Below are 57,671 nucleotides of genomic sequence, written 5' to 3' on the forward strand. Positions count from 1 at the left end.
TCGTTTGACCCTGCGGTTGTGCTTGGCACATCCGTGATCTTTTATCCCGGTGCCTTGGTCAAGGCGGAGGCGTATGCCCCGTTGGCCAGAAAAGTGGCTGCGGCCGGCCACCCGTTCTACATTGCCAGAATGCCGCTTAACCTCGCCGTGATTAAAGGGGATGCGGCCGAAGAGATTATCCGCGTTCATCCCAAGCAGTCCTTCGTCCTTGGCGGCCACTCGCTCGGCGGCGTCATGGCCTCGCGCTTCGCTGCAGATCATGCCGGTCAGCTGGAAGGCGTTTTTTTGCTGGCCTCGTATCCTGACGAGAAGGGCAGCCTGAAGGACACTACGCTGTCTGTATTGTCTGTGCTTGGCACGGAGGATAAGGTGGTTGATCAGAAGAGCTATAACCAAGGACGCGCCTATTTACCCGGCAATACTGTATACGTGTCGGTTGAAGGCGGCAATCATGCCCAGTTCGGGAGTTATGGCCCGCAAAAGGGTGACGGTGTCGCTGCGATTACAGAAGAAGAACAGCAGACGCGGACTGTGCGGGCAATGCTGGACTGGATGGGCAATCTGCGCCAGACCAAATGAATATAGAATCATAGAAATAATGTAATCTATGCAGAGGAGCGATGGAATGCCTGTGTTGCATATTAATGAAATCACCGTTCCCTGCCGGGGTATCCTGTTCGACAAGGACGGAACGCTGCTGGATCTGCTTGGCACCTGGGGCCATTGGGCGAATCTAATGCTTGAGGGATTAAGCAGCCAGCTCACGCTGATCGGAAGCTCTTCCGGTTCAGGAGCGGACCTTGCCAAGGTGCTGGGAACGGTCCATGATTCCGCAGGCAAGGTGACCGGGTATGATCCCGCCGGACCGCTCTCCATGGCGACCGCCGAAGAGACGATCGGGATTCTGGCCTGGCAGCTGTATGCTGCCGGTGTTCCCTGGAATGAGGCGGTCACGCGTGTAAATGCAGTCTCCAAGGAAGCGATGAGCGAGCTGCGCAGAAGGCAGGCAGCGCTGCCAATGCCGGGCTTACAGGATTTTCTGGAGCAGTGTAAGGCAGCTTCCTTGAAGCTCGGTGTAGTGACCTCAGACAATATGGGGACTACCCGTGAGCATCTGGAGTGGCTTGGAATTTCCGGTTATTTCGGTTCGGTCGTCACCAGAGACAGGGTGAAGTACGGTAAGCCTGCACCGGAGATGGCCGAGACCGCCTGCCGCGAGCTCGGTCTTCTGCCCGGCGAGACCGTTATTATCGGTGACAGCAATGCAGATATGCAGCTTGGCGCAGGCGCGGGCCTCCGTCTTGCCATCGGGATATCTCCGGACGGGAGTTCAGGTCACCTGCTGGATGCGGATATCGTGATCTCCGGATATGAACAGCTTCGCCTTACAGCATTCTAAATACATTCCGTACAGAAGGGAAATGTGTAGAGACTATGGATCAATTGCAGCTGCTGGCTTCCTGGTTGAAGAACAGCAATAATATTGTATTTTTTGGCGGCGCCGGAACCTCGACGGAGAGCGGCATCCCGGATTTCCGTTCGGCAGCCGGACTCTACCAGACACAGCACAATTCTCCTTACCCGCCTGAGGTGATGCTCAGCCGCAGCTTTTTCATGTCCTCGCCGGACATTTTTTTTGATTTCTACCGCAGCAAGATGATTCATCCCGGTGCGAAGCCGAACGGCGCCCACCGGCTGCTTGCAGAGCTGGAAGCCTCTGGCAAGCTGAAGGCCGTCATTACGCAAAATATCGACGGCCTGCATCAGATTGCGGGCAGCCGCCGTGTGCTCGAGCTGCATGGTTCGATCCACCGTAATCACTGCATGGGCTGCCAGCGGTATTACGGCCTGGAGGAATGGCTGGAGCAGAGTGATGCAGTGCCGCGGTGCCTGGACTGCGGCGGGATTATCAAGCCGGATGTAGTGCTCTATGAGGAAGCGCTCGATCATGAGGTGCTGGTGGAGGCTGTAGACGCTATTGCAGCGGCGGATCTGCTGATCATCGGCGGCACCTCACTCACTGTTCAGCCAGCCGCGAGTCTGGTCACTTACTTCAGAGGACGGCATACGGTACTGCTAAACGGCGAACCCACCCCGTACGATGATCAGGCGGATCTGATTATTACAGAGCGGATCGGTGAGGTGATGGGCAGAATACAGGGGCTGCTAGGCTAGACTTTAAGCTTTTCTGGAGAATAAGATTACAAATTCCGTCCTGAGTTTAAAGTAGGGTAATGCATAACAAAGCGAAACGAGAGGCAGGGATAAGATATGGTATATGTGGCTAATGAGGAACGGTATGAAGTCATGCGTTACAACCGCACCGGCAGGTCTGGACTGAAGATTCCGGCCATCTCCCTGGGCCTGTGGCATAATTTCGGCGGCATTGATACCTATGAGAACGGCCGTGAGATGATTACCCGCGCTTTTGATCTCGGGATTACCCATTTTGACTTGGCGAACAACTACGGGCCTCCGGCCGGATCAGCAGAAGAGCTGTTCGGCAAGGTTCTGGCCCGGGATCTCTCCCCTTACCGTGATGAGCTGGTGATATCGACTAAGGCGGGATACAATATGTGGCCTGGCCCCTACGGGGACTGGGGTTCACGCAAATATCTCCTGTCCAGTCTGGACCAGAGTCTGAAGCGGCTGGGGCTGGATTATGTGGATATCTTCTACTCTCACCGCCCGGACCCGGAGACGCCCATGGAAGAAACGATGGGAGCGCTGGATCATGCCGTACGTTCAGGCAAGGCACTCTACATCGGCTTGTCCAACTATACGGCGGAGCAGACCTTGCAGGCGATTACCATCCTGAAGGAGCTGGGAACCCCGCTGCTGATTCATCAGCCGCGATATTCCATGCTGGACCGCTGGATCGAAGGCGGGCTTCAGGATGTGCTGGAGGAACACGGGGTGGGCAGTATCGCCTTCACTCCGCTGGCGCAGGGTCTGTTGACCAATAAATATCTGAACGGTATTCCCGGCGATTCCAGGGCCGCCGGGCCTTCAACCGCTCTGAATGAGAACCGGATTACACCGGAGGTGCTGCGCAAAATCCACGCGCTGAACCAGATGGCGGTAGCCCGCGGTCAGAGTCTGGCCCAGTTCGCCTTGCTCTGGACGCTGCGCGGAGGCCGGGTAACCTCGGCGCTGATCGGCGCGAGCCGGGTCAGCCAGATTGAGGAGAATATCGCCGCTCTGTCCTATGGCGAGTTCTCCCAGGAGGAGCTGGAACGGATCGAAACGATCCTGAAGACGGAGAATGAAGCCTGAGCGTCGTCAACCTATCAACCTGTAATGTCAGAGGATTAGCTTAATAAACATAGCAGCATGAAACAGCCCGCTTCCGGTTCAGGATTCGGGCTGTTGGTCCAGGCTATTTCCCGCCGGGGTTCACCGTTGCCAGGCGGTAGGTGGTGGGGGATTGGCTGTAGAAGCGTTTGAACTGCCGGGAGAAGTACAAGGCATCCGTCAGTCCCACCGAAGCCGCAACCTGCTCCACGGATAGCTCGGGACGTTCACGCAGCAGCTGGCGTGACTTCTCTACCCGCAGCTTCAGCAGGTAGGTCACCGGAGAGAGCCCGGTCTCCTGCTTGAAGATACGGGAGAGGTAGGCCCGGTTATATCCCAGGCTGCCGCACATTTGTTCAATCGAGACCGGATGGGCATACTGTGAAGCCATATAGTTGATCATTTGCTTCACCGTCCGCTTGACCTGCGATTCTGCGCCCGGGAGCCGGGAAGAAGAGACCAGCAGCTCCGCAGCTTCGCCTGCAATAAGGTATAGATATCCCAGAGCGGTGAGAGAGGCACTCTCCTTATTGGTATAGAAGGCGGACATCATACCGGTCAGCGCACCGGGAATCACGCTGCCTTCAGCGGTAGACAGAACCGGTGCAAATGGAGTGAAGCCCGCCTGCTGCGCAAGCTGACCGGCGTCACCACCGGTGAAGGCGGCCCAGCGGTACCGCCAGGGCTGCTGCGGATCAGAGATGTAGCTGACGAGCTGGCCCGGGTGAATCAGGAAGCAGTCCCCGGCCCCCAGCTCATAAGTTCGCTGCTCCGTCCGGAAGACCCCGGAGCCGGATTCAATATAATGCAGCAGATAGTATTCGTAGATCTTGGGGCCGGCCTGATGCAGCGGAAGCGTCTGGCTCTCCCCTGCAAAGAGTACATGCAGCACTTGCTTATCGTAATATACAGGATTAGATCCTACAGAATAGGTATGTTGCACTTCTAAGCCGCCTTTCCTGAATATAACGCTACCACTGCTATCTGAAAGGGTAAGCGCCAAGTGAATTTCCTTCTTACCGAGTATAGCCTGAGTAAGGATAGAAGTCACATTTGTCCATACATTGCACACATGATTGCATTATCAGGGCAAGTCTGATTTTATTATAATGTAGTCATGAAGGACGCAAGTTGAATTCCAAAGTCCAAGCACAAGCACCGAAAGGATGGAGTGGCAATAATGAGCATACAGGCACTGAACAGCAAATTTATCGAGAAGTACGGGGAGAGCGGGGAAGAGGCGCGGGTATTCTACGCACCAGGCCGCGTGAATCTGATCGGAGAACATCTGGATTACAACGGCGGCTATGTGTTCCCGGCAGCGCTGGACTTCGGAACCACCCTGATCGTGCGTCCGCGCACAGACGGCAAGGTTCAATTCGCATCGACGAATTTCCCTTATGAAGCCTCTATCGACTTCAGTGAGATCGGCCATGCCAAGACCGGCGAATGGGTGGACTATCCCGTAGGCGTAATGGTAGAGCTGGCCAAGAAGGATCTTCCGGTATCCGGAGGCTACGACCTTTTGTTCCACGGTGAAATTCCTAACGGTTCGGGCTTGTCCTCTTCCGCTTCCATCGAGGTAGTAACAGGCTTTGCCTTCCTGACGCTGCTTGGCGGTGACACAGACACCGTTGAGATCGCCCTGTTGTCCCAGCGTGCGGAGAACCAGTATGTCGGCGTGAACTCCGGTATCATGGACCAGTTCGCAGTGGCTAACGGCAAGCGCGACCAGGCCATCCTGCTGATGTGCGACACTCTGGAATACAGCCTGGTTCCATTCGTGACCGGCAGCTATAAGCTGGTGATCAGCAATACGAACAAGAAGCGCGGACTGGTGGACTCCAAGTATAATGAGCGCCGCAGCCAGTGTGAAGAGGCGCTGGCTATTCTGAAGCAGGAGGTTCCCTCCCTGTCCTATCTGGCCGAGATGAAGCCGGAGCAATTCGGGCAGCATCAGGATAAAATCACCGACGAAACGGTTAGACGCCGTGCCCGCCATGTGGTGGAAGAGAACCAGCGCGTGCTGGACTCGGTTGAAGTTCTGAAGAACAATGACCTGAAGCAATTCGGTCTGTATATGAATGACTCCCATGTCTCGCTCCGCGACCTGTATGAGGTCAGCTGCGAAGAGCTGGACGTTATGGTTGAAGAAGCACAGCGCATTCCGGGCACACTCGGCTCGCGGATGACGGGCGCAGGCTTCGGCGGATGTACGGTATCTCTGGTGCATGAGGATGATGTGCAGCGGTTCATCGCTGAGGTAGGTGAAGCTTACAAGAACAGAACAGGTCTGACCGGCGAATTCTATGTATGCGGCATCGGTAACGGTGTGGAAGAATTGAAAGGAGTGAAGTAAGATGGCGATTCTGGTAACGGGCGGAGCAGGATACATCGGTTCACACACAGTAGCAGAGCTGCTGGACCGCGGGGAAGAGGTTGTGGTGATTGACAATCTGCTGACCGGGCACCGTGAGGCGCTGCTTGGCGGCAAGCTGTATGAAGGAGACCTGCGCGACAAGGCACTGCTGGCCAAGCTGTTCTCCGAGAACGAGATTGAGGCAGTGATTCACTTCGCAGCCAGCTCCCTGGTGGGCGAGAGCATGAAGGACCCGGTCAAATATTACGACAACAATGTCTATGGAACACAGTGTCTGCTGGAAGCCATGCAGCATGCAGGTGTGGACAAAATCGTCTTCTCCTCTACAGCCGCAACCTACGGCGAACCTGAAAAGGTGCCCATCGAAGAGACCGACCGCACGGAACCTGCGAATGTCTACGGCGAAACCAAGCTGACCATGGAACGCATGATGGCCTGGTTCGACAAAGTGCTGGGCATCAAGTATGTAGCGCTGCGCTACTTCAATGCCGCAGGCGCTCATGCCAGCGGCAAGATCGGCGAAGACCACCGTCCGGAGAGCCACCTGATTCCGCTGGTGCTCCAGGCTGCCCTGAAGCAGCGTGAGAACATCGCAGTCTTCGGCGAAGACTATCCGACGGAGGACGGAACCTGCGTACGCGACTACATCCATGTCAGCGATCTGGCAGATGCGCATGTCCGTGCAGTAACCTATCTGCGCAGCGGCAGTGCAAGCAATATCTTCAACCTGGGCAACGGCCTGGGCTTCTCCGTGAAGCAGGTGATTGAGACGGCGAAGAAGGTCACCGGCCTTGATATTCCGGTTGTGATCCAGGAGCGCCGTGCCGGAGACCCGGCAGTGCTGGTCGCTTCCTCTGCCAAAGCCCGTCAGGTGCTGGGCTGGGACCCGCAGCACGCCGACCTGGAAGGCATCATTCAAAGCGCCTGGAACTGGCATTCCGCGAACCCGCAGGGGTACGGGGAGTAAGCCTGGCTTGAAGAATAAGCAATCATATGAGGAGAATTGAAATGCAGAACGATAATAGTACGGCTGCTGCCTCTGAGAAGGCGCTGTATGCGATTGAACAGCTGGTTCTGTTCGCCGGGCACACGGGGCTGATTCAGCCTGCAGACGTTGATTACAGCCGCAATGAACTGCTGGACCAGTTCGGCTTCAGTGAGCCGTATGCAGGTGCATTCACGGAAGCTCCGCTGGACAGCCCGCAGGCCCCGCTGGACCAGCTGATTGACTACGGGTTCGGCATCGGGCTGATCCCGGAGAATACAGATACGTACCGCGACCTGCTGGATGCCAAGATTATGGGCCTGCTGATGGCCCGCCCGTCTGAGGTGAATGCCGGATTCGCCGCGACGCGGGCAGAGCAGGGGATTCAGGCGGCAACCGACCGCTTTTACAGGCTGAGCATTGATTCCAATTATATTCGTATGGACCGGGTGGCCAAGAATGTATATTGGCTCCAGGATTCGCCTTACGGGGATATCGAAATGACGATCAACCTCTCCAAGCCGGAGAAAAGTCCGAAGGAAATCGCCATGGCCCGGCTGCTGCCGCCTCCGGTCTATCCCAAGTGCCAGCTCTGCCGCGAGAATGTCGGCTATGCCGGACGGGTGAATCACCCGCCGCGTCAGAACCTGCGCGTGATTCCGCTCTCGATGAACAACGAGAAATGGTTCTTCCAATACTCGCCTTATGTGTATTATAACGAGCATTGTATCGTGTTCCATCACGATCATGTGCCGATGAAACTGACGAAGGATACGCTGAAGCGTCTGCTTAGCTTTGTGGAAGCCTTCCCGCATTATTTCATCGGCTCGAATGCCGATCTGCCGATTGTCGGCGGCTCTATTCTGACCCATGACCACTTCCAGGGCGGGCGGCATACCTTCCCGATCCAGAAGGCGCCCAAAGAGGAGACCTTCTCCCATGCTTCGTATCCAGGCGTCAGCTTAAGCACCGTGAAATGGCCGATGTCTGTGCTGCGGATGCATGCGGAAGATCCTGCGGTGCTGCTGGAGGCAGGCAACCATATCTATGAGGCCTGGAAGACGTATAGCGATCCGGCAGCCGAAGTGCTGGCGTTCAGTGAAGAGGGCGGCGAGAGCGTGCCGCATAATACGGTTACCCCTATCGTGCGCCGGGCAGAAGACGGCGGCTACGAGATGGATCTGGTGCTGCGCAACAACCGGACCAGCGAAGAATATCCCGAAGGGATTTTTCATCCGCACCGGGAGATGCATCATATCAAGAAGGAGAATATCGGCCTGATTGAGGTGATGGGACTGGCGATTCTGCCGGGACGGCTCAAGGAAGAGCTTGATGCCATTGCTGGCGTACTGGCAGGCGATACCGCACTGCTGGAGGCTGTCCAGAGCCAGGGGGCAGCTCATCCGCTGGCACTGCATACCTCCTGGATTGTGGAGCTGGCAAGCCGCTTCGGCACCTCCCTTAGCCGTGAGGAAGCGGTGAAGACGGTCCAGAACGAGGTTGGCATGAAGTTCACGCATATTCTGGAGCATGCCGGAGTCTACAAACGCACGCCGGAAGGACAGGCGGCGTTCCGCCGGTTCCTGAACAGCAGCGGGTTCAACTAAGAGCTGGATGAAGTGGCCCTGCCGGGATACCGGCGGGGTCTTTCTGTATGGATTTGAATGCGTTAAGCAGGAGGTCTATAATATACAAGTGCTTCACATTCACATACTCATGGAGGTTTACCCATATGCGCAAGTTTGAATTTTATAACCCTACCAAGCTGATTTTTGGACAGGGGACGTTGCAGGCACTACGCACCGAAGTGCCGAAATACGGCAAGAACGTACTGCTGATGTACGGCGGCGGCAGCATCAAACGCAGCGGCCTGTATGACAATGTCATTGCTGAGCTGGCTGCTGTAGGAGCTGTAGTGACCGAGCTGGCAGGAGTGGAGCCGAATCCGCGTCTGTCTACGGTACATAAGGGTGTGGCCTTATGCCGGGAGAACGGCATTGAGCTGATTCTCGCCGTCGGCGGCGGCAGCGTACTGGATTGTGCCAAGGCAGTGGCCGTCGGTGCGAAATATGAAGGGGATATGTGGGACTTCGTAGAACGCAAAGCGGCCCCCCAAGGAGCGCTCCCGCTGGGGACGGTGCTGACTATGGCGGCAACCGGCTCGGAGATGAACAACGGCTCGGTTATCAGCAATGAAGTGACCAAGGAAAAAATGGGCTGGGGCAGCGTACATGCTTATCCGGCCTTCTCGATCCTTGATCCGAAGAACACCTTCTCCCTGCCGCGTGACCAGACGGTCTACGGTATGGTGGACATCATGTCCCATACGCTGGAGCATTATTTCCACACAGACGGCAATACGCCGGTACAGGACGGCTTCTGCGAGACTCTGCTCCGCACCGTGATTGAGACTGCGCCGAAGCTGATTGAGGATCTGAATAACTTCGAGCTGCGCGAGACCATTATGTACTGCGGAACGATGGCACTGAACGGTATGGTCAGCATGGGCTTTGCCGGTGACTGGGCTACCCACAATATCGAGCATGCCGTATCGGCAGTGTATGATATTCCCCACGGCGGAGGTCTGGCCATTCTCTTCCCGCAATGGATGAAATATAACCTCAGCACGAATCCTGCCCGCTTCCGTCAGCTTGCTGTGAATGTGTTCGGAATTGACCCTTCCGGCAAAACAGATGAGCAGACCGGCCTCGAAGGCATTGAAGCGCTTCGCCGCTTCTGGGATTCGATCGGCGCTCCGAAGACGCTTGGCGATTATGATATCGACGACAGCGAAATCGGCAGCATGGCAGACAAGGCGGTCCGTTTCGGCCCGTTCGGCAACTTCCGCAAGCTGCAGCGTGAGGATGTTGTGGAGATTTACAAGATGGCCCTGTAATGGTTACACACAGCCGCTTCCATTCTACGGGAGCGGCTTTTTTTGTCGTAACTGACATACAATAATGAGAGTTACACCCAACTTTGTGAAACCAAGGGCATGGTTGCTGCGTTTATAGTAGTATGGCAGTCCGGAAGTATCGACGGGAGGAGACTATAATGCAAACGCTGTATTTGGGCTGTTTGACACTTGGTGTTTTATTTGCCGTAGTCAGTGTGGTGATTGGTGACCTGATCGGGAGTGCGCTGCACGGGGTTTTTGACATTGTATCCTTCGATTTCCTGAATCCTACCCTATTGGCAGGAGGGATAACTGTATTCGGCGGAGCAGGAATGCTGCTTAACCGCTACAGCGGACTGGAAGATGGCGTAATTCTTGCCTTGTCTCTGCTGATTGCGGCATTCATGGGAGTGGTCATGCACCTGGTGGTAGTGAAGCCGATGAGGAACAGTGAGATGTCCAGCGGGTTCTCCATGAGCGAGCTGCCGGGCAGGATCGGCGAGGTAACCATTCCGGTTCCCGGCGCAGGCTATGGTGAGATCATGGTGAAGTTCGGGGCAAGTAACAGTCTGCATACGGCAGCCAGCTTCGAACAGCAAGCACTGCCGGCCGGGATCAAGGTTGTAGTCGTAGAAGTTCGCGAAGGTGTAGCCCTTGTATCTGAATTCGAAGAGAGAAGAGGAGTGGATTCTTAATGATGGATTATATTCCAGAGAACATATTCATACCCGCAGTAGTGATCGCTGTATTGCTTGTACTCGGACTTGCGTTCTGGGCGCGTTACAAGACGGTAGGCCCGGACGAAGGCATGATTGTCACCGGTTCCTTCCTGGGCAAGAATCATATCTCGGATGACGGCTCCGGCCGCAAAATCAAAATCGTCCGCGGCGGCGGTGCGTTCATTCTGCCCGTCTTCCAGAAGGCGGAGTTCATGTCCCTGCTCTCCCACAAGCTCGATGTGACGACCCCAGAGGTCTACACCGAGCAAGGCGTACCGGTTATTGCCGATGGGGTGGCGATTATCAAGGTGGGCAGCTCCACCGAGGATGTTGCAACAGCTGCCGAGCAGTTCATGGGGAAGCCGATTGAATCGCTGAAGAGCGAAGCGCAGGAAGTGCTGGAAGGGCATCTGCGGGCGATTCTCGGAACGATGACCGTGGAAGAGGTCTACCGCAACCGTGACCGGTTCGCGCAGGAGGTTCAAGGCGTAGCCGCCCGTGATCTTAAGAAGATGGGACTCCAGATTGTCTCATTCACCATCAAGGATGTGCGCGACAAGCACGGGTATCTCGAAGCGCTCGGTAAGCCGCGGATTGCCGCAGTGAAGCGGGATGCGGAGATTGCGGAAGCTGAAGCGGTGCGTGATGCGCGGATTCAGAAGGCCAATGCTGAAGAGCAGGGGCAGAAGGCAGAGCTGCTGCGCGATACCAATATCGCTGAAGCATCCAAGGAGAACCAATTGAAGGTGGCGGCGTTCAAGCGTGATCAGGATACCGCCAAAGCGGAAGCCGACCAGGCGTACCATATTCAGGAGGCTCGTGCCAAGCAGACCGTGGTGGAAGAGCAGATGAAGGTCGAGCTGGTCCGCAAGGAACGCGAGATTGATATCCAGGCGAAGGAAATTCAGGTACGTGAGAAGCAATATGATGCAGAAGTGAAGAAGAAAGCGGAAGCGGACCGTTATGCGGTTGAGCAGGCGGCTGAAGCCGATAAGGCCAAGCGGATGCGTGAAGCCGATGCGCTGCAGTACAGTATTGAGACTCAGGCCAAGGCAACCTCCGAGCAGAAACGTCTGGAAGGTCAGGCGATCGCCGATGCCGAGCTGGCTAAGGGTAAAGCGGAGTCCGAGGTTATCCGGCTGCGCGGTCTGGCGGAAGCGGAAGCCAAGGAGAAGCTCGCGGAAGCCTTCCAGAAATTCGGCGAAGCGGCAGTACTCGATATTATCGTCAAAATGCTGCCTGAGCTGGCTGGCAAGATTGCCGAGCCGCTGGCATCTATCGACAAGCTGACTGTGGTGGATACGGGCAACGGTGAAGGGGCTGCGCGGGTCAGCAATTATGTGACCCAGCTCATGTCCACCGCTCCTGAGATGCTCAAAAGCGTGTCCGGCATTGACGTCGAGGCGTTGATCAAAGGACTGACCAAGGGCAAGTCCGAGCATAAGGACGTTGTCAGACATACAGCAGCACCTATAACCACTGTGGTCAGCAGACCCGCTCATGTACCCCCGGCTGCTCCGGCCGGCCCGGCGGAACAGCCTGAGGGATAACAGCGCAGCAACCAGGTATGGCTGGCAGCATTACCCGCCAGTCATACCTTTTTTAGAAGAATTTAACTATATAAGAGGCACTATAGAAATAAACAAAAAGCAAAAGAAGCGGAGGGGAAATTTGGAACTGTAGGAGCGGTAGCGACCGCCTTTGTCACCGGATTTCCACCGCGAAGAGCGGAATAAATCAAGAAATCTGGGGACAACAGCGGCCGGAAGTCCAAATGTTCACCGCAGTGACGATGAAGCTTCAAGTTTAACTCTTAAGTGCATCTTATATAAGCAGAGATTCTTTATCTTTCACGCTGAAACGGAGGTAGAGGCATGGAGCTCATACTGGATAATATACGCAAGAGCTTTGACGGCAGGGAAGTACTGAAGGGCATTGACTTTACCTTTGAGCAAGGCAAAATTTATGGCCTGCTCGGCCGGAACGGCGCAGGTAAAACCTCATTGTTCAACTGCCTGAGCGGGGAGATCCGCATGGATAGCGGCGGGGCTTTTCTGCGGCGGGACGAGGTGAGTCTTCCGCTCTTGGAAGAGGAGATCGGCTACGTCTTTTCCTTGCCGATTCTGCCTGATTTCCTGACGGGCTACGAGTTTGTGAAGTTCTATATGGACATCAATAAGGACAAAATCGGGCCGGGGCGAACCATTGAGGAATATTTCGATATCATCCGCTTTGAGGAGGAGGACAGGCACCGCCTGATCAAGGGGTATTCCCACGGGATGAAGAACAAGATCCAGATGCTCTGCTTCATCATTTCCCGCCCGCCGCTGATCCTGCTGGACGAGCCGTTAACCTCGTTTGATGTCGTGGTGGCCCTGGAGATCAAGAAGCTGCTGCGTGAGATGAAGCAGGACCATATCATTATTTTCTCCACCCATATTCTGCAATTGGCCGCCGATCTCTGCGATGAGCTGGTCATTCTGAATAACGGTACGCTGCGGGAGATTCCTGCTGAGACCCTGCACAGTCCGGAATTTGAGGAGCAGATCATTGCCCTGCTGAAGGATGAGGACCATGATTAGGACGCTGAAGGCGATTCTGGAAGTGCGGGGGATGTCCGGCGCGAACCGGCTCATGTTCTATGTCCGTAAGCTCCCGGTGCTTGGCAAGCGGGTCCCGGCTTCCGTCTATGCGGAGACTGCGCTTAAGCAGACCTTATCCGTTGTCGTGCATATTCTGAAGGTACTCATGGCCTTTCTGACCAAATTTGCTTATCTCGGGATCATGATCTATCTTCCGGTGAAGTTCATCGGCAATGATATTACCTTATCCCTCTCTGTTCAGTACCAGCTCTATCTGCAGATTCTGCTGTGTCTAAGCTTCCTGGTTGGTGCGGTGTCAAGCGTCATTATTCTGGAGCCGAAGCGGGATAAATACATATTCGTGAAGCTGATGAGGCTGCCTGCGGAGAGGTATATGCGGACCACACTGACCCTGCGCGGAGTCAGCTTCCTGGTCACGTTTATTCCGGCGATGATGGTCTTCGGGAGCCTGCTGGGCGCTCCGCTGTGGCACGGGGTTGTTCTTGCGCTGCTGCTGGCCTTCTGGCGGGCTGCTTGCGAGGCGCTGCATCTGTGGATTTTTGACCGCTACGGCATCGTTGTCATCAAAAAAACAGGCGTGGTCTGGACCGCTATCGGCATAGGTTACCTGCTGGCTTATATTCCACTGCTGCCCGGCTTCGCCGTGGTGGACAGCGGGATGCTGTTCAACCTGCCTGTAGTGCTGAGTGTCATGGTGCTGGGCACACTTAGTGCAGTTTATATTGCCCGGTATGCGGGCTACCAGAACGCAGTCGATGCGGTTACCAAAATAGATGATCCGCTGCTGGATATGGGACGGATGATGAAGGAGGCGCGCGTAAAAGAAGTTGCGACCCAGGAGCAGCAATACACGGCTGAGCAGCTGAAACCGGGTCCATTCGAGGGGAAAAGCGGGTATGCTTACCTGAATGCGATCTTCTTCTCGCGCCACCGGCGGCTGCTCACCAGTCCGATTCAGCGGCGGCTGGTTATTATTGGTGCGCTGTTCGCCGCTGCATTGCTGACGATGCTATTGTCGCATGCAACTTTTACCAAGCTGGCCCATTATCTGATCAGCGCTTTGCCGACCTTCCTGATCGTTATGAACTATACCTCCATTGGTGAACGCCTATGTAAAGCTATGTTCTACAACTGCGATCTCAGTCTGCTGCGCTACGGATTCTACCGGGAACAATCGGCTATCCTGAGCAACTTCCGGATTCGGCTGCTGCGTCTCAGCGTGCTCAATCTGATTCCGGCGGCAGCGATCTGCCTTGCTGTCAACGTGCTGCTGCTGTTGTCCGGGGAGAGCTGGGGTGCGGCGGATGCGGTGATCTTCTGCGTGACGATCCTGGCGTTGTCCCTGTTCTTCTCGGTGCATCATCTGTTCATGTACTATATTTTCCAGCCGTACAGCACGGAGCTGAATGTGAAGAATCCGTTCTTCACGATTGTGAACAGTGTAGTGCTGGCGATAGGATTCATCGCGATGCAGTTCAGGAGTGAACCCGGGATGTTCGCTTGGGTTGTAGTGCTCTCTGCCGCTGTCTATATGCTGGCCGCTCTGGTATTGGTCTATAAATTCTCAGGCCGGACATTTAGGGTGAAATAAGCCTCCATGCTCCTTGCCGTACCCTTCTAATTTGAGATTCTTGATGTTATGATAGTAGGTATCGTGCTGCCAGAATAAATCGGGTATTCAGAATTAAAAGAGGTGTCGCAAGTGAGCAGCATTACAGTGGCCAAGGTGCTTAATAATAATGTGATCATTGCCGAGCATCCCCAGCATGCCGAGGTTGTCGTCATTGGCAAGGGGATCGGCTTCAACCGCAAAACGCGGGACCGGATCAACCTGTCCTCTGTGGAGAAGATGTTCATTCTGCGGAGCCAGGAGGAGCAGGAGCAATATAAGCAGTTGGTGCCGCAGGTTGACGAGAAGCTGATTGAGGTGGTTCAGGAGATTGTACTGCATATTATGCAGAGCAGCCGCCAGCCGCTGAACGAACATATCCATATCGCGCTTACGGACCATATTTCCTTCGCGATCCGCAGGAGCGAGCAGCATATAGCCATTCATAATCCGTTTCTGTATGAGACGCGTGAGATTTACCCCGAGGAATATAGCCTGGCGGAGTATGCGGTGGAACGCATCAATGAAGTCATGGAGGTTACGCTCCCGCCGGATGAGATCGGGTTCGTGGCCCTCCATATTGTCAGTGCGCTGAGCAACCGGCATATCTCTGAGGTGAAGCAGCATTCCCAGCTAATCGGAGATATGGTCGGGCTGGTGGAGGATAGCCTGGAATACCGCATTCCGCGAGAATCTCTGGACTATTCGAGACTGGTGACCCATTTACGGTTTGTGCTGGAACGGCTTCGCCGGGGGGAGACGGTCCGTGAGACGTCGTCGCTGGACGGATTAATGAAGCGGGAATATCCCGAGATGTACATGCTTGCCTGGAAGCTGACCAAGGTGATCGAGCAGCGTGTGCATATACCGGTCTATCCTGCGGAGGTAAGCTACCTGACGATTCATCTGCAGCGTCTTGCCCAGAAGAAGGAAGATGAGACAGGGATGGAGGAGTAGACCGGCTTTAGCGATTTTTGGGGTTGCAACTTCAAATCAATGGTGCTACAATGATCCCTGTTATGAAACAGAAGCAGAATACAAACGTGTAACTGATACGATCAGGCATGAGTGATTTACAGTATTATGGTTGTCCTGCCCCAACTCGGGGTACTCTAACGTTAGCGTTAGCCGGGCAATCTATGTGCTGTATTGCTCATGCCTTTTTTGGCTTCTGTTGAAAGAAATTTAGGAGTAGGAAGTGACCTTGAATGTTCAAAAAATTATTTGGCGTTCTGCAGAGAGTCGGTAAAGCGCTTATGCTTCCTGTTGCCATTCTGCCTGCAGCGGGCTTGCTGCTCGGAATCGGGAACATGCTGGTGAATCCGGACTTCCTGCAATACGTGCCTGCACTGGAGAATAATATAGTACAGGCCATTGCCACGGTACTAATGAACTCCGGGCAAATCGTATTCGATAACCTGTCCCTGCTCTTTGCCGTCGGCGTAGCCATCGGGCTGGCCGGGGGGGAAGGCGTGGCCGGGCTGGCCGCGATTATCGGCTTCTTGGTGATGAACGTAACCATGGGTACGGTAGTCGGTGTCAATGCTTATGTGCTAACGTGGAAGGATTTCTCGTATTCCAGTGTGCTGGGGATTCCCACCTTGCAAACCGGGGTGTTCGGTGGTATCCTGGTCGGGATATTGGCCGCATCCATGTACAAAAGGTTCTTCCGTATAGAATTGCCGTCGTATCTCGGCTTCTTCGCGGGAAAACGTTTCGTACCGATTATGACGGCGGTGACCTCCCTGATTCTCGGTCTTGCATTGACACTGGTATGGCCGCCGATCCAGCACGGTCTGAACTATGTGTCACAGAGTATGATCAATACCAACCTGACGCTGTCGGCCTTTATCTTCGGGGTCATCGAGCGTTCCCTGATTCCGTTCGGCCTGCACCATATCTTCTATTCGCCATTCTGGTATGAATTCGGAAGTTATGTAGACAAGGCAGGAGATCTGATCCGCGGGGACCAGCGAATCTTCATGCAGCAGCTTCGTGACGGTGTGGATTTCACAGCGGGTACATTTACTACAGGTAAATATCCGTTCATGATGTTCGGCCTTCCGGCTGCGGCCCTTGCGATCTACCACGAGTCCAAGCCTGAGAACAGACGGATTGTCGGCAGCTTGATGGTCTCGGCTGCACTGACTTCGTTCCTGACAGGGATTACGGAGCCGCTGGAATTCTCATTCCTGTTCGTAGCTCCGCTGCTATTCGCAGTCCATGCCGTGTTTGCCGGTCTGTCCTTCATGACCATGCACATCCTTGGTGTCAAAATCGGGATGACCTTCTCCGGCGGCTTCATCGACTATGTGCTGTTCGGTGTCATTCCGAACCGTACCGCCTGGTGGCTGGTGATTCCGGTAGGTCTGGTGCTTGCGGTGATCTACTACTTCGGATTCCGCTTTGTCATCCGCAAGTTCAACCTGAAGACTCCGGGCCGTGAAGATGCCTCGGACGATGCTGAAGAAGTCAGCACAGAGAGTGTATCCAAGACGGGCGACGATCTCCCGCGCAACATTCTGTCTGCCCTGGGCGGCAAAGAGAACATTACCCATCTGGATGCCTGCATCACGCGTCTGCGTGTCGAAGTCAAGGACAAAGCGGGCGTAGATAAGAACCGTCTGAAGAAACTGGGTGCTTCTGGTGTTCTTGAAGTGGGTAACAACGTACAAGCGATCTTCGGAACACGTTCGGACACGATCAAGTCCCAGATTCAGGATGTGATGAACGGCAGAACACCGGCTGCTGCTCCTGTAGCGCCTAAGCCGGAGCTTGAGCAGCAGGCCGGCGAGCAGGGTGAAGCTATTATTGCCGAGGATATCGTATCCCCGGTGAACGGTGAGCTGATGGATATTACACAGGTTCCTGATGCGGTCTTCTCGCAGAAAATGACCGGTGACGGCTTCGCCTTCCTCTCCGAAGACGGCAAGATTGCTTCGCCGGTATACGGCAAGGTATTCAACGTGTTCCCGAGCAAACACGCGATCGGCATTATGTCGGACGGCGGCAAGGAAGTCCTTGTTCATATCGGGGTCAATACGGTTAAGCTTAAGGGCCAGGGCTTCACGGTTCTGGTAGAGGAAGGCGATCTGGTAGCTGCCGGACAGCCGATTATGGAAGTGGATCTGGAGTACGTGAAGGCCCATGCACCTTCCGTCATTTCTCCGGTTATTTTCTCCAATCTGCCTGAAGGCTCCTCCGTTACCCTGAAGAAGCCGGGTAAAGTGGTCATCGGCGATAAAGATATCATCACCATTCAGTAAAATGTGCAAAGGCGAAACGCTTCCATTATAATGAAGGGAAGCGTTAGCCTTCACCATAAATAAGATCCCAAATTAACAGAAAGCGAGTTGGATATTATTATGCAAACAACTTTCAGAATTATTGACGAAGATGGAATTCACGCACGTCCGGCAACAGCGCTGGTAAATACAGCTACAAAATTCAAAGGCACCGAGGCTTTTGCGGAAGCCAAAGGCAAAAAAGTAACACTCAAGTCGATCCTGGGCGTTCTGTCCCTGGGCCTTGAAGCAGGAGATACCCTTACCCTGATTACTGAAGGCAGTGAAGAAGCCGAAGCACTCAGCGCATTACAAGAGATTATGGTTAAAGAAGGGCTGGGAGAGGTCCATGAATAAAATTTCAGGAATCGCGGCTTCCGCAGGTATTGCAGTAGCCCGTGCCTTTATCCTGGAACATCCGGACTATACCATTACCAAAACAGCAATTACTGATGTAGATGCTGAGCTTGCGAAGCTGAAGGATGCCCTGGACAAATCCAGAGGCGAGCTTCAGGCGATCAAAGAGCGTACCCTGGCTGAGCTTGGCGAGAAGAAGGCGGAGATTTTTGAATCCCATCTGCTGATCCTTGATGACCCTGAGCTGATTACGCCTGTAATGGATAAAATCCGTGAGGAATCGGTTAATGCGGACTATGCCTTGAATGAAGTAGCCACCCAGTTTGTAGAAATGTTCCAGAACATGAAAAGCGCATACCTGCAGGAACGTGCAGCCGATATGCGTGACGTCACCAAACGTGTGCTGAACCACCTGCTTGGCATTCATTATGTGAGCCCGGCAGAGATCAGTGAAGAGGTTATCGTCATTGCGATGGACTTGACACCTTCGGATACCGCACAGCTTAACCGCAATTTCGTCAAAGGCTTCACGACCAACATCGGCGGCCGGACTTCCCACTCGGCGATTATGGCCCGTTCCCTGGAGATTCCGGCAGTTGTAGGGACCAAGAATGTTTTGTCCCTGGTCAAATCCGGCGATCTGATCATCGTTGATGGTCTGAACGGCGATGTGCTGATCAACCCTTCGGAAGCCGAAGTTGCTGAGTACACTGCGAAGCAGGCAGCCTATGATCTGCAGATTGCTGAGTGGAAGAAGCTCCGTGATGAGCCTACCGTATCCGCTGACGGCAAACATGTAGAGCTGGCTGCTAATATCGGTACTCCGAATGATGTCACTGGCGTGATTGAGAACGGCGGCGAAGGCGTAGGCTTGTACCGTACAGAGTTCCTGTACATGGGCCGCGACAAGCTGCCTTATGAAGAGATTCAGTACAACGCCTACCGCACTGTGCTTGAGAACATGCAAGGCAAGCCGGTAGTGGTTCGTACGCTGGATATCGGCGGGGACAAGGAATTGCCTTATCTGGATCTGCCGAAGGAGATGAATCCGTTCCTGGGCTTCCGGGCGATCCGTCTCTGTCTGGACCGTCAGGATATCTTCCGCACCCAGCTTCGTGCCTTGCTGCGAGCAAGCGCACACGGTGACCTGCGGATTATGTTCCCGATGATCGCCACCCTTGGCGAATTCCGTGCAGCCCGTGATCTGCTGCTGGAAGAGAAAGCCAAGCTGCGTGAAGAAGGCAAGGAAGTATCGGACAACATTCAGCTCGGTATCATGGTTGAGATTCCTTCGACTGCTGTGCTGGCGGACCAGTTCGCCAAAGAAGTGGATTTCTTCAGTATCGGCACCAACGACCTTATTCAATATACAATGGCTGCGGACCGTATGAATGAACGGGTATCCTACCTGTATCAGCCATACAACCCGGCGATTCTGCGTCTGGTCAAAATCGTGATCGACGCTGCACACGCCGAAGGCAAATGGACCGGCATGTGCGGTGAAATGGCCGGTGACTCTACAGCTATTCCTCTGCTGCTGGGTCTGGGCCTGGATGAATTCAGCATGAGCGCTACCTCCATCCTTCCGGCGCGCAGTCAGATCGCTAAGCTCTCTGCTGCGGATATGAAGGATATGGCCGCCCAGGCGCTGCAGCTCGGCACTGCCGAGGAAGTAGCGGCACTGGTGCAAGCCCGCGTGAATTAATCCGTTCGTCTGTTTACGCTTCACACTTTTCCAACTACTTTGCCGGCCTCCGATCTCGGGGGCCGTTTTTTTATTTTTTAGTTTAAAACAAACTGGGAACAGCTTGTTTTGGCAGTATTTTATATAATAAATCCATTACCGGGCAGATTGAAGGATTAAGTTCCCGAATTCAGTCTTTACAGCTTTGGAGGGTGGTTTATTGTGCAGAGGTTTAGTGCATCACAGATTTATTTGTTCATCGTTTTTATGATGTCATTGGCAAGCAGTACGATATTTACAACCTACAGTATTTATTATGTTTCTGAGCTGCGGTTAAATCCGTTTCAATTGGTGCTGGTAGGAACGGTACTGGAGATAACGGTGCTTATATTCGAGGGGATTACCGGGGTGGTTGCCGATACATACAGCCGCAGACTGTCGGTTATTATTGGAATGTTCGTGCTGGGAAGTGCTTTTGTCCTGGAAGGGAGTATTATCTGGATCATGCAGCCGGCTTCCTTTCTCCCCGCATTTGGCTGGCTGGTGGTCTCCCAGATGCTGTTTGGAATCGGCTGGACGTTCGTCAGCGGGGCAGATACGGCCTGGATTGTTGATGAGCTGGATGAGGAGTCGACGGGAAGCCTCTTTCTGCGTTCCAAAATCTTCGCGTTAAGCGCTTCTCTCCTGGGCATCGCCATCGGCGTAGGTTTAACCATGCTGGCGCCTAACATGCCATTTCTGGCGGGCGGGGTTTTCTATTTCATCCTGGGATTGGTCTTGATCCGCTATATGAAGGAAACGGGGTTCACCCGCAGGGAGCGTCTGCCTCATTCATCTCCTGTCCGTGAGCTGGGCAAGACCTGGATCAGCGGTGCATCCATACTAAGGCATCATCCGCTGCTTCTGCTGCTGACCGTTGTAACTTTATTTAGTGGTGCTGCGTCTGAGGGATATGACCGCCTGTGGCAAGTCTATCTGATGAATGAAGTCGGCTTTCCGGAGACGGTGTTCTCTGTGGCAACAGGGTTCGGGCTGATCAGTGCAGCAACGACCCTTCTGGGTATGCTGGCTGTCTATATTGCCGGAAAGGTCATTGATTTGGAGCGGGAGCGCCAGGTAGCGGCCGCCTTGTTCCTGCTGACATTACTCCGCATGGGCTGTATTCTGCTGCTGGTGTTTGCATCTGATTTCTACTGGGCCATTGGGGCTGTGCTGATCCTGGGGGTAGTGACTTCCGTGAGCGAACCTGTCTATACGACCTGGCTGAACACGAAGCTGCCGTCACAGAACCGCGCCACCCTGTTGTCCATGATCAGTCAATCCGATGCCCTGGGCCAGAGCGCAGGCGGTCCGGCTGTGGGTTACATCGGCAGCAGGATCTCCATCAGAGCTTCGCTGCTGTCCGCAGGCATCCTCTTGCTTCCTGTCATCGCGTTATATGGGAGGCTGCTGCGGAAGCGGTCCGTATGATCTGGGAGATTTTACAATTGTAATCGGGCGGTGAGACAAGTATACTTCCGATTAACTAGCGGCTATAACTTAATTAGCTTAAATCCCGGGAACTGAATGCCGATATAGGGTATATCACAGGGGTACAAATCTACCCTTAACCCAAACCTGTGACTATAATGTTACATATTATACAATGAACCCTTTGAAGGAAATCCCGCGTAATCCGCTTGCAGAGCAGTGCAAGTACAAGTATTAGTTGTGCATGATGTGGATATAGCTTGAAAGTAATAGAATGATTCGTTTTCCGGGGAATATGGCGGAGAGCATTAGGATGGTGAATGTCAATGAATAGCAATTATATCGAAGCAGAGCCCGTAATTGAGACCTATGAAGGCAATGACCTCGGTTTAACGTATACTGCGGAATTCTGTGTATTCAAAGTCTGGGCACCTACTGCATTTACAGTATCGCTTGTATTGTATGCTACAGGCGGCCACGGGATCACTCCCCAGGATGGAAAGGTTAAGGACGGCGGCAAAATCCTTGGCATGCAGCGCTCTGAGGGCGGGGTGTGGGAGATCCGGGTTCCCGGTAACCTGAAGGGTAAATATTATATGTACCGGGCCGTATTTGCCGACGGATCTATTAATGAAGCGGCAGATCCATATGCAACTGCTGTATCGGCTAATGGCCTGCGTACGGCGATTGTGGATCTGGCGGAGACGGACCCGGAGGGCTGGGACCGCGATGCTTCTCCAGTTCTGCCGCATCCGGCTGATGCTATCATCTATGAGCTGCATGTACGGGACTTCTCGGCACATCAGAGCTCTTGTCTTAAGCACGCAGGGAAATTCAAAGCATTCACCGAAACAGGACTGCGGGATGCTGCGGGTCATGCGCTGGGCATTGACCATCTGGCAGAGCTGGGTATTACCCATGTACATCTGATGCCGGTCTTCGACTATCAGACAGTGGATGAGCTGGGGACTCCGGGTGAAGAACCGGCGTCTGCGGTCTTCACGGACTATAACTGGGGATATGATCCGCAGCATTATAATGTGCCAGAGGGCTCCTACAGCACAGATCCGGCTAACCCGCTTACCCGTATCCGTGAATTCAAGGAGATGGTACAGGCGCTCCACAGCCATGGCATCTCGGTCATTATGGATGTGGTCTACAATCATACGTATGGTCTGGAGAAGGGGCCCTTCCAGCCGCTGGTGCCGGATTATTATTACCGTCACGACCAGAGCGGCAGGCTCTCGAACGGCTCGGGTGTCGGCAATGAGCTGGCTACGGAACGGCCGATGGTCCGCAAATATATCAAGGATTCGTTGTCCTACTGGGCTTCGGAATACCATATCGACGGGTTCCGCTTCGATCTGATGGGACTGATGGACAGTGTAACCATGCGTGAGATTACCGAAGAGCTGCGGCTGGAGATTAATCCGGATCTGCTGCTCTACGGTGAGCCTTGGACAGGCGGAGACTCTCCGCTTGCAACCAAGACACTGAAGGGCGTTCAGCGCGGTAAAGGCTATGCCGTCTTCAATGACAACTTCCGCGCTGCCCTTAAGGGAGACAGTGACGGCTGGGGCAAGGGCTTCGCTACCGGAGAATACGGCAAAGAAGGCGCAGTGGCTTCCGGGGTGAAAGGGGCCATTCATGAATTCACCGATGCGCCTGTAGAGACGGTCAACTATGTAACCGCACATGATAATCTTAATCTGTGGGACAAAATTCTGGCTACCCAGGGACTCCGCGGGGAAGCCGGGCTGCCGGATCTGGAGAATGGCAGACTCCGGGGCGGAGGTGATCTTCAGGCCGCAGTGGAGCGGGCTAATCCTTACTTTGCCGTTGATCCCGAGGATGTGCTGGAGAATGAGACGGTCCGCCGTTCCTTGCTGGCTAACGGAATCATTCTGACCTCGCAGGGAATTCCGTTCCTCCATGCCGGGGATGAGCTGCTTCGCAGCAAATACGGTGATCATAACAGCTACCGCAGCCCTGATTGTATCAACGCGATCCGCTGGGAGAACAAGAAGAGGTTCATTGCGGTATTTAACTATTACAAAGGCCTGATTGAGCTGCGGCGGAGCCATCCGGCTTTCCGCCTGCACGGCCGCCAGGAGATTGAGCGCAGCCTTGAGTTCCTGCGCTGTGACGGCGGCGTTGTCGCCTATATGCTGAAGAATCATGCCGGCGGCGATTCATGGAGTAATATAGTGGTGATCTACAATGCCAACATGGAACCAGTCACCCAGTATCTCCCGGAAGCTTCCGGGGGCTGGAACATCGTAGTTGATCATACCCATGCCGGACCGGAGGCCTTCCGGCAGACGGATAGCGGCAGCATTGAGATTGCCGGACTGTCGATGATGGTACTCTATGATAAATATGGTGAACCCGAGCCAAGATCGAAGGTAGTGGAGGTTCATTATGAACGGCCGGATGGCGATTACCGGGGCTGGAATCTCTGGGTATGGGGTACAGGCATACAGGATGGACAACGGGACTTCCAGCACATGGAGGACGGTCATGCGGTCGCCCGGATTGAGGTGCTGCCGGAGACGTCTTCGATCGGCTACATTCTCCGGCTGAACGACTGGGAACAGAAGGACGGCGCCGGAGACCGCTTCATCGACTGCTCCGGCAGCGAGGAGCCGGTTAAGGTCAGGGTCAGCGACCGCCGGCAGGCGGACGAGGGCCACGCCGATGTGGTCCATGGCGAATTGAGCCACTCCGAAGGACCGCTTGAGCGGAGCGGTTGAGTCGTGAGTTAGAAGCTGGAGCTTGGGGCTAAGAGCTGAGAGCTATTCTGCTTGTCCCCTTTTTAGGGGGCGCAGGATAGCTTTTTTATTGTGAGGTAGATTTGAAATGAAAGGGATAAATCCCCCTGAATGCGCCGGAAGTGGGCTGAGAGTGGAAATGAAAGGGATAAATCCCTCTGAATGTGCCGGAAGTGGGCTGAGTGCGGAAATGAGAGGGATAAATCCCTTTGTATGCGCCGAAAGTGGGCAGAGTGAGTGAATGAAAGGGATAAATCCCTCTGAATATGCTGGAAGTGGGCTGAGAGTGGAAATGAAAGGGATAAATCCCTCTGAATGCGCCGAAAGTGGGCTGAGTGCGGAAATGAAAGGGATAAATCCCTCTGAATGCGCCGAAAGTGGGCAGAGTGAGGGAATGAAAGGGATTTATCCCTCTGAATTAGCTGGACGCGGGCCAAATGAGTAAATGAGGGGTAATAGTGCACCTGAATGCGCCGGGTGCTGGCCAAATATGAAAATGAAGAGCATTAGTGCACCTGAATCCGCCGAACGTGGGCCAAATGAGTAAATGAAGAGCATTAGTGCACCTGAATGCGCCGGACGCGGACCAAATGAGTAAATGAGGGGTATTAGTGCACCTGAATCCGCCGGACGCAGGCCAAATAAGTAAATGAAGAGCATTAGTGCACCTGAATGCGCCGGGTCCGGGCCAAATGTGGAAATAAAGAGCATTAGTGCACCTGAATGCGCCGGGTGCTGGCCAAATGAGTAAATGAGGGGTATTAATGCACCTGAATCCGCAGAACGCGGGCCAAATGAGTAAATGAAGAGCATTAGTGCTCCTGAATCAGCCGGACGCCATCCAAATGAGCGCCAGAGCAACTGAGGAAGAGTAAGCGGCCACGTACAACCCTTCTAAAATCCAACAAACAGGGGGAGTTTCATCAGCCACTGCATGGCTTTTGAAACTCCCCCTGTTTGTCGTTGCCTAAGTCGGACATGTGTGCTATTTCCGCTGGTCGTTATATTTTTTATCTACATGCTCGCTGTACAGGTTAGCCTCGTTGCCGCCATGGTTCTTGGAGCGGTACATTGCCAGATCGGCGGCACGGAGCAGCTCGTTGATGCTGCTGCCATGCTGCGGGTACAGGGCGACGCCAATGCTGGCTGAGGTATGGAAGCTGGAGCCTTGGTTGACGGACCACGACTTATTGAACAACTGGAGCAGGCGGTTCAGCATCTCATCCAGTATTTGCGGGCTGGTGAACCGGTGCAGCACCACGGCGAATTCATCACCGCCGATCCGGAAGGCCTGGCCGGAGCCCTTCACAGTCTGCTGCAGTTCCCGTGAGAGCATCTGCAGGAATTCATCCCCGGCAAGATGGCCGAGCGTATCATTAAGCTGCTTGAACCGGTCGCAGTCCAGTAGCGCCACGGCGATTTCCTGTCTGCGCTCCTCGGGCTGGTTGATCAGGTTCTCCATGTACATTTTGAAATGGGCACGATTGGGAATCGCTGTCAGATGATCATAGAAGGCCAGCTTGTGTAGCCGCTCCTCATATTGCTTGCGCTGGGTAATCTCACGCGATACCAGCATGAACTGCGCCGGGAAAGCGCGGCTGCCCGCAATAGGTGTAACTTTGGTCTCCAGCCAGACCCAGTGGCCTTCGGCTGAACGCATACGCAGCTCGGATATTCTAGGTGCGGACTGAATGACACTTTTCAGCTTAGCCCAAGAGATTTCGGCTTCACGTATATAGTTGGAGAGCGGCGCCCCCTTACTCGGCACATAACCAAGTGCAGTTGCATGGGATGGGGAAGCATACAGAATCAGACCATTCGGGTCCGTTAGAATAATAAAGTCAGACATCGTCTCGCCGATCAGCTGATACAGCGATTTCTCTTCCCGCATTTCATTCTGCAGGGAGATCAGTCGGCGGGAGAGATAGATGATAAGCAGCACGAGCAGAAACAGGAACAGGGAGTAGATGGCGAACAGCGAGCTTTTGAGGTTATTGAACTCCAGCATGACCTGACTGGCATAATTGTCGATCATATCCTCTGCGTTATCCAGACGTCCTCTCACTTCGTTCAATTGGGTATGTACGGCGAGGGCGGAGTAGGATTCAGCATTCCAATCATTCTGGACCCGGCGCGAGATCAGCTCCCGGCCGCTATCCTTCCAGTCGGCAAGCGTAGCCCCGAAGTGGTCCAGCTCGCTTCTCAGCTCATCCAGCAGCAGCTCACTCTGCTTCATTCCATTGAACGGGCTCTCCACGGAGTCCAGATTATATCTGGCGGTACTGACCCGCTGCTGCGCCTGGGCATTATTATCCTCGAATTCTTGAGATAACTTACTGCGCTGCGCACCATTCAGATTCCCGCTAACCGAAGACTGAAGCGCCAGAGCAGCCTGATACAGATCTCGGTCGGCATTCAGAATAAGCTCGGAGTTCAGGTATACGTCACTGTATAAGGAGTCCGATAATTTGTTCATTGTATGATTCAGATACAGCAAGGAAGCCACACTGATACCAACCAGAAGAACGGAGATGGAGGTGAATAATAGGATTAGTCTGCGTGTACTTGTGATTTCGGAAAAAACTGCCACTGTCATCCTCTCCCCGCACAAAACTTATACAAATCTCAATGGTGTAGCTTGGATGCATGCGGAACTTATCCTAATTGCGGAATAAGGCATCTTGCAGGCATGAAAAAGAGAGTTATGTTAGCGAGTCCTAGGAAGCAGGGGAAGAAGGAGGCAATGAAAACACAAAGTTCCGGTTTGATCGCGGTTTCTTTTCACCAGTATATAGGACATCCCTTAAGCAGAGCAATTGCTGAAATAAGACATATTCCTTGCAGCCGATAGAAGAACTATTATGTATAACTTACTACTATATAAATATTCTGACCTTTGAGTCCTATTACCCACTTTTACTGCAAACGATACCCCTAAGGCATCAATTCTGCATTAAAATTATGCTAAGCCGTTTGACCCGTCAGCCCCGCATTCATCGAAAGACTTGTAAATTGAGCAGAGGTGTAATCTGTAGCATACCTTCCGGGTCGCCTTGTTGTGCAGGGCGTACTAAGGGCGTATTCATGCTTGTCAAAATGTCTGTTTTTGCATATAATAAATAGACATATCTTCTGAATGTGAAGATTGAAGTTTATGTTATTCATCCACAAAATGCATTGATGGAGAAAAGTACGCAGTGCCTGGCTTACAGGGAGGAAGCGCCGCAGATTGAGAGCGTTTCTAAGAGAGCAGAGCTGCCGAAGTTCACTCCGGAGCAGTTCCCTGAATTCCGTTCAAGGCTTCCTTGAGCGTGATAGTAGGGGGGACCGGCCGCAGACCGTTAGTTCTGTATAAAGTGAGACAGGTCTCCGCTGTACCCTAAGAGGGAATATTACTCTTATAGGGAAGCGTACCGGCCGTCTAACAAGGGTGGTACCACGGTCTTTTCGTCCCTTTACCGGGAGGAAAGGCCTTTTTTTGTTGAACAATATGAGATTTGAGGGGGCAGTACAAGCCATGAAAGAAAAATTGGAAGCACTGAAGGCTGAGGCGCTGGAGAAGCTACAGGCGGTAACCGATCCGCAGATGCTGAATGAGCTGCGCGTCAAATACCTAGGTAAAAAGGGTGAGCTTACAGAGGTTCTGCGCGGCATGGGCGGACTAAGCGCGGAGGAGCGTCCGGTGATTGGCCAAGTGGCCAATCTGGTGCGCAGTGCCATCGAAGAGGTCATCGGCACGAAGCAGGAGCTGTTCCAGCAGCAGGAGACCCAGGATCGACTGAATGCGGAGAAGGTCGATGTTACGCTGCAAGGCCGCGGCCTGCCGCAAGGGGGGATTCATCCGCTCAGCCGGGTGATCCAGGAGATCGAGGATATTTTCATCGGCATGGGCTACCAGGTTGCAGAAGGACCGGAAGTGGAGACAGACTACTATAACTTCGAGGCTCTGAATCTGCCGAAGAACCATCCGGCCCGGGATATGCAGGATTCCTTCTATATTACAGAAGACATTCTTATGCGCACACAGACCTCGCCGGTTCAGATCCGTACCATGCAGGCGATGAATGGTGAGACTCCGGTCAAAGTGATCTGTCCGGGCAAAGTATTCCGCCGTGACGATGACGATGCGACCCACTCCTTCCAGTTCCATCAGATTGAAGGCCTGGTGATCGGCCGCAATATCCGCATGAGCGATCTGAAGGGCACCCTGCAGCAGTTCATGAAGGAGATGTTCGGGCCTAGTGCAGGCATCCGCCTGCGTCCAAGCTTCTTCCCGTTCACCGAGCCGAGTGTTGAGGTGGATGTGAGCTGTTTCAAATGCGGCGGTGAAGGCTGCCGTCTCTGCAAGCAGAGCGGCTGGCTGGAAATTCTCGGCGCCGGTATGGTACATCCGAATGTGCTGCGGATGGGCGGCTACGACCCTGAGATCTACAGCGGCTTCGCGTTCGGTATGGGTGCGGAACGGATCGCCATGCTGAAATACGGCATCGACGACATCCGTTATTTCTATACGAATGATATGGGATTTGTGAAGCAGTTCAAGGGTATTTAGGGATTTGTCGGCTGTGCGTGGGGGGCTGGATTGGATTCTGGCAAGCCGGACGGATGGCGGCTATTCTATAGAAATGACTGTAATAGAAGGACCGGAGGGGAATTTTGGAACTGTAGGAGCGGCAGCGACCGCCTTTGTCACCGGATTTCAACCGCGAAGAGCGGTATCAATGAAGAAATCTGGGGACAACAGCGGCCGGAAGTCCAAATATTCTCTGTAGGAACACTGCTTTACAGGAATTTTAATAGAACTTGCCTCGTGGCTTGTACTATATCCGTTCCTGTGCGCCAAGCATAGACGGCATGGAGATCAATACATCTGAAACAAAAAGGAAGTGTGCGATTATGAAAGTATCAACCGCCTGGCTGGCCGATTATATATCGCTGGAAGGGGTGACCGCAGGTGAGCTGGCGGACAAAATCACCACCGCCGGCATCGAGATTGACGGAGTAGAACGCCGCAACAAAGGAATTTCCGGGATTGTTACCGGCTATGTGAAATCCAAAGAGAAGCACCCGGATGCCGATAAGCTGAATATCTGTATCGTGGATGCAGGTCAGGGCGAGGATCTGCAGATCGTCTGCGGAGCCAAGAATGTCGCAGCGGGCCAGAAGGTTCCGGTTGCACTGGTAGGCGCCAAGCTGCCGGGCCTGGAGATCAAAAAAGCCAAGCTGCGCGGCGTGCTGTCCCAAGGGATGATCTGCTCGGCCAAAGAGCTGGGCCTCAACGACAAGCTGCTGCCCAAAGAGCTGCAGGAAGGCATTCTCGTGCTGCCTGAGCATACAGAGGTGGGCCAGGATATTCTTAAGGTGCTTGGACTGAATGACGAAATTCTTGATTTCGATCTGACGCCGAACCGTTCCGACTGCCTGAGCATGATCGGTGCTGCTTATGAAGTGAGCGCGGTGCTGGGCCGTGAGCTGAAGCTGGCTGATCCGGCTGCAGAACTCGTAGAAACAGGCGGAAAGGCTGCGGATTCTATCGCCGTGACGATCGAGAATGAAGCCTTCTGCAGCCATTATGCTGTGCGTTATATTGCCGGAGTGAAGACTGCACCGTCCCCGCTGTGGATTCAGAACCGCCTGATGGCAGCCGGAGTACGTCCGATCAACAACATTGTGGACATCACCAACTATGTGATGCTGGAATACGGACAGCCGCTGCATGCTTTTGACGGCGGGCAGTTACAGGGCGGGACCATCGGCGTACGCTTCGCCCGTGAAGGTGAAGGGCTGACGACACTTGACGGCCAGGAGCGCAAGCTGGAGCCGCAGATGCTGGTGATTGCCGACGGTTCGGGGGCGATTGGTCTGGCTGGAGTGATGGGCGGACTCTCTACAGAGGTTACCGCAGACACCGTCAATATTGTGCTGGAGTCCGCCAAGTTCGACGGGGGAACTGTACGCAAGACCTCGCGTCAGCTGGGCCTGCGCTCGGAGGCTTCCCAGCGGTTCGAGAAGGAAGTGGACCCGAACGCGGTAATCCCTGCACTGAACCGTGCGGCGGCATTGATAGCCCGGTATGCCGGGGGGGCTGTGCATGAAGGGATTGTTCAGGCCGGTGCAGTTGCGGAGCAGGAGAAGGTGCTGCAATTATCGCTGGAGAAGCTGAACCGTTATCTCGGTACGGATCTGTCGCTGCTGGAAGTGAAAACCCTCTTCGGCCGTCTGCACTTCAAGTGCGGCGATGCTGCCCAGGGAATCGTCGAGGTCCAGGTGCCGACACGGCGCGGCGACATCAGCCATGATGTCGATCTTATTGAAGAAATTGCCCGCTTGTACGGATATGATAATATTCCGACAACCTTGATCGAAGGCACCACTACACCGGGAGCACTGACCAGACAGCAGTTCCTGCGCCGTGAGCTGCGCCGCCTGCTCTCGCTGGGCGGATACCAGGAGGTTATGGGCTATTCCTTCATTCAGCCGGAGCAGAGCAAGCTCTTCCCGATGCTGGCGGACGGCAAGCTGTCTGTGAAGCTGGCGATGCCGATGAGCGAGGAGCGCAGTGTGCTGCGCACCAGCCTGCTGCCGCAGCTGCTGGACATTGCTCTTTACAACACCAACCGCCGCCAAGGTGACCTGGCGCTGTTCGAAATCGGCAATGTATTCTTCACGGAGGAAGAAGTGCTTACCCGTCAGCCAAGCGAGCTGCCCGTACTCGGGCTGCTGCTGAGCGGCACGCGTGCCGCCAAGCAGTGGAACGTAGCGGCTGAGCCGGTGGATTTCTTCGATCTTAAGGGTGCACTGGAGACCGTATTTGAACATCTCGGCCTTACGGACCATGTGATCTATGAGGGGGATGCCCCTGAGGGTTATCATCCGGGACGTTCGGCTTCGATCTATCTCCAGCAGGCAGAAGGCCGCGTGAAGATCGGTACGATGGGCCAGCTTCATCCCGAGCTGCAGCGTCAGATGGATCTGGAGGATACTTATGTATCCGAGGTACTGCTGCAGCCTCTGTATGATGCGGCGCGTGCCGAGCTGCATTATAGCGAGCTTCACCGCTTCCCTGGCATGGAGCGGGACATTGCGGTTGTTGTGGGTGCCGAGGTTCCGGCAGGCCACCTGATCGCAACGATCCGTGAGCATGGCGGGACACTGCTGCAAAATGTGCAAGTCTTCGATGTCTACACAGGAGGCCAAATGGAGGCAGGCAAGAAGAGTGTAGCCCTGTCGCTGCTGTACCGCCATACCGATCATACGCTTACCGATGAAGAGGTAGTGGAGGTTCATGGCAAGGTGGTCGCTGCACTTGAACAAACTTTTGGCGCTGAATTAAGAAAATAGCAGGAATTGTGCAAAGCCGCAGCGAATCCATTTAGAAACAGAGATTCGCTGCGGCTTTTCTGTACCCTTGTGAAGTGCGGAGTTCATGTAAATGAGTGATATGGACACGTTCTTTTGCCAAAGGTTAAGGAATAACGCTACAATAGGAGCATGAGAGTAAAGAAACCATCTAAGAATCCGCACACATACAAAGGAGGGCACAACTGTGGCTATGGACCGGACCCGTGTCGCCGTGGAGATATACGGAACTTCCTATAAGCTGGTTGGAAGCAGCACTGAATACATGAAGCAGGTTGCCCGTTATGTAGACGAGCACATGCGTGCAATATCCCAATCACATTCCAGACTGGATACACCGCGGATTGCGGTGCTTGCAGCTGTACATATGGCTGAGCAGGCCATCCAGGTTCAGGATTTCAAGAATGAGCTGAATATGCTGACAGGTGAACGTACCGAGCTTCGGGTTGAGGTGTCACGCCTCCAGGAAGCACAGCGTGAACGGCAGGAAGAATACGAGAAGCTCGAAGCGGCGGCGAAGGAAGAGGCGGCGCGGCTGATTGCCGCCGCCGAAGAAGAACGCGCAAGGCATCTGGAGCTCCAGGAACAGGAGCGTAAGCTCCATGCACAGCTGCTGGAGGAGGAGAAGCAGGCTGCTGCTTCCGGCCGCGAGCAGCTGGTGCAGGAGCTGAAGGAACGCGAGGCAGAGCTTAAGGCGCTGCGCGAGAGTCATGAAGCAGAGCAAGCCGCAAGCCGTGAAGCGGCGCGGCAGGAACTGGAAGCTGCCGAAGCCATGCGGCTGCAGCAGCTTGAAGACCTGCAGAATGCCCATCTGCAGGAATTGACGCAATTGCGCGAGACGCTGACCCGGGAGAAGACGGAGAAGTTGTCAGAACTGGAGCAGGAGCTGCTTCAGACGCGGGAGTCAATGGGTAGCGAGATCGTGGAGATCCGTACAACCTTAAGCAAGGAGCTTGCCGATACCAAGGCTGCGCTCACCAGTGAGCTTAGCGGAGAGCGGGAAGCGCTTGAGAAGGAGCTGGCCAAGAATAAGGAGCTGCGTCAGTCGCAAGGGACGCAGGAGCATAGACACAAGCAGCAGCTTCAGGAGCTAGAGAAGCAGCTTGCGGAGCTGCGCGGCGGAACCGGGCAGCTGCAGTCCCGGCTGCGTGCGGCGGAGGCCGGGCTTAAAGGGGAACGCGATGCGCGCCTGACGCTGCTTGCGCAGTACGAGGCCGTGCTGAAGCGCGAAGAGCAGCTGGGCGAAGAGCTGCGGCTTGCGGCAGAGCAAGGCCAGCAGCATAGCGCGGAGCTGGAAGAGGTACGCCAGCGTTACGGACAGGCTCAGGAGGAAGCGGCCGGGCTTAACCGCGCCCTGCAGGAGACAGCGGACAAGCTTAGCGCGGCACTTGAAGAACTGAGCACAGCCACGGAGCTTGGCAATCTGCTGAATGATGAGCTGGAAGGCCTGCGCCAGCGTTATGAGCTGACCCAGGAAGAAGCGGCGGCTCTGCGCAAATCTCTGAAGGAGACAGCAGATCAGCTTAGCCGGACACAGGCAGAATTCGACCGGACGGCTGAGGAGGCGGTGTCCTGGCAGGAGCTTGCGAACAAGCATATGGAGGATATCGGCGAACTGGAGATGAACCTCTTGGAAGCCGAGGAGAAGTCGGCAGCGCTGCAGCGTGAAGTGGAGACCCTTCGCGGACAGGCAGATGGTATGGTGCAGCAGCTTGACCGGGAAGCCCGGCTTCGTGCCGAAGCTGAGCAGGAGGTTGCCGTTCAGCATGAGGCAGCCGAGACAGCACGTAAGGAGCTGTCTGCGCTCCGCGGCCGTTATGAGGAGCTGATCGCCCAGTACGACGAGATCCTGCAGGATGGGGAACAGCTGAAGGAACGGTACGAGCTGCTGGAAGCCGAACGCGAGGAATCCGCGCGGCGTCTGGAAGAGCTGTACGAAGCGGGCCGTGAAGCTGCCGCAACGGTAGCAGAGCAGCAGGAAGCACTCCGCGAGACGAAGGAGTATGAAGCTTCCTGGAAGCAGAAGTACGAGGAGCTTCAGCAGCGCGAGCAGCAGTGGAGCGAGCAGGAAGCGCAGCTGCGTGAGGAGATCGAGATCTGGCAGCAGGAGGCCGGGGAAGCTGAAGCCCAGGCGGAATCGGTGAGCCGCTCGCGCAGCGAGACGGCGCAGCAGCTGGAAGAGATTGGTGAGAGCTACGAGCTTGTCCAGGGCCAACTGCGGCTGGTTCAGGCCCAGTTCGAGATGCAGCAGAGTGAGCTGGAGAAGCTCTCCAGGGAACACCACAGCCTGCAGGCGGAATATGCCAAGCTGCAGAGTGAATATAATGAATGGATTCAACTGATCGAACAGGACAGTTGAATGGCGGATGTTTTACGAAAGGGCTGTTTTAAGCAGGAGACTGCCGGGAACAGCCCTTTTGTTGATGTCTGGTTTAGTAGATTAGGATATTCGTTAGTGATAGATAAGGTATACACGGGATACATAAAACCAAGAGTAAGTTTCTTTGGAGCTGACAAGCTTGCAGGACAAATTTGCTCTAAGTCAGGAGACCTGCTGAGTCCAACGGAAGTGGGGTAAAGGCAGAATTAGGGTCTAAATAGGTCAGAGGCGAGAATGAGGGGCAGAAGTGCACTTGAATCCGTCGAAAGTGGGCAGTAGGCGGGAATGAGGAGCAGAAGTGCACCTGAATCCGTCGAACGTGAGCGGTAGGCGGCAATGAGGAGCAGAAGTGCACCTGAATACGTCGAACGTGAGCGGCAGGTGAGAATGGAGAGTAATAGTGCACCTGAACTGGCTGGAAGTAGCTAGGGAGCGCGAATGAAGAGTAATAGTGCACGTGAATCAGCCAAACGCGGGCTGCAGGCGGGAATGAGGAGGCAGAAGTGCACCTGAATTGGCTGGAAGTAGCTAGGAGGCTGAGGTGGAGAGCAAAAGTACAGCTGAATCCGTCGAAAGTGGGCAGCAGGCAGGAACTGAGAATAGGGGAGGGATAAATCCCTTTGAATGGGTCGGAAGTAGGCGCAGCGAGGAAATGGGAGGGATAAATCCCTCTGAATCAGCCGGAAGTAGGTGCAGCGAGGAAATGAGAGGGATAAATCCCTCTGAATATGCCGGAAGAAGGCGCAACGGGGAAATAGGAGGGATAAATCCCTCTGAATCAGCCAGAAGTAGGCGTGACGGAGAAATGAGAGGGATAAATCCCTTTGAATGGGTCAGAAGTAGGCGCAACGGAGAAATGAGAGGGATAAATCCCTTTGAATGGGTCGGAAGTAGGCGCAACGGGGAAATGGGAGGGATAAATCCCTTTGAAATCGCCCGAAGCAGGCTGGACTGCGATAGGTTCAACGTCTGGTGTGAGGCTTATTTTACCACTAGCTAGTTTTAGCCGCCGATTATGCTATTCTCATAAATCAACTGTTGCAACCGTTTATAACTGGGCTGGGATAGGGGTAAACACGGAATGTTGGAGTAAACACGGAATGTTGATGTAAATACGGGTATGGTTGTAACCAATGAATGTAGGTGTGAAGTAACCAAGAGATATGTATGTAACCAAGAAATACGGGTTGTGGTAATAAGAGACTTATATTGTGCTATTAAAGTTCGGTATGTGCTATCAAAGTTCTATTGTGCTATTAAAGTTCAGTTGTGCTATCAAGGTTTGGTTGCCTACAAGGTTCGGTTTCGCTACCAACGTGTGGTTTGTGCTACCAAGGTGTATTGTGCTACCAAAGGCGGGTTGCAGTAACCAAGAACTGTACGCTGAGAGGAACAAAGGATGTTGGCTGAGGTGAGGGAGATGGATAAGAAATGGGTCAGCGGCGTGGGGGTGATTGTGCTTTTTGTGCTGCTGGCATATCTGTTTATGGGGTTCGCGCGTCATTCGGCCCGGATGGGCAATATCGTCAAGGAATTAAGCGGTCGTCCCAGCGGGAACAGTCCCGGTTATCATATTGTGCTGATTGAACAGGAGCGGTACCACCCGTATTGGGAGATGGTCGAGAAGGGGGCGAAGGAGGCCGCAGAGAAATACGGGATGGATATCGAATTTACCGGACCGGTGCGCAATAACATGGAGGAACAGATCAGTCTGCTCGAAAAAGCGATTGCCGCTCAGGTGGATGCCATCATCGTGCAGGGGCTCAACGACGAGAAGTTCACTCCGGTGATTGACAAAGCGGTCAACCGGGGGATTCCGGTGATTACGATAGATACCGATGCTCCGGCCAGCCGCCGGCTGGCTTATGTGGGGACCGACAATGTCGCTGCAGGCGAGGCGCTGGGACGTATGGTGGTGCAGACTACCGGCGGTAAAGGCAAGATCGGCGTCATCATCGGCAGCGAGCTGGCCAAAAACCAGCTTCAGCGGCTGGACGGCCTGCGGAATATTGTGAAGAGCTACAGCGGCATGGAGATTGTCGATGTGCGCAGCTCGAACATCTCGCACATGGAGGCGATCCAGCAGGCGGCGGATATGCTGCGCTTTCATCCGGAGATTGATGTGATGGTCGGCACCAGTTCAACGGATGCGCTTGGTGTTCTGCAGGCTTCAAGGAGCCTGAAGCGCGGAGACCTGACCATTATCGGATTCGATAACCAGGCGGAGACGCTGGATGCCATCAGCCGGGGGGATATCGCAGCCACTGTTGCACAGCAGCCTTATCTTATGGGGGATATGGCGGTCCGGCTGCTACATCAGTATTTTGCGGGAGTACAATTGCAGCCGAGGTATTACACCGGAGTGAAGGTGCTGGATAAGTCCAATGTGCAGGAGGGGGAGAGCCTATGAGTATCCGCCTGAAGCTGCTGATTTGTATTCCGCTGCTGGTGCTGCTGATGAGTTCGGTGTCCTTTGTGCTGTTTGAGAGTGGGAAAAATGTGCAGGAGAGCTACCATCTGATGATGAACCGGATCATGCTGTACAAGGAAGTGTCCTATGAGGTTGGAGAGAATATGCGCTCCTTGAACCGCTTCATTATGCAGGTCGATACGGACAGCTTCCCGGAGGTGGAGAAGCATCTGGGCGCAGTCCGGGAGCTGCGTGGCAGGCTGGAAGGGATGGCGACCATCGGGGGAAGCGGTCTTCCGCTGATGAACTACAGCCATATCATTGATACGTTTCTGGAGCAGGCCGGGCAGATGATTACTGAAATTGACGGCAAGGATTCCAATACACTGGCCGGCGCCTATATCGAAGCAGAGCAGACGCAGCGGTTCATCCGGGAGGAAGCGCAGGAGCTGGTTGATCTTGAGCTGGACCAGTACAAGCCGATCTACGGGGAGATCATGTCCACGACAGCGAAGCTGAACCGGATGGGCAGTCTGCTGGTGATCACCGCCGCGCTGCTTAGCATCTGTATGGCCGTCTGGCTGTCCAGCAGCATCACCGGACCGATCCGCCGCCTGGTGGCAACGGCGAAGCAAATCTCGAAGGGACGGATGGATACCAAGGCGCCGGAGAGCGTCAATAACGATGAGATCAGCATTCTGTGCCGTGCTTTTAACGGGATGATCGACAATATCCAGGAGCTGATGAAGGAGAATATCAAGAGTGCGGAGAAGGACCGTCTGGTCAAGGAGCTGGAGCTGAAGATGCTGCAGAGCCAGATTAATCCGCATTTCCTATTCAACACGCTGAATTTCATCGCCAAGCTTGCGTATCTTGAAGGGGCGGCGAGAACCAGTGATCTGACTGTGTCGGTATCACGGCTGCTTAGGTATAACCTGCAAAAGCTGGATCAGGCGGTTCCGCTGCGCGAGGAGGTGGAGCATGTGAACGAGTATATTAATATTCAGCGGGCCCGCTTCCGTGACCGGATCGCCTTCGAGATGGAGATTGATGAGGAGGCGATGGCCGGAATGGTGCCGTGTCTGACGCTGCAGCCCATCTTCGAGAATGCCTTCGTTCACGGTCTGGAACAAATGGAGGAAGGGGGCGTATTGTCGCTGTCGATCCGCTACCGGAGCGGGCAGGTGGACATCAGGATCAGCGATAACGGAGCCGGCATGAACCGCGAGACTGTAGCCAGGCTAATGGGATCGATTCAGGAGGAAGCTCCGTCTTTCAGCGGCAAAGGGCAGTCTACCGGGCTGGGTACCCATAATGTATTCAAAAGGCTGCATCTCTTCTTCGACGGCCAGCAGCTGATAGAGATCAACAGCCGTGAAGGGCAGGGGACGGCTGTGTTGTTCAGATTACCGTTCCGCCCGTCGGCCTAGAGGGCAGAAGAGAAAGGGGAGGCGATAAGGATGTACAAGCTGCTGATCGCAGATGATGAGGCGCTGGAGCGGGAAGGGCTGGAGCTGATGATCCGGCATATTTTGCCTGATCAATTCGAATTCCTGCATGCCGAGAACGGCCGCAAGGCGATTCAGCTTGCCGAGGAGCACCGGCCGGATATGGTCTTCATGGATATTAAGATGCCGGGCATTCAGGGACTGGAAGCGGTGCGGCAGATTCTGGAGAAGCTGCCCGCCACGCAGATTGTAATGATTACTGCCCATGACTACTTCTCTTATGCCAAGGAAGGGCTGCTGCTGGGCGTGCGCGACTATCTGCTGAAGCCCGCCAGACGCGAAGAGGTAGCGGAGGTGCTGAGACAACTGATTGCGGTCATCCAGGAGGAGAGGCGCCGCAGGAATGAGCAGCTGGAGCTGGAGGAGAAGCTGGCCCATCTGCTGCCGCTGGCCGAGAACGAGCTGACCCTGATGCTGATGCTGGAGCATGTGCAGGATCTGGAGCCGCAGCAGCTTGCGGGTCTGCTGGATATACAAGTAAGCAAAGGGTATGCGATGGTCCTGTCGTTCCCCCGGCCCGGGGGAGCCGCCTGGGAGGAATTCCGGCTGGTGAGGCGCGAGATCTATGAGGCGGTCAAGCAGTTCGCCCGGACGGGGCTAAGCTGCCTGGCCGGGCCGCTGATCGGGCATCAGCTGGCGCTGTTCATCCCCTTGCCGCCGGGACGGAGCGGATATTCCCAGCGTGTCAGCTCGCTGGACTTAGGGGAGCGGCTCCGGGGGTATGTCGGGCAGCGCTTCGGACTGCCCGTCAGCATTGGCATCGGCTCAATCCGTGAAGGCTGGGACGGACTTAGCCGGTCTTACCGGGAAGCCGTCCGGGTATGTGCAGATCACCATGATTCGTTCACGGTCCACCACTATGATGATATTATCCAGAGCTCGGGGCAGTCGGCCGTCTCTCTGGATGAGGAGAAGAAGCTGCTGGATGCCGTACTTCAGCGCAGCAAGCAGGAGGCTATAGAGCGGTTCGGCAGGTTGTATGCTTATTTCGAGCAGGGTGGAGAGCAGCCGCTTCCCGCCCTGCGCGGAGAGGTAACCGGCCTGCTGCTGTTCCTGGCCAGGAGCGTTCACTCTGTAGCCGGTGCGGAGATTCTGGCTTCCTTGAATGCTGCGGAAGATCCCGTCTCCCTGAGGCTAAGCGCAGAGTCCTGGGTGGAGCGGCTGATCGACAGCCTGGAGGAGGAACAGGAGCATAACCGTTCCCATGTCCATCAGCGGGCGCTGCTCTATATCAGCCAGCAGTATAAAGAGGATATTTCCATGGAGCAGACGGCGGAGTATGTGAACTTAAGCCCGCATTATTTCAGCAAATTGTTCCGGCAGCATGAAGGGGAGACCTTCATCGACTATGTCACACGCCTGAGAATCAATGAGGCGAAACGCCTGATCGCCGGGGAGCAGCTGAACCTGAAGGAGATTTGCTATGAGGTAGGCTATAAGGACCCGAATTATTTCAGCCGGGTCTTCAAGAAGGCGACCGGGATGACGCCCAGCGAATTCCGTCAGCAGCATGAGAAGCAGGGTCCTTGCTAAGTGAGCAAGGACTTTTTTGTGCTGAATCCCCGGAATATCCTATGAAAGCCGGAGGGAAGAATTACATTACAGCAGAGCGTACCGGAGTGCGGGTGGAAGGCAAAAAAGTGCAGGGAATCGCAGCTCCAGGCCCGGATTTTCCATGCTACACTTTCCATGTAAGCGCAATCAAATATAGGTATGAAAAGGGGCGTAGGGCAGAGTGAGAAAATATGGAAGAGCAATTTCCCTGGGGCTGGCAGCGTTAGTGCTGGCGGCGTCAATGGCGGGCTGCGGTGTGGTCTCAAGCGGTGACAATCAGAAGAAAGAACCGGCAGGCGCTGCCAAGGACGGGGATAAAATTGTCATCGGCATGTCCATGGACACGTTGAAGGAGGAACGCTGGCAGAAGGACCGGGATATCTTCACCGCGAAGGTGGAGGAGCTGGGCGGTGAAGTGAAGGTGCTGGCTGCCAACGGTGATGATGCGACCCAGTTAAGCCAGGCGGAGCAACTGATCTCCCAGGGTGTAGATGTGCTGGTGGTCATTGCCCATAATGCAGAAGCCACCGCTCCTATTGTAGAGAAGGCCCACAAGGAAGGCATCAAGGTCATTGCCTATGACCGGCTGATCAACAATGCCGAGGTGGATTATTATATCTCGTTCGATAATGTGCGTGTCGGAGAATTCCAGGCTCAGGCAGTCATTGATCAAGCCCCGAAAGGCAACATCGTCTATATCGGCGGTGCGGACACGGATAACAACGCTCATATGTTCAAGGAGGGAGCGATGAATATTCTGAAGCCGCTTGAGGAGAAGGGCGATATCAAAATCGTCTACGACCAGTTCTCCAAGGACTGGAAGCCGGAAGAAGCGCTGAAGAATATGGAGAATGCGCTGACCGCGAACAATAATGATGTTCAAGGGGTAGTTGCAGCCAATGACGGGACAGCAGGCGGCTCGATCCAGGCGCTTACGGCGCAGGGGATGGCTGGCAAGATCCCGGTATCCGGCCAGGATGCTGACCTTGCCGCTGTGCAGCGGATCGCTGAAGGTACCCAGCTCATGACGGTCTACAAGCCGATCAACGCGATAGCAACCAAGGCTGCAGAGATGGCGGTAGCGGCTGCCAAGGGCGATAGTATTTCCACTGAAAAGACAGTTAACAACGGTAAAATTGATGTTCCTTCTGTGCTGCTTGATCCGCTGGCAGTGAATAAGGATAACCTCGATGTGCTGATCAAGGACGGGTTCCACAAGCTTGAGGAGGTCTACAAGAACGTTCCGAAGGACCAGTGGCCGAAACAATAAGGGCGGCCTGAACGGCAAGCAGATGCGGCGCCCGTGGCGTTACCGCATCTGCTTGCCGGTTCAAGGGCCGGAAGGAGGAACGGCAGGCATGGATGTACTTGAAATGGTGGAGATCAGCAAGAGCTTCCCCGGCGTGAAGGCACTGGATCATGTGAACTTCAAGGTCAGGCAAGGGGAGATTCACGCCTTATGCGGTGAGAATGGTGCGGGCAAATCCACACTGATGAAGGTGCTCAGCGGATTGTACCCTGCGGGGACATACGAAGGCGAAATCCGCATAGGCGGGGAGAAGAAGGCCTTTCATAAAATTACGGATGCGGAGCATGCCGGGATTGCGATCATTCACCAGGAGCTTGCGCTTGTGAAGGAGATGACGGTCGGCGAGAATATTTTCCTGGGGGCAGAGCCGGTGAAGCGCGGGGCCATCCAGTGGAATGAGCTGTACCATCAGGCTGCGCTGTGGCTGAAGAAGGTCGGGCTGAATCTGTCACCGGACACGAAGATCGGCAATCTCGGCATCGGCCAGCAGCAGCTCGTGGAGATCGCCAAGGCGCTCTCCAAGCATACCAGGATCCTCATTCTGGACGAACCGACGGCGGCTCTGACCGAGAGTGAGGTGTCCATCCTGATGGGCATTCTGCACCAGCTGCGGCGCGAAGGCGTTACCTGTGTCTATATCTCGCACAAAATGCCCGAGGTGTTCGCGCTGGCCGATTCGATCACCGTGCTGCGGGACGGGCGGACTGTGGCAACGCTGGACCGCAAGGAGACCAACGACGACCAGATCGTCTCGCTGATGGTCGGCCGTGAGCTGACAGAACGTTATCCGCGGGTGAAGCATTCACCAGGTGACAAGGTGCTTGAGGTTAAGGATTACACGGTGTGGCACCCGGAGAAGCGCCATCAGACGGTGCTGCGTGACATTGAATTTACGCTGCGCAAGGGTGAGATACTGGGCATTGCCGGACTGATGGGAGCGGGACGGACGGAACTGGTCAGCAGTCTGTTCGGCGCTTATGGAGGACGCTCGGAAGGTACGGTGCTGATCGAAGGCAAGGCTATCAAGATCCGCTCCATTGCCGAAGCGATCAAGGCGGGAATTGCCCTGGTCACGGAAGACCGCAAACGCCAGGGGCTGGTCATGGGAATGGATGTCAAACGCAATACCACTTTAGCCACACTGGGCAAAGTCGCCAGGCTGGGAGTCCTTAATGAGAATGAGGAGATTAAGTGGGCGGACCGGTACGTGCACGATCTGAAGACCAAAACAGCATCGCTGGAGACGCCGGTGGGCACGTTGTCCGGGGGGAACCAGCAGAAGGTGGTCATCGGCAAATGGCTGATGAGTGATCCCAAAATACTGATTATGGACGAACCTACCCGGGGCATCGACGTCGGGGCGAAGTACGAAATATATCATTTGATGAATCAGCTTGTGGAGCAGGGAGTAGCGATTATTATGATCTCTTCGGAGCTTCCGGAGGTGCTGGGCATGAGCGACCGGATTCTGGTGATGTGCGAAGGGCAGTTTGTACGGGAATATGATTGGCGGGAAGCCACGCAGGAGAATATTATGCTGGCCGCTACGGGAGGTAGATAGAGATGCAGCTGCAAAAAGAGGGTAAGGAACCGGAAGCGGTTCCGGCAGCCGGAGGATCGCGCTTACGCGGCTTGTTCGGCAAAATGGATATGCGTGCCTATACGATGGTGGGGGCACTGATTCTGATCTGGGTGCTGTTCGGAATGCTGAATCCGACCTTCCTGACCTCGCGGAATCTGTCCAATCTGTTCACACAGATGTCAGTGACCTCTATTCTGGCCATTGGCATGGTGCTGGTCATCGTGGCCGGGCATATCGACCTGTCTGTCGGCTCTATCGTGGGGCTGACCGGCGGGATGGCGGCGATTCTCAGCAATTGGCTGGAGCTGCCCGCGATTGTGGTTATTCTGGGTACCCTGGCCGCCGGTGCGGTGCTGGGTCTGATTCAGGGCTGGCTGGTGGCGTATAAAATGATTCCCGCCTTCATCGTCACCCTCGGCGGGATGATGGTCTTCCGCGGGGTGCTGATGGGCGTGACCGAGTCGATGACCATTCCGGTATCCGACCCGGTGCTGGCCTTGCTCGGCAATGCTTATTTTGCCCCGGGCTTCGGGATCATCCTGGGGGTGATCGCCGTGGCTCTGCTGCTCTGGAGTGCGTTCACGAAACGCCGCTCCCGCAAGAAATACGGCTTCGTCATTGCCCCGCTGGGCCTGGATATCGCCAAGGTAGCGGGACTGTCACTGCTGGTGGTGGTTTTTGTAGCCTTAATGAACAATTACAAAGGGATTCCGTTCCCGATTATCTTCGTCATCGTGCTGGCGGCGATCTTCTACTTCTTGTCCACCAAAACTACGTTCGGACGCCATATTTATGCCATAGGCGGCAATATTGAAGCCGCGCGCCTCTCCGGGATCAACATCAAGCGCAAGTCGATGCTGATCTTCGTACTCAGCGGGCTGCTTGGCTCCATCGCCGCGATCGTGTTGACCTCGCGGCTGGCTTCGGCTACCATCACCGCCGGGAACATGGCGGAGATGGATGCGATTGCCGCTTGCGTCATTGGCGGCACCTCCCTGATGGGAGGAGCAGGAACCGTTATTGGCGCCATCATCGGGGCGCTGGTAATGACCTCGCTCGATAACGGAATGTCGCTGATGGGACTGGAATCCTTCTGGCAGTACGTGGTCAAAGGCTCGATCCTGGTCATTGCGGTCTGGCTGGACATTTCAGGCCGCAGCAAGGGTGTGAGATAGCAGGAGCTTCAGAATAAAAAGCCGGTAAGGATCATATCCTTGCCGGCTTTTTCCAAATATAAAAATGTACTTGCAACTACTGAAGGCGTCTATTCCACGATGATCTTGGCGCTCATCCCGCTGTGGCCGGAGCCGCACATGATCGCGCAGGTCATCTCGTAGGTTCCGGCCTCTTCGGGAAGAATGACCTGGGAGGAATCCTTCGCATCCAGCCGCAGCTTCATCTCGGGCACCAGGATGCCGTGGTTCCCGCTTTCATTTTTGAACGTGATTTTGACGGGCACGCCTTTTTTGAGGTGATATTCCTCCTGGTCGAAGCTGTAATTCGTTGCTGTAATGATGAGCTCTTCATCAGCCGTCAGTTCGGTATCGGCCGCTGTGCCCTTAGCGTTCTCAGTGCTGCTGCCGCCGGAATTCGCTCCGCAGGCCGTAAGCAGAAGAGCAAATAAGATGAAATAAAGAATAGCTGACTTTCTGATCCTAACCATCCCCCTTGAGAATTGTGAGCAATTGACATTAAGCATAGCCTAAATCTGCCGAATTGTCTCGGGGAAAACCTTGTCGAAATTTGCAGAAATATGATGCAAAATAGATTAAAATTTAATATAATTAAGTCTGTTATAATTAAAATTTTATCTTATCTGGCGAGAAGAAGTAGGGGATTCAGATCATTATTGATTACGCCTTGCAAAGTGCAGAGAAATGGCACCGGAGAATACTGAGCGGATACTGGATTATCGTGTTGTGTCTGCTCATCGCCCAGTTCCTCTATATGCAGTACTCCCGCTCTATTGGAATGGAGAGTATTTTCGGTTCCGGCAACGGGCATATGTTCGCCGCCTGTAACCTGATGATACTCATGGCTATGGCCTCTGCCGAGATCTGGCTGCGCCGCTCCCAGGATCATCATAAGCAGGCGGTAGTGATTTGCGGTTTCATCGTTTCCTATCTGATGTATTTTGTGCTGGAGCCTTATGTAGACGGTGCACAGATGACAGTGATGATGCCGATTATGATTGCCCTGGTCTATTTCGACCAGCGGATGCTCTACACGCTTGGGGTGTTCAGCACCCTATTCTACGCCGTGATTTATTTCGGGCTGGAACGGCCGGTGCTCGGTAAGCCGCTCCTGGAGTTTCTGCTGGTGGAGTGTGTATATATCGTATTTGCCCTGATGGCGCAGGCGGTAATCATCCGGGGCCGCGAGACCCGCGAGTATCTGGAGCAGCTCACCAAGTCAGAGCAAGAGCTCGTGGTGGAGCGGGCCATCTCCGACAAGCTGCTGAAGATGGACGCGCTGACCGGCCTGTATAATCACAAGTCGTTTCATGAATATCTGGATTCGCTGCTGGAGCAGTGTGAGAGCAACAGGCTGAGGCTGCAGCTGGCCCTGTTTGATATTGATAATTTCAAATGTGTAAATGATACGTACGGTCACTGGGTCGGCGATCTTGTCCTCAAGGAAGTGGCGGCGAAGGTGAACAGCCTGATTGGGCTGAATGATTTTGCGGCCAGGTATGGCGGCGAAGAATTTGCGGTAATTTTTACGGATAAAAGCTATCAGGAGACCTATGCAGCGGTTGAGGAAATGCGGAGGAGCATCGCCGCGATGACGCATCCTTATGCCGGAAACAAGCCGATCACGGTCAGTATCGGGTTGTGCCATTATCAGCTTGGAGACGGCAAGGAACAGCTGTTCCGCAAGACGGATGATGCCCTGTATACAGCCAAGCGGGGCGGGAAAAATGCGGTTGTTACTTCTTCTGCAGCTCCTGGCGAATTTCTTAACCTTACAAAAAACCCCCAATTGCCGGTATAATCCGGGAGCTGGGGGTTTTGTTGTCTGCACTGGCTTAAGCCGCGCGGCTATTTGCCGGCTTCGAACGGAGTGGATACCGGCAGGAACAGGTCGATGATCCCGATGACCAGGGCTGCAAGCAAGGCGCCGAGGACGGAGACACTGACACCGCTGACGACAAATTGGGCAATCCAGATGACCAGGGCGCTGACCAGGAAGCCGACGATACCGCGGCCGAAGGGCGTTGTTTTTTTGCCGAAAATACCTTCAACGACCCATCCGAGCAGAGCGATAACCAGAGCAAGCAGGAATGCGCTCCAGAATCCCCCAACCGTGAACTGCGGGACAATCCAGCCGACCACCATCAGGACGATGGCTGCGACTATAAAACGAACCACATGACCTAAGAATCTCAATGAACTAACCTCCTTTGGCGTTCGCTTAAGGATATGTGCGTTGTTATTGTGGCCTTCCTTCGTTTTTCTATGCCCAGAAATCATACCCAAATAGCGAAAATGGGCTAAATTAGGTATAATGGTTGCATCTATGAAGGGAGCTGTGACGGTAATTGGACGACAAGATTTTGCATACGCTTGAATATCGCAAGATTTTAAATAAATTGATGCAGTATACGCAGACGCCGATGGGACGGCTGACCGCCGAGCTACTGAAGCCCTCCGGGGATTTCGAAGGGGTGAAGCTGCTCCTGCAGGCTACGGATGAGGCGGTTAATGTGGACCGGCTGAAGGGGATTCCTTCGTTCGGCGGCGTGACCGATATCCGGCCTGCGCTGAAGCGTGCATCAATTGGCGGGATGCTGGGAACTGCGGAGCTGCTCTCGGTGGGCAACACCATTGGCGGAGCGCGCCGGGTGAAGCGGTTCCTCCATGCCATGAATGAGGATGAGAGCATTCCTACGCTCTTCGCGCAGAGTGATCTGCTGTCGGAGCAGAAGCCTGTCGAGGATGCCATCCGGCAGTGTATTGACGAGAACGCCGATGTCATGGATTCGGCGAGTACGGAGCTTGCCTCCATCCGCCGCGAGCTTCGCGGGGGAGAGACGCGTATCCGCGAGAAGCTGGATTCGATGATCCGCTCCTCCTCGGTATCGAAGATGCTGCAGGATCAGCTGGTGACGATCCGTGGAGACCGGTTCGTCATTCCGGTGAAGGCCGAATACCGTGCCCATTTCGGCGGCATTGTACATGACCAGTCCGGGTCGGGGGCGACGCTGTTCATCGAGCCGGAATCCATCGTAGCGATGAACAACAAGCTGCGGGAGACCCGTCTGCGTGAGGAACGCGAGATCGAGATCATCCTGCACCGCTTGACTGCCCTTGTCGGCGACATCGCCGAAGAGATGGCTTATGACATCGACATTCTTGGCGGGCTGGACTTCATCTTCGCCAAAGCGCGCCTCGCACGCGATATGAAGGCTACCCAGCCGCGGATGAATGACCGCGGATATCTGCGCCTGCGCAAAGGGCGCCATCCGCTTATTCCGGCGGAGCAGGTCGTGCCGCTGGATGTGGAGCTCGGCAACAACTACAGCTCCATCATCGTCACCGGACCGAATACGGGCGGGAAGACGGTTACCCTGAAGACCATTGGCCTGCTCAGCCTGATGGCGATGTCGGGGTTGTTCATTCCGGCAGAGGAAGGCAGCCAGCTCTGTGTCTTCGATGCCATCTACGCCGACATTGGCGACGAGCAGAGCATTGAGCAGAGTCTCAGTACCTTCTCCAGCCACATGACCAATATTATATCCATCCTGGAGCGGATGACGCCGAAGAGCCTGATTCTGCTGGATGAGGTGGGGGCCGGTACAGATCCGGCGGAGGGCTCCGCTCTGGCGATTGCCATTCTGGAGCATATCCACCGGACCGAATCCCGGATGGTTGCAACCACCCATTACAGCGAACTGAAGGCTTATGCTTATGAGCGTGCAGGCGTCATTAATGCCAGTATGGAATTCGATGTGCAGAGTCTGAGCCCAACCTACCGGCTGCTCGTGGGTGTGCCTGGACGAAGCAATGCGTTCGCCATTGCCGAGCGTCTGGGGATGCCCGGCGCAATTCTTGAGCACGCCCGCGGCGAGGTCAAGGAAGAAGACCTGCGCGTCGAGCATATGATTGCTTCGCTGGAAGAGAACCGCCTCACCGCTGAGAACGAACGCTTACGGGCGGAGGTTATCCGCCGCGAAGCGGAAGAATTCCGCAAGCGGCAGCAGCTGGAGCTGGAGAAGCTGGAAGGCCAGCGCGACAAACGTCTGGAGAAGGCGGAGAAGGATGCCAGCGATATCCTTGCCAAGGCCCGCAAGGAAGCCGAGGAGATTATCAGCGACCTCCGCCGCCTGGCGATGGAGGAAGGGGCTTCCGTCAAGGAGCATAAGCTGATTGAAGCGCGGCGCCGTCTGGATGAGGCAGAGCCTGCGCCTCGTAAGAAGGTATTGCCGCGCAGCACCGCCAAGGCGCCGCGTAAGATTCAGCCGGGGGACGAAGTCAAGGTGGCGAATGTGAACCAGAAGGGCCTTGTGGTCGAGCTGAGCGGAACCAAGGAAGCCGTAGTCCAGTTCGGCATCATGAAGATGAAGGTGAATCTGAGCGATCTGGAGTTCCTGGCTTCCGCACCGGATTCGCCTCCGCCCGCCCTGCGCCGGGCCACAACGGTCAAGCGTACTCGTGATGAGAATGTCCGCAGCGAGCTTGATTTGCGCGGTGCCAATCTGGAAGAAGCCATTATGGAGACCGACCGCTTCATCGACGAAGCGTTCCTTGGCAACCTGGGGCAGATCTCGATTATCCACGGTAAGGGTACGGGAGTCCTGCGTACAGGAATACAGGAATACCTCCGCAAGCATAAGCATGTCAAAAGCTATCGGCTGGGGAATTACAATGAAGGCGGCGCGGGTGTCACAGTGGCTGAACTGGAGTAGTTCCGGCAGAAAGAGGGAGAAGCATGCAGGATAATATTGATCTTTTGCTGGAACATCCGCTGGGAGCGCTGCTGGGCTACTTCACTGTGGCCATATTGGGTCTGGTCGTATTCCTGTCATTCTTTGAGATGGTGACGAAATACAACTGCTGGGAAGAAATCCGCAAGGGGAATGTGGCTGTAGCGATGGCAACCGGAGGCAAAATCTTCGGGATCTGCAATATTCTGCGCTTCAGTATTGAAGCGGGAGCGTCGATCTATGAGACGATGAAATGGTCGGTGGTAGGCTTCATGCTGCTGATCCTGGCTTACTTCCTGTTTGAATTTCTGACTCCGGTCTTCTCGATTGATGACGAGATTGCCGCAGACAACCGGGCTGTAGGACTGACAGCTATGCTGATTTCCGTTTCATTATCTTATGTGATCGGCGCGGCTATATTTTGAATTAGGGAGCAGGGAATTATGAAGATTCTGGTTCGGATTCTGTTCATTTCCGCCCTGGCTTTTATAGCGGCCGGCATTATCTATTTAACGGTTAATTGAACCGAATGTGAGCAGTGAAGGAGATTGTACAGATGGAGACAACAGTTTGCCCATGGTGCCATACCGAGATTGTATGGGATGAGGAGTTTGGACCCGAGGATACCTGTCCTCATTGCAATAATGAGCTTAGCGGCTACCGCACAGTTACGATAGGGGCAGAAGATCTTGTAGAGGAGGAGCCGGATGCTGCGGAGGCTTCCGGAGAGGAAGAGGTCAGCGACGAGGATCTGTGGGATGATGACGATAAGGATAGCGTTGTTCCTATATTCAACACCCTGGTCCAGTTCGGTGACGATTATGATCTGACGCGTTATGAGCAGAGTGTATCGGCCATTCTGGCGGCTCAGCTTGAAGCGCCGGAGTGTCCGCAATGCCATGAGCTGATGATTCATTCCGGTACCCAGCAGGTAAGCGGGTTTACCCCGGCAACGCCTGAAGCGCTGGGCGGCACAGCCGTGCTGAAGCCTCCGTTCTCGCTGAATTTGTTCGTGTGCCCTTCCTGCTTCCATGTGCAGCACAGCCTGGCGCAGGAAGACCGCATCCAGCTTGTCCGTAATCTCAGTACTGCCGCCGAATAATTCGTATTCATGCTTTCCCTGCAAATTGGACATGTTAGTGATAGATGAGATGCCAAGAAACTGCAGGGAGGTATAGCATGAGAGGTTTAGTACGGGGACAGGCGGCGCTGCTGCTTGCCGTAGGCGGGCTATATCTGCTGGCTACGGTGCTGGCAGGGACTTTTTTGAACGTGTACCTGTGGAAAAGCCGGCCGGATTTCGCCATGATCGGCTGGTTTACGGTGGCACAGCAAATGGCCGTCGGTCTCAGCTTTTGGCTGGGCGGCAAATGGGTGAAACAGCATAACAAAATGAATGCCCTGCGGCTGGGAATTGCCGTTTCGGGCTTTTTTTATTTGCTGGTGCTGTGGCTGCGCGGGGACGCTGTGCATTATATCTGGCCGCTGGGCTTGATTCTCGGGCTTGCGATCGGGTTCTACTGGCTGGCCTTCAATATTGTCTTCTTCGAGATTACCGATGCTAGGAACCGCGATTTCTATAACGGCTGGATGGGGCTGCTGGGTTCGCTGACAGGGATTGTAGGCCCGTGGGTCTCCGGCTGGATGATCTCCTATTGGCAGGGCGGGCGAGGGTACCGCATCGTATTTATCCTGTCACTCTGTATTTATGGGGTGGCGGCTGTGCTCAGCTTCGGTCTGCACAAGCGGCCGCGCGGCGGAGCCTACCTCTGGCTGGAGCCATGGCGCGAGCTTAGCCGCCGGGATAGCCCCTGGAGGCCCGCTGCGGCCGCGCTATTGTTCCAGGGCATCCGGGAGGGCGTATTCTCATTCCTGATCGGACTGCTGGTCTACATTGCGGCCCGGGAGGAGAGCAAGCTGGGGCAGTTCGCGCTGCTTACCTCCGCCGTATCGCTGATCAGCTATTACACCGCAGGCAGATGGTTCAAGCCCCGGGCCCGTCTCGGCGGAATGCTGGCGGGCAGTCTGCTGCTGGCAGCCTTCGTCCTGCCGCTGCTGTGGAAGGTGAATTACACCACGCTGCTGATCATGGGGATCGGCACCTCACTGTGCCTTCCGCTCTATATGCTGCCGATGGTTTCTACCAGCTTCGACCTGATGGGCGTCTCTGAGGAGAGTGCCGGTAAACGGGTGGAGCTGGTTGTGCTGAGGGAGCTTAGCCTGATGAGCGGCCGGCTCCTTGGCCTGCTGGTGTTCATCGCTGTGCTGTCGGTCAATCAGTCTCCGCAGACGATTACCCTGCTCATGCTGCTGCTGGGTGCAGCGCCGCTGGGAAGCTGGCTGGTGCTGCGGCGGTTGCTGCATTAAATGTTAACAAAAAGTACAATATGGTCTGATCATAACCATTCGAACTACAAAGGCAAACCTGCACGAAAGTCAGGGACGCAAAGCCACGGGCCTTACGCACAGGACAGTAACAGCTGATCTGTGAATGGTAGCCGGGCCGCTTTTTCCAGTGGTTTTTGGCGTGCCTATTGAATTTGAGGATGATGAAAAGGTCGTTTACCGATTCGGACCGAATGAACAAGTAATGGGGAAAATTGAATTAAATAAAGAAAGAGAAACTATCCAAGAAATTGAGCAGTTCAAAATGCTAATAATGAATCGAAATTTTATTTCGATAGAGCAGCACAAAGATTGGCCAGGTGTTTGTATAATGAAGGTGGACAGTTTTCTGACAGAACTACTTTTGAATCATAATGCTATTCTAACCTTGATTGGCTTCGCGCCTTTCGAGGTTTTAAGAGCAACCAATAATGCTGATCGAGGTTTAAATAACACTATTCGGTTATATCAAATAGGTTTTAGAAGTAGGGCAGCAGACTATGCAGAGGATGTTGTCGAATAGCTCCAGTACGCTTTCTTAATCAAATTTAAACCATTAAGTAAATAGGAGGTTGCAATGGAGATTTCGGATAAAGTATTTGGTGCACAATCATTGGTGTTTATTCAATATGAAGGCACTTTAGATGAGCTAGTAGCTCATCAGTCTTTAAACTGTGGATATAACCTTTTGAGTTTGACTCGTGCATCTTCCGTAGTGAATTGCCAATCCACTCCTTTTTGAACAGCGTTTCGAGTCGATTCCCATTCGGTTAGTTCGCTGGAGAGCTCTTCCATAGAGGGAATCCGTCTGTCTAAACATTGGCTTGTCATGACGCTCAGCTCAATTTCAGCAATGTTTAGCCAGCTGCCATGTTTAGGCGTGTAGTGGATCTCGAGCCGTTTGGCTAGACGCAGCGCCGTCTCGGGTTCAAAAGCTTCATATAACGAGGCAATGGAATGTGTGTTTAAATTGTCCATCACCAAACGAAGGGTCGGTGCGCTCGGGTAATGAACGTCCAAAAGTTCCCGAACTTGCTCCGCCCATTCGATTTTGGTACGTCGTGGACGAACGCTGACATGCCGCCAGCCTGCAAGTGGTTCTGTGAAAATAAAGATACTACAGGTTCCATGGCGTACGTATTCGGAATCTTCTCGCAATGGCTTGGCTGGTTTCATCGGAATGGGGTTGCGCCTATCATCCAGCAGTTGGAAGGGTTTCTCATCCATGCAAATGACAGGACATTCTCTATTGTAGGGCAAATGGTAGACCTCTAGCACATCTTCCATGGCTGCCACAAACGCCGCATTCTGCTTTGGCGGGATACACCAACATTTACGAAGATGGGGTTTGAGTTCGTTTTTTTAAAATCCGATCGACCGTGTCGTACGAAATGCTGTCAATGTACCCCAGTTCTACGGTCTTATCTGCCAACAGCCGAAGGGTCCACCGACTTCTTCCCACCGGTGGTGTACTGCAACTGAGCGCGATGATTCTCGCCTCCAATTCGCCAGTCACTTTTGGAGGATTGGGCGGAGTCAGTCTCTTTTTTCGTTCAAGCGCCGCCTGCATTCCGTTCACTGCAAAGGACTTGCGCACCAGATATACGGTGTTCGTATGGATGTGTAGCTGCTTGGCAATTTCTACATCTGTAAGTTTTCCGTCCAGTCGATTCTCATCTGCCCACAACAGAATTTGGGCTCGCCGAAGAGATCGTGCGGCCACCTTTCCTTTTGAGCAAATCTCCACTAATTCATTCTGCTGATTTGCGGTTAAGCAAACGGTATATTCACGGTTTCTCATAGTCGACACCTCTTTTTATCTCGACTATATCACATTCACCATATTTTAACTATTTTAAATCTGATGCTCTACTAGGCTTAAATTTAAAGGAAGGGCTAAACATCCCAACCTTTAGGTATGAGAACATAGAAGATGAACCTTATAATTTGGTGGGTTACGCTGAGGTTCTTGGCTTTGAGATTTTCAAACTTATTGGTAGAGAAGGGAGGAACGTCAGTTGAATGTTATAAAAAACTTTGAGGTTGTTACAGATAATTTAAATGTTCTTGGTGCCTGGACATTTAAGGAAATAATCGGAATTAATTATACTGTGGACTATGATTATAAAGAGCATAATATAACTCTATTAACTCTTTTGTTTCATATTGTGGTTATTAAAACAGGTCGGAGATTCAAAATGAAAATTAAGTACTATAATGTTTCAGACCTAAGTGTAAGAAAAATAACAAATCTTTATTTGAATAAAAGTTTGATAGTACATGATAAAAAAGAGTTAGGTTGGGAAATATGTAAACGATAACATGTTCATGATGACAGTGGGTATGGAGAGAATGATGGCTATAATTTTATTGAGTTTTATTGCAGTTCTATAGAAGCTGTTTCACTAGAAGAATTCTAACTTTTCACTCTTCCTTAACTTCTAACAACCATAACCGAAGTTTTTTAAGCATAGAGAGCTATTCGGAATCCATCCGTTACGCCGGAGAGTATTATGATGGGGAGAAGGGGCTGTATTATCTACGGGCACATTATTAACCAATATGTTGCTCAATCTAAATGAAAGAAGGGTTTACTACCATTTTGAAGGGCAACTTGCTCAATCGGTTATGGAATTGATGGTTTAATTGATATAAAACCTTGAAGTAGGTGAGAATAATATACGAATTTCACGGTTGGGCTACAATTCATGAGACAACTACAGAAGCTGATGCAGGTAATTTAGATTCGATTGTGAAAAAAATACAGAGATTCATTTCAGAGTTAAATTGGAGTAGTGGACTTCTAGAAGTTTATCCTGCAAATGGTAATTATCATCTTTCTGTAGGTGGCTTCTTGAATCGTAAAACTTCCGAGGCGGAGGAAGTAATTAAGCTATATCAATTTATCGCAGATAATTCATCAGGTTCTTACGGAGTTCTTTATACAAGGGACGATGAAGATACTGAAGGGTATGAAAATAACTTTAGAGTATTCGTTTTAGCCCGTGGTAATATTCAACTAAAAGAAGATGAGTTTTTATCTCCGTTTGTTCCGGGAGTGGAAGATAACGAATAATGTTCCTCTTCATACCTTGATCGGCTTCGTGCCTTTCAAGGTTTTTCTATCTGTTGGTGCTACCAATTATAATGAGTAATGATTTAGAGTCGCAGCGAAAAAAGATTTCGCGCTAGTTAAGTTCGCAGCATTCCGGAACAGTAACGAAAAAAATGGGCGATGGAAATAATCTCAAGATAAAGTAGGAGGAGAACATGGAATTATATAAAGAAATAAAAAAAGTCAGTGACAAAGATCAATTTTCGGAATTTATTGGTGTATTAGTTAATGATTTCAAATCAAACCCTGGTGATTGGGAAAATAGAGACATTGAGAGTTTTCTTGAAGGAATAAAGTCTTGGGTAGAGGATATGGAAGGTTATTATGAAAATAATAATTTACCAATACCTCAAAATATAGATTGGAACTTTCTTGCGCATTTATTTTATGTCGGGAAGTTGTATGAATAAATGAATACATCATTCAACCAGTAACACATATAACCCATGTAATACCCGTATAGGATAGTTCGATACTATATTGCGAGGCTGTATCTGAACCGTTTTTACAAGGAAGTATTCAACGAATTCGACAGTAGTTACGATCTTTATTGTGTAAGGATAATCTGGTGGTATAATGACCGCCTCAGTAAGTAGTTGGAGCTTTCAGCCCCACACGCTAGGTATAACCCTGAAAAATAAATTAGGATAGGGGAAAAATATGTACTTGTTGAAACTATGCAATCTACAAGAGAGTAAAGAGTGCCATACTGAGTTTGACTATTACGTCCCTTTTAGTATTGAGATAGGAAATAATTAAGAATTCATGTGCAAACGAAGAAACTGTGTATTGGAGAACAGGAGATATAGAAAGATCGTTAATTGAGGTTGGAATAGTCTCAAGAACAGGGGTACTTAAAAATCTAACATTAACGGCCGTTAAGAATGCAGTATTAAGTGACGTAATTATTAAGAATAAAAAATTAGTTGATGCTACTCCTGTTTTTGATTTAAGCATCATTCCTGAGAAAAGAATATATGATTACATCAGTGATTTTCAAGTGTGTTTGGGAAAAGAAGCAACAACAATCATCAGTGGTGAAATAAATGAATGCCATACATTAGTCAGATTTGGAAGAACAAGCATTGGTGTTAATTATGAGAATTATATCACTCATGTAACTGTAAATGAATTAACGACAGATGAGTATAAGGAATTGAAGGACTCATTAAAACTGTAATTCTATAGTGGATACATAGCTCAGGCTTTTTTGACCTTCTTGGACAGAGACTGGTAGTACCCACCCAAGAAGGTCATTTAACCTATGTTTTATCCGTATTAAGTCTTCTCATTTAAAAAAGAATTATCGTTAAGTACTTCTCAAAGCGATGAGTCAGTCATTCTTTCAAAACTGGACAAAAAATTTGGTGCAGGAGGGTTTACACCAAAGTGAACCTAAATAATAATTTAATTACTCAACAAAAGATTGATGGTCAACTCGTATATGTTTTAGCTACAGAGGCTTTTGAACTTTTGGTAAACAATCCTGTAATTGAGGGGCAACCAATAAGTGCATTTGACACAGTTTGTAATATGATGGATTTCGTACGAAAATATGTTTCTTTTTCTCTTGCATTCTATTCAATAGGGAATCAGAAAAAGTGGATGTTCTGTTTATTATTCGACAATAAAGAGAAACTGCAACGAGTACAAATTGAGAATGTGCAATGCAAAGTATGCAATTGGACTGGATTTATTGCAAACCCGACAATCTTAGAATTATATTATGGTTGTCCTGATAGATGGGGAGTATTGGAAGAGGCTAGTAAAACACCAATCGTAAATTGTCCCAATTGCAACAGCACATTGCCTAGACATTCAATTTGGGCTAGTAGCTAAAGCCTTTTGAATTTGTTAACCTTTTCGTATCAACCTTGATTGGCATTGTGCCTTTCAGGGTTTCTTTTTTTGGTGGGGCTACCCAGTACCGAATGAAACTATCATTCAACCGAGTACAAACTTACAACGGGAAGGTCATGTGTTAAAGGTTAGCCACCTGCCTCTATATAAGCTCGAATTTCATGAAAAAATTCGGGAGGGGGTGGCATATGAAAGGGTAACGGTATCCATAGACCGTATTGTCATTGACTTTACCAGACGGGTACTGGGACGTTTTCATGAGTTTCACAAGGCATCCTCCCTTAACAGCGTTCCAAAGGAATTGAAAGATAATTGTCCATCATGTACTGTTATTAGGTCAGGTAAACTGAAAAAGCGTGATTTTGTTTTTCGGATTATCGCATGGAGAGACTCGGGTTGTACCTATCAAGAAAAGTAAAGAGAAAAAGGGAGATTTTCAGTGATGACACCAAGTTTATCGTTGATGTACCATATGCTGCAAAAATAAGGAGAACCCATGAACATTAAAGTATTAATTGTAGAAGATGACCCGATGGTGGCGAAGTTCAACCGCCACTATCTGGAGCAGATTCCGGGCTTTGAATTTGGAGGCTGGGCCCCTTCAGGAGATGAGGCGATGAAGCTGCTGAAGGAGCAGTCCATCGACCTCATGCTGCTGGATATCTATATGCCGCATACCAGCGGCCTGCAGCTGCTCTCCTCCCTGCGGGAGCAGGGGAGCAAGGTGGATATCATTGTGATCTCTGCGGCCAGTGACAATGCCAGCATCCGCAAGGCGCTGCAGAACGGGGCGGTGGATTATCTGATCAAGCCGTTTGAGTTTGCCCGCTTCCAGGCGGCGTTATCGGCGTACCGTGAAGATTATCAGCTGATGCACAAGGAGCATCTCAGTCAGGAGCAACTGGATAAGCTGCTGCGCCATTCGCTCGGTACCGAAGAGGACAAGCCGGCTCTGTTGCCGCAGGCCCTGCCCAAGGGGCTGGCTGAAGGTACACTGGACAGCATCTGGAGCACGATCAACCGGCTGGAGAGTCCGGTATTCTCCACGGAGGATATCAGCAGCCATGCGCCGATCTCGCGGATCTCTGTCCGCAAATATCTGGCTTTTCTGACCGAAGCGGGGATTCTGGAAATGGAGCTTAGCTACGGCGCGGTGGGCAGACCGGTCTATATGTACAGGGTGAAGCCGGAGGGGTATGAACGGATAAGTAAGTACTTATAAGCGGGTGGAACGGAACGATGAGGATAGCTGGGGATAGTGTGGAGTCACGGCTGTCCCGAGGTTGCCCCCAGGCGGTCCATGACTCCATAGCCGTTGCGAAATGCTGTGAAGTAATTATGCTGTGCCATACCTAAGCGTGCGCTGAATCACTCGAAGGCCTGCTGCAAGGCCAGCGGGTTGAACGGGTTCATAATTTTGTAAGCCTTCAAGTGAGGGTTATTCAAATCATTGTCATAGATAATCATATGCTGCTTACCCTTCAGAATAATATCGAAGCGCTGCTTGCGGTCCGTCTGTACGATAGTAATGTAATAGCTGTACCTGCTGCCGGAGCTGACATTTCTGGCTGATTTCATTAAGCGGACGTCAGAGAAATCCTCACAGATCTGTCTGATCGCTTCCGGTTCAGTAACGACAATATCCTTCTGTTCACCGGGAACAGAAGACAACCGGGTAATCTCCAGGGCAGCGATATCTTCCAGAGTAAGTGATCTGGCAACGACTCGTTTGAATGAAGTATAGCGGTTTGCGGAATAGGTGATCAGAGAGACCCCTGCTGCTGCCAAAATCGTTCCGGCAAGCATATATTTTTGGCTTTTTTCCATAGTTTCTGCTCCTCCTAGTAATACAGTCGTGTAAGTCCCCATTATAAATCTATAAACACATCCGGGCAAATGTACTAACTTTATTTACTTTATTATTACTTTAATCACTATATTATTTCTTTAATCACTTAATAGCGGAGGGCGGTCTCTTTCAGGTTATGATGATTGTGAAAATATGCACAATTACAATTGGAGGAACAATCAATGAACCGAAAGAGATGGGCAAGTCTGCTGGGCACAGGGTTGCTGCTGGCAAGTCTGGTGGCGCTGCCAGCCTGCAGCAGTAACAAAGGGGAGTCTACGGACATTGTTATTATCGGCGGCGGCGGGGCGGGAATGACCGCGGCCATTGAAGCGCATAATCAGGGTGCGAAGGTTATTTTAATTGAAAAAATGCCTATGCT

47 protein-coding genes, 1 pseudogene, 1 riboswitch and 1 other annotated feature (2 of these 50 only partly in view) are annotated in these 57,671 nt (G+C 53.0%); of the genes and pseudogenes, 42 read left to right on the plus strand and 6 right to left on the minus strand.

The window, feature by feature from the left end; all coding sequences use genetic code 11:
• The 4 genes from KDC22_RS08510 to mgrA form a co-directional block, all read left to right on the plus strand.
• Positions 1–579, plus strand: the 3' portion of a protein-coding gene (locus KDC22_RS08510) for an alpha/beta hydrolase (RefSeq protein ID WP_173138144.1). It extends 171 nt beyond the left edge of the window; 579 of the gene's 750 nt are visible here — the last part of the coding sequence; its start codon lies beyond the left edge, outside the window; its stop codon occupies positions 577–579.
• A gap of 46 nt (positions 580–625) precedes the next feature.
• Positions 626–1,399 carry an HAD family hydrolase gene (locus KDC22_RS08515; protein ID WP_173138142.1) on the plus strand — a complete coding sequence of 258 codons (774 nt, stop codon included), beginning with the start codon at positions 626–628 and terminating at the stop codon, positions 1,397–1,399.
• A gap of 35 nt (positions 1,400–1,434) precedes the next feature.
• On the plus strand, positions 1,435–2,175 hold the full coding sequence (locus tag KDC22_RS08520) for an NAD-dependent protein deacylase (RefSeq protein WP_211722722.1): 741 nt from the start codon (positions 1,435–1,437) through the stop codon (positions 2,173–2,175).
• 96 nt (positions 2,176–2,271) lie between these two features.
• Positions 2,272–3,276 (plus strand): L-glyceraldehyde 3-phosphate reductase, encoded by a 1,005-nt coding sequence (gene mgrA, locus KDC22_RS08525; protein WP_211722723.1) that lies wholly within the window; start codon positions 2,272–2,274, stop codon positions 3,274–3,276.
• A gap of 103 nt (positions 3,277–3,379) precedes the next feature.
• On the opposite strand, the gene KDC22_RS08530 is transcribed toward mgrA, so the two are convergent.
• Complete coding sequence (locus tag KDC22_RS08530) at positions 3,380–4,237, minus strand: AraC family transcriptional regulator (protein WP_211722724.1); 858 nt, start codon at positions 4,235–4,237, stop codon at positions 3,380–3,382.
• Between the two features lie 237 nt (positions 4,238–4,474).
• On the opposite strand from KDC22_RS08530, the gene KDC22_RS08535 reads away from it, so the two are divergent.
• The 14 genes from KDC22_RS08535 (at position 4,475) to pulA (ending at position 24,034) form a co-directional block, all read left to right on the plus strand.
• Positions 4,475–5,653, plus strand: coding sequence for a galactokinase (locus KDC22_RS08535; protein WP_173138134.1), 1,179 nt, complete (start codon positions 4,475–4,477; stop codon positions 5,651–5,653).
• Between the two features lies 1 nt (position 5,654).
• Positions 5,655–6,641 carry a UDP-glucose 4-epimerase GalE gene (gene galE / locus KDC22_RS08540; protein ID WP_211722725.1) on the plus strand — a complete coding sequence of 329 codons (987 nt, stop codon included), beginning with the start codon at positions 5,655–5,657 and terminating at the stop codon, positions 6,639–6,641.
• 41 nt (positions 6,642–6,682) lie between these two features.
• Positions 6,683–8,266, plus strand: coding sequence for a UDP-glucose--hexose-1-phosphate uridylyltransferase (locus KDC22_RS08545; RefSeq protein ID WP_211722726.1), 1,584 nt, complete (start codon positions 6,683–6,685; stop codon positions 8,264–8,266).
• Between the two features lie 125 nt (positions 8,267–8,391).
• A complete protein-coding gene (locus KDC22_RS08550; RefSeq protein ID WP_211722727.1) occupies positions 8,392–9,555 on the plus strand; it encodes an iron-containing alcohol dehydrogenase in 1,164 nt (387 codons plus the stop codon).
• A gap of 158 nt (positions 9,556–9,713) precedes the next feature.
• A complete protein-coding gene (locus KDC22_RS08555) occupies positions 9,714–10,250 on the plus strand; it encodes an NfeD family membrane protein (protein WP_211722728.1) in 537 nt (178 codons plus the stop codon).
• A complete protein-coding gene (gene floT, locus KDC22_RS08560) occupies positions 10,250–11,824 on the plus strand; it encodes a flotillin lipid rafts scaffold protein FloT (protein WP_211722729.1) in 1,575 nt (524 codons plus the stop codon). Before KDC22_RS08555 ends, floT begins: the two co-directional genes overlap by 1 nt.
• A 324-nt stretch (positions 11,825–12,148) precedes the next feature.
• The gene (locus KDC22_RS08565; RefSeq protein WP_173138124.1) at positions 12,149–12,856 is read left to right on the plus strand and encodes an ABC transporter ATP-binding protein; all 708 of its coding nucleotides are present in this window, start codon (positions 12,149–12,151) and stop codon (positions 12,854–12,856) included.
• Entirely contained in the window at positions 12,840–14,468 is a 1,629-nt protein-coding gene (locus KDC22_RS08570; RefSeq protein WP_211722730.1) for a hypothetical protein, read from the plus strand. Before KDC22_RS08565 ends, KDC22_RS08570 begins: the two co-directional genes overlap by 17 nt.
• A 111-nt stretch (positions 14,469–14,579) precedes the next feature.
• Entirely contained in the window at positions 14,580–15,443 is an 864-nt protein-coding gene (gene glcT, locus KDC22_RS08575; RefSeq protein WP_173138120.1) for a glucose PTS transporter transcription antiterminator GlcT, read from the plus strand.
• 251 nt (positions 15,444–15,694) lie between these two features.
• Positions 15,695–17,752 (plus strand): glucose-specific PTS transporter subunit IIBC, encoded by a 2,058-nt coding sequence (gene ptsG / locus KDC22_RS08580; RefSeq protein ID WP_211722731.1) that lies wholly within the window; start codon positions 15,695–15,697, stop codon positions 17,750–17,752.
• Positions 17,753–17,851: 99 nt separating this feature from the next.
• Positions 17,852–18,127 carry an HPr family phosphocarrier protein gene (locus KDC22_RS08585; RefSeq protein WP_039309348.1) on the plus strand — a complete coding sequence of 92 codons (276 nt, stop codon included), beginning with the start codon at positions 17,852–17,854 and terminating at the stop codon, positions 18,125–18,127.
• A complete protein-coding gene (ptsP, locus tag KDC22_RS08590) occupies positions 18,120–19,832 on the plus strand; it encodes a phosphoenolpyruvate--protein phosphotransferase (protein ID WP_211722732.1) in 1,713 nt (570 codons plus the stop codon). The genes KDC22_RS08585 and ptsP overlap by 8 nt, the downstream gene beginning before the upstream one ends.
• A 201-nt stretch (positions 19,833–20,033) precedes the next feature.
• Positions 20,034–21,281 carry an MFS transporter gene (locus tag KDC22_RS08595; protein ID WP_343221960.1) on the plus strand — a complete coding sequence of 416 codons (1,248 nt, stop codon included), beginning with the start codon at positions 20,034–20,036 and terminating at the stop codon, positions 21,279–21,281.
• A gap of 326 nt (positions 21,282–21,607) precedes the next feature.
• Complete coding sequence (gene pulA / locus KDC22_RS08600; protein ID WP_211722734.1) at positions 21,608–24,034, plus strand: type I pullulanase; 2,427 nt, start codon at positions 21,608–21,610, stop codon at positions 24,032–24,034.
• A 1,003-nt stretch (positions 24,035–25,037) separates the two neighbouring features.
• On the opposite strand, the gene KDC22_RS08605 is transcribed toward pulA, so the two are convergent.
• Positions 25,038–26,528, minus strand: a complete 1,491-nt coding sequence (locus KDC22_RS08605) for a sensor domain-containing diguanylate cyclase (protein WP_211722735.1) — start codon at positions 26,526–26,528, stop codon at positions 25,038–25,040.
• A 692-nt stretch (positions 26,529–27,220) separates the two neighbouring features.
• Positions 27,221–27,510: a binding site (T-box leader), on the plus strand.
• 59 nt (positions 27,511–27,569) lie between these two features.
• On the opposite strand from KDC22_RS08605, the gene pheS reads away from it, so the two are divergent.
• The 11 genes from pheS (at position 27,570) to KDC22_RS08660 (ending at position 43,329) form a co-directional block, all read left to right on the plus strand.
• Entirely contained in the window at positions 27,570–28,604 is a 1,035-nt protein-coding gene (pheS, locus tag KDC22_RS08610; protein ID WP_211722736.1) for a phenylalanine--tRNA ligase subunit alpha, read from the plus strand.
• A gap of 4 nt (positions 28,605–28,608) precedes the next feature.
• Positions 28,609–28,824 carry a hypothetical protein gene (locus KDC22_RS08615; protein WP_211722737.1) on the plus strand — a complete coding sequence of 72 codons (216 nt, stop codon included), beginning with the start codon at positions 28,609–28,611 and terminating at the stop codon, positions 28,822–28,824.
• Positions 28,825–28,948: 124 nt separating this feature from the next.
• Complete coding sequence (gene pheT, locus KDC22_RS08620) at positions 28,949–31,393, plus strand: phenylalanine--tRNA ligase subunit beta (RefSeq protein WP_211722738.1); 2,445 nt, start codon at positions 28,949–28,951, stop codon at positions 31,391–31,393.
• A 205-nt stretch (positions 31,394–31,598) separates the two neighbouring features.
• Entirely contained in the window at positions 31,599–33,770 is a 2,172-nt protein-coding gene (locus tag KDC22_RS08625) for a hypothetical protein (protein WP_211722739.1), read from the plus strand.
• 562 nt (positions 33,771–34,332) lie between these two features.
• A complete protein-coding gene (locus tag KDC22_RS08630) occupies positions 34,333–34,791 on the plus strand; it encodes a hypothetical protein (protein WP_211722740.1) in 459 nt (152 codons plus the stop codon).
• A 420-nt stretch (positions 34,792–35,211) separates the two neighbouring features.
• Positions 35,212–36,201 carry a sugar-binding protein gene (locus KDC22_RS08635; protein WP_173138101.1) on the plus strand — a complete coding sequence of 330 codons (990 nt, stop codon included), beginning with the start codon at positions 35,212–35,214 and terminating at the stop codon, positions 36,199–36,201.
• Positions 36,198–37,631, plus strand: coding sequence for a sensor histidine kinase (locus KDC22_RS08640; protein WP_211722741.1), 1,434 nt, complete (start codon positions 36,198–36,200; stop codon positions 37,629–37,631). The genes KDC22_RS08635 and KDC22_RS08640 overlap by 4 nt, the downstream gene beginning before the upstream one ends.
• 30 nt (positions 37,632–37,661) lie before the next feature.
• On the plus strand, positions 37,662–39,242 hold the full coding sequence (locus KDC22_RS08645) for a helix-turn-helix domain-containing protein (protein ID WP_173138097.1): 1,581 nt from the start codon (positions 37,662–37,664) through the stop codon (positions 39,240–39,242).
• Between the two features lie 262 nt (positions 39,243–39,504).
• Positions 39,505–40,533, plus strand: coding sequence for a D-xylose ABC transporter substrate-binding protein (xylF, locus tag KDC22_RS08650; protein WP_173138231.1), 1,029 nt, complete (start codon positions 39,505–39,507; stop codon positions 40,531–40,533).
• Between the two features lie 88 nt (positions 40,534–40,621).
• Positions 40,622–42,133 (plus strand): xylose ABC transporter ATP-binding protein, encoded by a 1,512-nt coding sequence (locus tag KDC22_RS08655; protein ID WP_211722742.1) that lies wholly within the window; start codon positions 40,622–40,624, stop codon positions 42,131–42,133.
• A gap of 2 nt (positions 42,134–42,135) precedes the next feature.
• The gene (locus tag KDC22_RS08660; protein WP_211722743.1) at positions 42,136–43,329 is read left to right on the plus strand and encodes a sugar ABC transporter permease; all 1,194 of its coding nucleotides are present in this window, start codon (positions 42,136–42,138) and stop codon (positions 43,327–43,329) included.
• Between the two features lie 89 nt (positions 43,330–43,418).
• Here the strand turns inward: KDC22_RS08660 and KDC22_RS08665 are convergent, their stop codons facing one another.
• Complete coding sequence (locus KDC22_RS08665; protein ID WP_246553403.1) at positions 43,419–43,817, minus strand: cupredoxin domain-containing protein; 399 nt, start codon at positions 43,815–43,817, stop codon at positions 43,419–43,421.
• A gap of 197 nt (positions 43,818–44,014) precedes the next feature.
• Here KDC22_RS08665 and KDC22_RS08670 point away from each other — a divergent pair, with 197 nt between their 5' ends.
• Positions 44,015–45,148 carry a GGDEF domain-containing protein gene (locus KDC22_RS08670; protein ID WP_211722744.1) on the plus strand — a complete coding sequence of 378 codons (1,134 nt, stop codon included), beginning with the start codon at positions 44,015–44,017 and terminating at the stop codon, positions 45,146–45,148.
• A gap of 47 nt (positions 45,149–45,195) precedes the next feature.
• Here KDC22_RS08670 and KDC22_RS08675 read toward each other — a convergent pair whose 3' ends face one another.
• A complete protein-coding gene (locus KDC22_RS08675; protein ID WP_173138090.1) occupies positions 45,196–45,543 on the minus strand; it encodes a phage holin family protein in 348 nt (115 codons plus the stop codon).
• 152 nt (positions 45,544–45,695) lie between these two features.
• On the opposite strand from KDC22_RS08675, the gene KDC22_RS08680 reads away from it, so the two are divergent.
• The 5 genes and pseudogenes from KDC22_RS08680 (at position 45,696) to KDC22_RS08700 (ending at position 50,840) form a co-directional block, all read left to right on the plus strand.
• Positions 45,696–48,062, plus strand: coding sequence for an endonuclease MutS2 (locus KDC22_RS08680; protein ID WP_211722745.1), 2,367 nt, complete (start codon positions 45,696–45,698; stop codon positions 48,060–48,062).
• Between the two features lie 23 nt (positions 48,063–48,085).
• Positions 48,086–48,505: a DUF350 domain-containing protein gene (locus KDC22_RS08685; protein ID WP_173138086.1), complete on the plus strand. Its 420-nt coding sequence runs from the start codon at positions 48,086–48,088 to the stop codon at positions 48,503–48,505.
• Positions 48,506–48,636: 131 nt separating this feature from the next.
• A complete protein-coding gene (locus KDC22_RS08690) occupies positions 48,637–49,182 on the plus strand; it encodes a hypothetical protein (protein WP_211722746.1) in 546 nt (181 codons plus the stop codon).
• A 77-nt stretch (positions 49,183–49,259) separates the two neighbouring features.
• A complete protein-coding gene (locus KDC22_RS08695) occupies positions 49,260–50,447 on the plus strand; it encodes an MFS transporter (RefSeq protein ID WP_211722747.1) in 1,188 nt (395 codons plus the stop codon).
• Positions 50,448–50,488: 41 nt separating this feature from the next.
• A riboswitch (cyclic di-GMP riboswitch) is annotated at positions 50,489–50,591 on the plus strand.
• Positions 50,572–50,840, plus strand: a pseudogene (locus KDC22_RS08700) (hypothetical protein). It overlaps the preceding riboswitch by 20 nt.
• Positions 50,841–51,125: 285 nt before the next feature.
• Here KDC22_RS08700 and KDC22_RS08705 read toward each other — a convergent pair.
• Positions 51,126–52,266, minus strand: a protein-coding gene (locus KDC22_RS08705) for an IS630 family transposase (RefSeq protein ID WP_211720575.1) whose coding sequence is annotated in 2 segments (ribosomal slippage) — positions 51,126–51,828 and positions 51,827–52,266 — 1,143 coding nt in all. Because the reading frame shifts where the segments join, the coding sequence is not laid out codon by codon here.
• A 217-nt stretch (positions 52,267–52,483) separates the two neighbouring features.
• Between KDC22_RS08705 and KDC22_RS08710 the strand changes: the two genes are divergently transcribed.
• From KDC22_RS08710 to KDC22_RS08735, 6 genes are all read left to right on the plus strand, one after another.
• The gene (locus tag KDC22_RS08710) at positions 52,484–52,786 is read left to right on the plus strand and encodes a hypothetical protein (RefSeq protein ID WP_211722748.1); all 303 of its coding nucleotides are present in this window, start codon (positions 52,484–52,486) and stop codon (positions 52,784–52,786) included.
• A 347-nt stretch (positions 52,787–53,133) separates the two neighbouring features.
• Positions 53,134–53,541, plus strand: coding sequence for an Imm7 family immunity protein (locus KDC22_RS08715; protein WP_246553405.1), 408 nt, complete (start codon positions 53,134–53,136; stop codon positions 53,539–53,541).
• 194 nt (positions 53,542–53,735) lie between these two features.
• Positions 53,736–53,990 carry a DUF7660 family protein gene (locus KDC22_RS08720; RefSeq protein WP_211722749.1) on the plus strand — a complete coding sequence of 85 codons (255 nt, stop codon included), beginning with the start codon at positions 53,736–53,738 and terminating at the stop codon, positions 53,988–53,990.
• A 374-nt stretch (positions 53,991–54,364) separates the two neighbouring features.
• On the plus strand, positions 54,365–54,760 hold the full coding sequence (locus KDC22_RS08725; RefSeq protein WP_211722750.1) for a hypothetical protein: 396 nt from the start codon (positions 54,365–54,367) through the stop codon (positions 54,758–54,760).
• A 209-nt stretch (positions 54,761–54,969) separates the two neighbouring features.
• Positions 54,970–55,419 (plus strand): hypothetical protein, encoded by a 450-nt coding sequence (locus KDC22_RS08730; protein WP_211722751.1) that lies wholly within the window; start codon positions 54,970–54,972, stop codon positions 55,417–55,419.
• 517 nt (positions 55,420–55,936) lie between these two features.
• Complete coding sequence (locus KDC22_RS08735) at positions 55,937–56,662, plus strand: response regulator (RefSeq protein ID WP_173138066.1); 726 nt, start codon at positions 55,937–55,939, stop codon at positions 56,660–56,662.
• 146 nt (positions 56,663–56,808) lie between these two features.
• Here the strand turns inward: KDC22_RS08735 and KDC22_RS08740 are convergent, their stop codons facing one another.
• Positions 56,809–57,267 carry a hypothetical protein gene (locus KDC22_RS08740; RefSeq protein WP_173138064.1) on the minus strand — a complete coding sequence of 153 codons (459 nt, stop codon included), beginning with the start codon at positions 57,265–57,267 and terminating at the stop codon, positions 56,809–56,811.
• A 204-nt stretch (positions 57,268–57,471) separates the two neighbouring features.
• Here KDC22_RS08740 and KDC22_RS08745 point away from each other — a divergent pair, with 204 nt between their 5' ends.
• Positions 57,472–57,671 carry the beginning of a flavocytochrome c gene (locus tag KDC22_RS08745; RefSeq protein ID WP_211722752.1) on the plus strand. Its footprint extends 1,231 nt past the window's final position, so only the first 200 of its 1,431 coding nucleotides appear in the window; its start codon is at positions 57,472–57,474; its stop codon lies beyond the right edge, outside the window.

This window comes from Paenibacillus tritici (genome assembly GCF_018207515.1).
GTDB classification, from domain to species: Bacteria; Bacillota; Bacilli; order Paenibacillales; family Paenibacillaceae; genus Paenibacillus_AQ; species Paenibacillus_AQ tritici.

Excerpts from the sequence above, each read along its gene's own strand:
- KDC22_RS08640 (WP_211722741.1), top strand. The coding sequence starts at position 36,198 with ATGAGTATCCGCCTGAAGCTGCTGATTTGTATTCCGCTGCTGGTGCTG.
- pheS (WP_211722736.1), top strand. The coding sequence starts at position 27,570 with ATGAAAGAAAAATTGGAAGCACTGAAGGCTGAGGCGCTGGAGAAGCTA.
- KDC22_RS08555 (WP_211722728.1), top strand. The coding sequence starts at position 9,714 with ATGCAAACGCTGTATTTGGGCTGTTTGACACTTGGTGTTTTATTTGCC.
- KDC22_RS08565 (WP_173138124.1), top strand. The coding sequence starts at position 12,149 with ATGGAGCTCATACTGGATAATATACGCAAGAGCTTTGACGGCAGGGAA.
- pheT (WP_211722738.1), top strand. The coding sequence starts at position 28,949 with ATGAAAGTATCAACCGCCTGGCTGGCCGATTATATATCGCTGGAAGGG.
- xylF (WP_173138231.1), top strand. The coding sequence starts at position 39,505 with ATGGCGGGCTGCGGTGTGGTCTCAAGCGGTGACAATCAGAAGAAAGAA.
- pulA (WP_211722734.1), top strand. The coding sequence starts at position 21,608 with ATGAATAGCAATTATATCGAAGCAGAGCCCGTAATTGAGACCTATGAA.
- KDC22_RS08635 (WP_173138101.1), top strand. The coding sequence starts at position 35,212 with ATGGATAAGAAATGGGTCAGCGGCGTGGGGGTGATTGTGCTTTTTGTG.
- floT (WP_211722729.1), top strand. The coding sequence starts at position 10,250 with ATGATGGATTATATTCCAGAGAACATATTCATACCCGCAGTAGTGATC.
- KDC22_RS08685 (WP_173138086.1), top strand. The coding sequence starts at position 48,086 with ATGCAGGATAATATTGATCTTTTGCTGGAACATCCGCTGGGAGCGCTG.
- KDC22_RS08720 (WP_211722749.1), top strand. The coding sequence starts at position 53,736 with ATGGAATTATATAAAGAAATAAAAAAAGTCAGTGACAAAGATCAATTT.
- KDC22_RS08605 (WP_211722735.1), bottom strand. The coding sequence starts at position 26,528 with ATGAACAAATTATCGGACTCCTTATACAGTGACGTATACCTGAACTCC.
- ptsG (WP_211722731.1), top strand. The coding sequence starts at position 15,695 with ATGTTCAAAAAATTATTTGGCGTTCTGCAGAGAGTCGGTAAAGCGCTT.
- KDC22_RS08740 (WP_173138064.1), bottom strand. The coding sequence starts at position 57,267 with ATGGAAAAAAGCCAAAAATATATGCTTGCCGGAACGATTTTGGCAGCA.
- KDC22_RS08570 (WP_211722730.1), top strand. The coding sequence starts at position 12,840 with ATGAGGACCATGATTAGGACGCTGAAGGCGATTCTGGAAGTGCGGGGG.
- KDC22_RS08645 (WP_173138097.1), top strand. The coding sequence starts at position 37,662 with ATGTACAAGCTGCTGATCGCAGATGATGAGGCGCTGGAGCGGGAAGGG.
- KDC22_RS08660 (WP_211722743.1), top strand. The coding sequence starts at position 42,136 with ATGCAGCTGCAAAAAGAGGGTAAGGAACCGGAAGCGGTTCCGGCAGCC.
- KDC22_RS08585 (WP_039309348.1), top strand. The coding sequence starts at position 17,852 with ATGCAAACAACTTTCAGAATTATTGACGAAGATGGAATTCACGCACGT.
- KDC22_RS08665 (WP_246553403.1), bottom strand. The coding sequence starts at position 43,817 with ATGGTTAGGATCAGAAAGTCAGCTATTCTTTATTTCATCTTATTTGCT.
- KDC22_RS08515 (WP_173138142.1), top strand. The coding sequence starts at position 626 with ATGCCTGTGTTGCATATTAATGAAATCACCGTTCCCTGCCGGGGTATC.
- KDC22_RS08535 (WP_173138134.1), top strand. The coding sequence starts at position 4,475 with ATGAGCATACAGGCACTGAACAGCAAATTTATCGAGAAGTACGGGGAG.
- KDC22_RS08520 (WP_211722722.1), top strand. The coding sequence starts at position 1,435 with ATGGATCAATTGCAGCTGCTGGCTTCCTGGTTGAAGAACAGCAATAAT.
- KDC22_RS08735 (WP_173138066.1), top strand. The coding sequence starts at position 55,937 with ATGAACATTAAAGTATTAATTGTAGAAGATGACCCGATGGTGGCGAAG.
- KDC22_RS08695 (WP_211722747.1), top strand. The coding sequence starts at position 49,260 with ATGAGAGGTTTAGTACGGGGACAGGCGGCGCTGCTGCTTGCCGTAGGC.
- ptsP (WP_211722732.1), top strand. The coding sequence starts at position 18,120 with ATGAATAAAATTTCAGGAATCGCGGCTTCCGCAGGTATTGCAGTAGCC.
- KDC22_RS08550 (WP_211722727.1), top strand. The coding sequence starts at position 8,392 with ATGCGCAAGTTTGAATTTTATAACCCTACCAAGCTGATTTTTGGACAG.
- galE (WP_211722725.1), top strand. The coding sequence starts at position 5,655 with ATGGCGATTCTGGTAACGGGCGGAGCAGGATACATCGGTTCACACACA.
- KDC22_RS08690 (WP_211722746.1), top strand. The coding sequence starts at position 48,637 with ATGGAGACAACAGTTTGCCCATGGTGCCATACCGAGATTGTATGGGAT.
- mgrA (WP_211722723.1), top strand. The coding sequence starts at position 2,272 with ATGGTATATGTGGCTAATGAGGAACGGTATGAAGTCATGCGTTACAAC.
- KDC22_RS08545 (WP_211722726.1), top strand. The coding sequence starts at position 6,683 with ATGCAGAACGATAATAGTACGGCTGCTGCCTCTGAGAAGGCGCTGTAT.
- KDC22_RS08655 (WP_211722742.1), top strand. The coding sequence starts at position 40,622 with ATGGATGTACTTGAAATGGTGGAGATCAGCAAGAGCTTCCCCGGCGTG.